The 53,475-nt window shown below is 49.2% G+C and carries 64 protein-coding genes, 1 tRNA gene and 1 pseudogene (2 of these 66 running past the window's edge); 41 read left to right on the top strand and 25 right to left on the bottom strand.

Annotated features, from left to right (window positions below; genetic code table 11):
- The 4 genes and pseudogenes from flaJ to ACZ5TN_RS05505 form a co-directional block, all read left to right on the top strand.
- Positions 1–466, top strand: the 3' end of a protein-coding gene (flaJ, locus tag ACZ5TN_RS05520; RefSeq protein WP_011249004.1) for an archaellar assembly protein FlaJ. The gene continues 1,274 nt to the left of window position 1, outside the view; 466 of the gene's 1,740 nt are visible here — the last part of the coding sequence; the start codon falls outside the window, past its left edge; the stop codon is at positions 464–466.
- The gene (locus tag ACZ5TN_RS05515) at positions 463–2,457 is read left to right on the top strand and encodes a COG1361 family protein (protein ID WP_011249005.1); all 1,995 of its coding nucleotides are present in this window, start codon (positions 463–465) and stop codon (positions 2,455–2,457) included. The genes flaJ and ACZ5TN_RS05515 overlap by 4 nt, the downstream gene beginning before the upstream one ends.
- A 43-nt stretch (positions 2,458–2,500) precedes the next feature.
- A pseudogene (locus tag ACZ5TN_RS05510) lies at positions 2,501–3,150 on the top strand (protein-L-isoaspartate(D-aspartate) O-methyltransferase).
- Between the two features lie 42 nt (positions 3,151–3,192).
- Positions 3,193–3,822: an HAD-IB family phosphatase gene (locus ACZ5TN_RS05505; protein WP_464917372.1), complete on the top strand. Its 630-nt coding sequence runs from the start codon at positions 3,193–3,195 to the stop codon at positions 3,820–3,822.
- Between the two features lie 137 nt (positions 3,823–3,959).
- Here the strand turns inward: ACZ5TN_RS05505 and ACZ5TN_RS05500 are convergent, their stop codons facing one another.
- Positions 3,960–5,162 (bottom strand): A24 family peptidase C-terminal domain-containing protein, encoded by a 1,203-nt coding sequence (locus tag ACZ5TN_RS05500; RefSeq protein ID WP_011249008.1) that lies wholly within the window; start codon positions 5,160–5,162, stop codon positions 3,960–3,962.
- Between the two features lie 13 nt (positions 5,163–5,175).
- Positions 5,176–5,343, bottom strand: a complete 168-nt coding sequence (locus ACZ5TN_RS05495; protein WP_011249009.1) for a class III signal peptide-containing protein — start codon at positions 5,341–5,343, stop codon at positions 5,176–5,178.
- A gap of 72 nt (positions 5,344–5,415) precedes the next feature.
- Between ACZ5TN_RS05495 and ACZ5TN_RS05490 the strand changes: the two genes are divergently transcribed.
- On the top strand, positions 5,416–5,754 hold the full coding sequence (locus tag ACZ5TN_RS05490) for an ASCH domain-containing protein (RefSeq protein ID WP_011249010.1): 339 nt from the start codon (positions 5,416–5,418) through the stop codon (positions 5,752–5,754).
- Positions 5,751–6,320 carry an ASCH domain-containing protein gene (locus ACZ5TN_RS05485; protein WP_011249011.1) on the top strand — a complete coding sequence of 190 codons (570 nt, stop codon included), beginning with the start codon at positions 5,751–5,753 and terminating at the stop codon, positions 6,318–6,320. Before ACZ5TN_RS05490 ends, ACZ5TN_RS05485 begins: the two co-directional genes overlap by 4 nt.
- Here ACZ5TN_RS05485 and ACZ5TN_RS05480 read toward each other — a convergent pair.
- Positions 6,301–6,579 carry a hypothetical protein gene (locus ACZ5TN_RS05480; RefSeq protein WP_011249012.1) on the bottom strand — a complete coding sequence of 93 codons (279 nt, stop codon included), beginning with the start codon at positions 6,577–6,579 and terminating at the stop codon, positions 6,301–6,303. The genes ACZ5TN_RS05485 and ACZ5TN_RS05480 overlap by 20 nt on opposite strands.
- A 151-nt stretch (positions 6,580–6,730) precedes the next feature.
- On the opposite strand from ACZ5TN_RS05480, the gene ACZ5TN_RS05475 reads away from it, so the two are divergent.
- The gene (locus tag ACZ5TN_RS05475) at positions 6,731–7,435 is read left to right on the top strand and encodes a TIGR02253 family HAD-type hydrolase (protein ID WP_464917526.1); all 705 of its coding nucleotides are present in this window, start codon (positions 6,731–6,733) and stop codon (positions 7,433–7,435) included.
- Between the two features lie 70 nt (positions 7,436–7,505).
- On the opposite strand, the gene pgsA is transcribed toward ACZ5TN_RS05475, so the two are convergent.
- From pgsA to ACZ5TN_RS05460, 3 genes are read right to left on the bottom strand one after another with little or no spacing between them, the layout of a single operon-like run.
- Complete coding sequence (gene pgsA / locus ACZ5TN_RS05470; protein ID WP_011249014.1) at positions 7,506–8,075, bottom strand: archaetidylinositol phosphate synthase; 570 nt, start codon at positions 8,073–8,075, stop codon at positions 7,506–7,508.
- Between the two features lie 10 nt (positions 8,076–8,085).
- Complete coding sequence (locus tag ACZ5TN_RS05465; protein WP_464917525.1) at positions 8,086–8,619, bottom strand: tRNA (cytidine(56)-2'-O)-methyltransferase; 534 nt, start codon at positions 8,617–8,619, stop codon at positions 8,086–8,088.
- 5 nt (positions 8,620–8,624) lie between these two features.
- Positions 8,625–10,223: a transglutaminase domain-containing protein gene (locus ACZ5TN_RS05460; protein WP_464917371.1), complete on the bottom strand. Its 1,599-nt coding sequence runs from the start codon at positions 10,221–10,223 to the stop codon at positions 8,625–8,627.
- Between the two features lie 48 nt (positions 10,224–10,271).
- Here ACZ5TN_RS05460 and ACZ5TN_RS05455 point away from each other — a divergent pair, with 48 nt between their 5' ends.
- From ACZ5TN_RS05455 to ACZ5TN_RS05430, 6 genes are read left to right on the top strand one after another with little or no spacing between them, the layout of a single operon-like run.
- Positions 10,272–11,042, top strand: coding sequence for an SAM hydrolase/SAM-dependent halogenase family protein (locus ACZ5TN_RS05455; RefSeq protein ID WP_464917524.1), 771 nt, complete (start codon positions 10,272–10,274; stop codon positions 11,040–11,042).
- A 46-nt stretch (positions 11,043–11,088) separates the two neighbouring features.
- Positions 11,089–11,628 carry a nucleotidyltransferase family protein gene (locus ACZ5TN_RS05450; protein WP_143598657.1) on the top strand — a complete coding sequence of 180 codons (540 nt, stop codon included), beginning with the start codon at positions 11,089–11,091 and terminating at the stop codon, positions 11,626–11,628.
- Positions 11,618–12,040 carry a HEPN domain-containing protein gene (locus ACZ5TN_RS05445; protein ID WP_464917370.1) on the top strand — a complete coding sequence of 141 codons (423 nt, stop codon included), beginning with the start codon at positions 11,618–11,620 and terminating at the stop codon, positions 12,038–12,040. The genes ACZ5TN_RS05450 and ACZ5TN_RS05445 overlap by 11 nt, the downstream gene beginning before the upstream one ends.
- Positions 12,041–12,084: 44 nt before the next feature.
- Positions 12,085–12,285, top strand: coding sequence for a hypothetical protein (locus ACZ5TN_RS05440; RefSeq protein WP_054840574.1), 201 nt, complete (start codon positions 12,085–12,087; stop codon positions 12,283–12,285).
- Entirely contained in the window at positions 12,266–12,730 is a 465-nt protein-coding gene (locus tag ACZ5TN_RS05435) for a type II toxin-antitoxin system VapC family toxin (RefSeq protein WP_054840573.1), read from the top strand. The genes ACZ5TN_RS05440 and ACZ5TN_RS05435 overlap by 20 nt, the downstream gene beginning before the upstream one ends.
- Positions 12,723–13,289, top strand: coding sequence for a nicotinamide-nucleotide adenylyltransferase (locus ACZ5TN_RS05430; protein WP_054840572.1), 567 nt, complete (start codon positions 12,723–12,725; stop codon positions 13,287–13,289). The genes ACZ5TN_RS05435 and ACZ5TN_RS05430 overlap by 8 nt, the downstream gene beginning before the upstream one ends.
- On the opposite strand, the gene ACZ5TN_RS05425 is transcribed toward ACZ5TN_RS05430, so the two are convergent.
- The 3 genes from ACZ5TN_RS05425 to ACZ5TN_RS05415 form a co-directional block, all read right to left on the bottom strand.
- Positions 13,286–13,624: a hypothetical protein gene (locus ACZ5TN_RS05425; RefSeq protein ID WP_011249023.1), complete on the bottom strand. Its 339-nt coding sequence runs from the start codon at positions 13,622–13,624 to the stop codon at positions 13,286–13,288. The two genes, ACZ5TN_RS05430 and ACZ5TN_RS05425, sit on opposite strands and share 4 nt — an antisense overlap.
- Complete coding sequence (gene cas4 / locus ACZ5TN_RS05420) at positions 13,621–14,268, bottom strand: CRISPR-associated protein Cas4 (RefSeq protein WP_011249024.1); 648 nt, start codon at positions 14,266–14,268, stop codon at positions 13,621–13,623. Before cas4 ends, ACZ5TN_RS05425 begins: the two co-directional genes overlap by 4 nt.
- Before the next feature lie 155 nt (positions 14,269–14,423).
- Positions 14,424–14,759, bottom strand: a complete 336-nt coding sequence (locus ACZ5TN_RS05415) for a hypothetical protein (RefSeq protein ID WP_011249025.1) — start codon at positions 14,757–14,759, stop codon at positions 14,424–14,426.
- Between the two features lie 129 nt (positions 14,760–14,888).
- On the opposite strand from ACZ5TN_RS05415, the gene taw2 reads away from it, so the two are divergent.
- Complete coding sequence (gene taw2, locus ACZ5TN_RS05410; RefSeq protein ID WP_011249026.1) at positions 14,889–15,725, top strand: tRNA(Phe) (4-demethylwyosine(37)-C(7)) aminocarboxypropyltransferase Taw2; 837 nt, start codon at positions 14,889–14,891, stop codon at positions 15,723–15,725.
- On the opposite strand, the gene ACZ5TN_RS05405 is transcribed toward taw2, so the two are convergent.
- The 4 genes from ACZ5TN_RS05405 to dph5 form a co-directional block, all read right to left on the bottom strand.
- On the bottom strand, positions 15,726–15,881 hold the full coding sequence (locus tag ACZ5TN_RS05405; protein WP_173254053.1) for a hypothetical protein: 156 nt from the start codon (positions 15,879–15,881) through the stop codon (positions 15,726–15,728).
- Positions 15,882–15,919: 38 nt separating this feature from the next.
- A complete protein-coding gene (locus ACZ5TN_RS05400; RefSeq protein ID WP_464917369.1) occupies positions 15,920–17,821 on the bottom strand; it encodes an aldehyde ferredoxin oxidoreductase family protein in 1,902 nt (633 codons plus the stop codon).
- 1,016 nt (positions 17,822–18,837) lie between these two features.
- Positions 18,838–18,915 (bottom strand) — tRNA-Val (locus ACZ5TN_RS05395).
- A 40-nt stretch (positions 18,916–18,955) separates the two neighbouring features.
- Positions 18,956–19,750 carry a diphthine synthase gene (gene dph5 / locus ACZ5TN_RS05390; protein ID WP_464917523.1) on the bottom strand — a complete coding sequence of 265 codons (795 nt, stop codon included), beginning with the start codon at positions 19,748–19,750 and terminating at the stop codon, positions 18,956–18,958.
- 92 nt (positions 19,751–19,842) lie between these two features.
- On the opposite strand from dph5, the gene ACZ5TN_RS05385 reads away from it, so the two are divergent.
- Both ACZ5TN_RS05385 and ACZ5TN_RS05380 read left to right on the top strand, forming a co-directional pair.
- Complete coding sequence (locus ACZ5TN_RS05385; RefSeq protein ID WP_011249062.1) at positions 19,843–20,286, top strand: metal-dependent transcriptional regulator; 444 nt, start codon at positions 19,843–19,845, stop codon at positions 20,284–20,286.
- A 319-nt stretch (positions 20,287–20,605) separates the two neighbouring features.
- On the top strand, positions 20,606–21,811 hold the full coding sequence (locus ACZ5TN_RS05380) for a hypothetical protein (protein WP_464917368.1): 1,206 nt from the start codon (positions 20,606–20,608) through the stop codon (positions 21,809–21,811).
- Here the strand turns inward: ACZ5TN_RS05380 and ACZ5TN_RS05375 are convergent.
- Positions 21,803–22,042: a hypothetical protein gene (locus ACZ5TN_RS05375; protein ID WP_054840569.1), complete on the bottom strand. Its 240-nt coding sequence runs from the start codon at positions 22,040–22,042 to the stop codon at positions 21,803–21,805. The genes ACZ5TN_RS05380 and ACZ5TN_RS05375 overlap by 9 nt on opposite strands.
- Before the next feature lie 428 nt (positions 22,043–22,470).
- Here ACZ5TN_RS05375 and ACZ5TN_RS05370 point away from each other — a divergent pair, with 428 nt between their 5' ends.
- A complete protein-coding gene (locus ACZ5TN_RS05370) occupies positions 22,471–24,858 on the top strand; it encodes an AAA family ATPase (protein WP_464917367.1) in 2,388 nt (795 codons plus the stop codon).
- A gap of 3 nt (positions 24,859–24,861) precedes the next feature.
- Here ACZ5TN_RS05370 and ACZ5TN_RS05365 read toward each other — a convergent pair whose 3' ends face one another.
- Together ACZ5TN_RS05365 and ACZ5TN_RS05360 are read right to left on the bottom strand one after the other, a co-directional pair.
- Entirely contained in the window at positions 24,862–25,446 is a 585-nt protein-coding gene (locus ACZ5TN_RS05365; RefSeq protein WP_367884948.1) for a tyrosine-type recombinase/integrase, read from the bottom strand.
- A 121-nt stretch (positions 25,447–25,567) separates the two neighbouring features.
- Positions 25,568–25,918: a hypothetical protein gene (locus ACZ5TN_RS05360; protein ID WP_054840564.1), complete on the bottom strand. Its 351-nt coding sequence runs from the start codon at positions 25,916–25,918 to the stop codon at positions 25,568–25,570.
- 153 nt (positions 25,919–26,071) lie between these two features.
- Here ACZ5TN_RS05360 and ACZ5TN_RS05355 point away from each other — a divergent pair, with 153 nt between their 5' ends.
- Genes ACZ5TN_RS05355 through ACZ5TN_RS05345 form a run of 3 tightly spaced genes read left to right on the top strand, consistent with a single transcriptional unit; the run spans position 26,072 to position 29,001 of the window.
- Positions 26,072–27,091: a hypothetical protein gene (locus ACZ5TN_RS05355; protein WP_464917366.1), complete on the top strand. Its 1,020-nt coding sequence runs from the start codon at positions 26,072–26,074 to the stop codon at positions 27,089–27,091.
- A 49-nt stretch (positions 27,092–27,140) separates the two neighbouring features.
- Positions 27,141–28,046 (top strand): hypothetical protein, encoded by a 906-nt coding sequence (locus tag ACZ5TN_RS05350; RefSeq protein WP_464917365.1) that lies wholly within the window; start codon positions 27,141–27,143, stop codon positions 28,044–28,046.
- A 34-nt stretch (positions 28,047–28,080) separates the two neighbouring features.
- On the top strand, positions 28,081–29,001 hold the full coding sequence (locus ACZ5TN_RS05345) for a hypothetical protein (protein WP_464917364.1): 921 nt from the start codon (positions 28,081–28,083) through the stop codon (positions 28,999–29,001).
- Positions 29,002–29,071: 70 nt separating this feature from the next.
- On the opposite strand, the gene ACZ5TN_RS05340 is transcribed toward ACZ5TN_RS05345, so the two are convergent.
- Positions 29,072–29,347, bottom strand: a complete 276-nt coding sequence (locus ACZ5TN_RS05340; protein ID WP_464917363.1) for a hypothetical protein — start codon at positions 29,345–29,347, stop codon at positions 29,072–29,074.
- 15 nt (positions 29,348–29,362) lie between these two features.
- The gene (locus ACZ5TN_RS05335) at positions 29,363–32,614 is read right to left on the bottom strand and encodes a hypothetical protein (RefSeq protein WP_464917362.1); all 3,252 of its coding nucleotides are present in this window, start codon (positions 32,612–32,614) and stop codon (positions 29,363–29,365) included.
- Between the two features lie 831 nt (positions 32,615–33,445).
- On the opposite strand from ACZ5TN_RS05335, the gene ACZ5TN_RS05330 reads away from it, so the two are divergent.
- Both ACZ5TN_RS05330 and ACZ5TN_RS05325 read left to right on the top strand, forming a co-directional pair.
- Entirely contained in the window at positions 33,446–34,303 is an 858-nt protein-coding gene (locus tag ACZ5TN_RS05330; protein WP_464917361.1) for a hypothetical protein, read from the top strand.
- Between the two features lie 121 nt (positions 34,304–34,424).
- The gene (locus tag ACZ5TN_RS05325; protein WP_464917360.1) at positions 34,425–35,426 is read left to right on the top strand and encodes a hypothetical protein; all 1,002 of its coding nucleotides are present in this window, start codon (positions 34,425–34,427) and stop codon (positions 35,424–35,426) included.
- Positions 35,427–35,474: 48 nt separating this feature from the next.
- On the opposite strand, the gene ACZ5TN_RS05320 is transcribed toward ACZ5TN_RS05325, so the two are convergent.
- The gene (locus tag ACZ5TN_RS05320) at positions 35,475–36,248 is read right to left on the bottom strand and encodes a hypothetical protein (RefSeq protein WP_464917359.1); all 774 of its coding nucleotides are present in this window, start codon (positions 36,246–36,248) and stop codon (positions 35,475–35,477) included.
- A 207-nt stretch (positions 36,249–36,455) separates the two neighbouring features.
- Between ACZ5TN_RS05320 and ACZ5TN_RS05315 the strand changes: the two genes are divergently transcribed.
- From ACZ5TN_RS05315 to ACZ5TN_RS05295, 5 genes are read left to right on the top strand one after another with little or no spacing between them, the layout of a single operon-like run.
- Positions 36,456–36,989, top strand: a complete 534-nt coding sequence (locus ACZ5TN_RS05315; protein ID WP_232500585.1) for a DUF2391 family protein — start codon at positions 36,456–36,458, stop codon at positions 36,987–36,989.
- The gene (locus ACZ5TN_RS05310) at positions 36,990–38,003 is read left to right on the top strand and encodes a DUF3226 domain-containing protein (protein WP_011249064.1); all 1,014 of its coding nucleotides are present in this window, start codon (positions 36,990–36,992) and stop codon (positions 38,001–38,003) included.
- Between the two features lie 39 nt (positions 38,004–38,042).
- Positions 38,043–38,783: an HAD family hydrolase gene (locus tag ACZ5TN_RS05305; RefSeq protein ID WP_011249065.1), complete on the top strand. Its 741-nt coding sequence runs from the start codon at positions 38,043–38,045 to the stop codon at positions 38,781–38,783.
- A gap of 34 nt (positions 38,784–38,817) precedes the next feature.
- A complete protein-coding gene (locus ACZ5TN_RS05300; RefSeq protein WP_173254068.1) occupies positions 38,818–38,991 on the top strand; it encodes a zinc finger domain-containing protein in 174 nt (57 codons plus the stop codon).
- A 17-nt stretch (positions 38,992–39,008) separates the two neighbouring features.
- The gene (locus tag ACZ5TN_RS05295; RefSeq protein ID WP_011249067.1) at positions 39,009–39,284 is read left to right on the top strand and encodes an elongation factor 1-beta; all 276 of its coding nucleotides are present in this window, start codon (positions 39,009–39,011) and stop codon (positions 39,282–39,284) included.
- Positions 39,285–39,306: 22 nt separating this feature from the next.
- Here ACZ5TN_RS05295 and ACZ5TN_RS05290 read toward each other — a convergent pair whose 3' ends face one another.
- Positions 39,307–39,780 (bottom strand): beta/alpha barrel domain-containing protein, encoded by a 474-nt coding sequence (locus tag ACZ5TN_RS05290; RefSeq protein WP_011249068.1) that lies wholly within the window; start codon positions 39,778–39,780, stop codon positions 39,307–39,309.
- Positions 39,781–39,910: 130 nt separating this feature from the next.
- Between ACZ5TN_RS05290 and ACZ5TN_RS05285 the strand changes: the two genes are divergently transcribed.
- The 4 genes from ACZ5TN_RS05285 (at position 39,911) to ACZ5TN_RS05270 (ending at position 44,438) form a co-directional block, all read left to right on the top strand.
- The gene (locus ACZ5TN_RS05285) at positions 39,911–40,090 is read left to right on the top strand and encodes a hypothetical protein (RefSeq protein ID WP_011249069.1); all 180 of its coding nucleotides are present in this window, start codon (positions 39,911–39,913) and stop codon (positions 40,088–40,090) included.
- The gene (locus ACZ5TN_RS05280) at positions 40,087–41,703 is read left to right on the top strand and encodes a sodium/proline symporter (RefSeq protein WP_464917358.1); all 1,617 of its coding nucleotides are present in this window, start codon (positions 40,087–40,089) and stop codon (positions 41,701–41,703) included. The genes ACZ5TN_RS05285 and ACZ5TN_RS05280 overlap by 4 nt, the downstream gene beginning before the upstream one ends.
- A gap of 94 nt (positions 41,704–41,797) precedes the next feature.
- Entirely contained in the window at positions 41,798–43,276 is a 1,479-nt protein-coding gene (locus tag ACZ5TN_RS05275) for an FAD-dependent oxidoreductase (RefSeq protein WP_464917357.1), read from the top strand.
- A 1-nt stretch (position 43,277) separates the two neighbouring features.
- The gene (locus ACZ5TN_RS05270; protein ID WP_464917356.1) at positions 43,278–44,438 is read left to right on the top strand and encodes an NAD(P)/FAD-dependent oxidoreductase; all 1,161 of its coding nucleotides are present in this window, start codon (positions 43,278–43,280) and stop codon (positions 44,436–44,438) included.
- Positions 44,439–44,497: 59 nt separating this feature from the next.
- Here the strand turns inward: ACZ5TN_RS05270 and ACZ5TN_RS05265 are convergent, their stop codons facing one another.
- The gene (locus ACZ5TN_RS05265) at positions 44,498–44,968 is read right to left on the bottom strand and encodes a PIN domain-containing protein (RefSeq protein WP_464917355.1); all 471 of its coding nucleotides are present in this window, start codon (positions 44,966–44,968) and stop codon (positions 44,498–44,500) included.
- A complete protein-coding gene (locus ACZ5TN_RS05260; RefSeq protein WP_011249073.1) occupies positions 44,928–45,122 on the bottom strand; it encodes a hypothetical protein in 195 nt (64 codons plus the stop codon). The genes ACZ5TN_RS05265 and ACZ5TN_RS05260 overlap by 41 nt, the downstream gene beginning before the upstream one ends.
- A 168-nt stretch (positions 45,123–45,290) precedes the next feature.
- On the opposite strand from ACZ5TN_RS05260, the gene ACZ5TN_RS05255 reads away from it, so the two are divergent.
- The 5 genes from ACZ5TN_RS05255 (at position 45,291) to ACZ5TN_RS05235 (ending at position 49,998) form a co-directional block, all read left to right on the top strand.
- A complete protein-coding gene (locus ACZ5TN_RS05255) occupies positions 45,291–46,742 on the top strand; it encodes an FAD-dependent oxidoreductase (protein WP_464917354.1) in 1,452 nt (483 codons plus the stop codon).
- Positions 46,735–47,253 carry a 4Fe-4S dicluster domain-containing protein gene (locus ACZ5TN_RS05250; protein ID WP_464917353.1) on the top strand — a complete coding sequence of 173 codons (519 nt, stop codon included), beginning with the start codon at positions 46,735–46,737 and terminating at the stop codon, positions 47,251–47,253. The genes ACZ5TN_RS05255 and ACZ5TN_RS05250 overlap by 8 nt, the downstream gene beginning before the upstream one ends.
- Positions 47,246–47,542: a (2Fe-2S)-binding protein gene (locus ACZ5TN_RS05245; RefSeq protein ID WP_054840414.1), complete on the top strand. Its 297-nt coding sequence runs from the start codon at positions 47,246–47,248 to the stop codon at positions 47,540–47,542. The genes ACZ5TN_RS05250 and ACZ5TN_RS05245 overlap by 8 nt, the downstream gene beginning before the upstream one ends.
- Entirely contained in the window at positions 47,532–48,689 is a 1,158-nt protein-coding gene (locus ACZ5TN_RS05240; protein WP_464917522.1) for an NAD(P)/FAD-dependent oxidoreductase, read from the top strand. Before ACZ5TN_RS05245 ends, ACZ5TN_RS05240 begins: the two co-directional genes overlap by 11 nt.
- 64 nt (positions 48,690–48,753) lie before the next feature.
- A complete protein-coding gene (locus ACZ5TN_RS05235) occupies positions 48,754–49,998 on the top strand; it encodes an MFS transporter (protein WP_464917352.1) in 1,245 nt (414 codons plus the stop codon).
- 22 nt (positions 49,999–50,020) lie between these two features.
- Here ACZ5TN_RS05235 and ACZ5TN_RS05230 read toward each other — a convergent pair whose 3' ends face one another.
- Together ACZ5TN_RS05230 and ACZ5TN_RS05225 are read right to left on the bottom strand one after the other, a co-directional pair.
- Positions 50,021–50,311, bottom strand: coding sequence for a hypothetical protein (locus tag ACZ5TN_RS05230; RefSeq protein ID WP_464917351.1), 291 nt, complete (start codon positions 50,309–50,311; stop codon positions 50,021–50,023).
- A gap of 18 nt (positions 50,312–50,329) precedes the next feature.
- Positions 50,330–50,839 carry a GNAT family N-acetyltransferase gene (locus ACZ5TN_RS05225; RefSeq protein ID WP_464917350.1) on the bottom strand — a complete coding sequence of 170 codons (510 nt, stop codon included), beginning with the start codon at positions 50,837–50,839 and terminating at the stop codon, positions 50,330–50,332.
- Between the two features lie 71 nt (positions 50,840–50,910).
- Here ACZ5TN_RS05225 and ACZ5TN_RS05220 point away from each other — a divergent pair, with 71 nt between their 5' ends.
- The 3 genes from ACZ5TN_RS05220 to ACZ5TN_RS05210 are packed head-to-tail and all read left to right on the top strand — an operon-like array spanning position 50,911 to position 52,097.
- A complete protein-coding gene (locus ACZ5TN_RS05220; RefSeq protein WP_464917349.1) occupies positions 50,911–51,453 on the top strand; it encodes a multiprotein bridging factor aMBF1 in 543 nt (180 codons plus the stop codon).
- Positions 51,454–51,498: 45 nt separating this feature from the next.
- Entirely contained in the window at positions 51,499–51,669 is a 171-nt protein-coding gene (locus ACZ5TN_RS05215; protein WP_011249082.1) for a hypothetical protein, read from the top strand.
- Positions 51,666–52,097 carry a type II toxin-antitoxin system VapC family toxin gene (locus ACZ5TN_RS05210; protein WP_011249083.1) on the top strand — a complete coding sequence of 144 codons (432 nt, stop codon included), beginning with the start codon at positions 51,666–51,668 and terminating at the stop codon, positions 52,095–52,097. The genes ACZ5TN_RS05215 and ACZ5TN_RS05210 overlap by 4 nt, the downstream gene beginning before the upstream one ends.
- On the opposite strand, the gene ACZ5TN_RS05205 is transcribed toward ACZ5TN_RS05210, so the two are convergent.
- Positions 52,092–52,508: a DUF356 domain-containing protein gene (locus tag ACZ5TN_RS05205; protein ID WP_464917521.1), complete on the bottom strand. Its 417-nt coding sequence runs from the start codon at positions 52,506–52,508 to the stop codon at positions 52,092–52,094. The genes ACZ5TN_RS05210 and ACZ5TN_RS05205 overlap by 6 nt on opposite strands.
- A gap of 71 nt (positions 52,509–52,579) precedes the next feature.
- Here ACZ5TN_RS05205 and ACZ5TN_RS05200 point away from each other — a divergent pair, with 71 nt between their 5' ends.
- Positions 52,580–53,422, top strand: coding sequence for an SDH family Clp fold serine proteinase (locus tag ACZ5TN_RS05200; protein ID WP_464917348.1), 843 nt, complete (start codon positions 52,580–52,582; stop codon positions 53,420–53,422).
- A 37-nt stretch (positions 53,423–53,459) separates the two neighbouring features.
- Positions 53,460–53,475 carry the 5' end (the start) of a DUF505 domain-containing protein gene (locus tag ACZ5TN_RS05195; RefSeq protein ID WP_464917347.1) on the top strand. 1,730 nt of this gene lie beyond the right edge of the window, so only the first 16 of its 1,746 coding nucleotides appear in the window; its start codon is at positions 53,460–53,462; the stop codon falls past the right edge of the window.

The raw sequence follows: 53,475 nt of genomic DNA, 5'->3' as shown, positions 1-53,475 counted from the left end.
AAGCAGGAACTTCGAGAGGATCGTTAGGCTCAGGAGGAAGAGGCAGCAGAGCATAGCGAGCTTTATAGGTATAATCTACGGTCTTACTGGAGCGTTTGCTTTTGCTCTCGCGGCGTCCTTTCAGGTGGCTGTTTCAATAAACGATCTGTTCTCGAAGATGGATCTCGGAGCTGCCGCGAACTACATTGGCGACATAATACACGTGATACCTCCGACTGGTATGACTTTTCTGATGTACATAATGCTGACGATGATGGTTCTCCACTCATTGCTCTCGGCCCTGGTTATCAAGCTGGCCGATGGGGGGCACATACTAGGCTCCGCCAAATACTTCGTCATTCTGGCTTGGATATTCGCCGTCGGGATGTATCTCGGCCAGACCTTGATGGCGAGGATGATGGGCACGAGTAGCGGAGGTACAGAAGTTGCCCAACTTGTGGGGTATCTGCTGGGGGTGATGCCATGAAGAAGGTTCTTCTGTTTTTAACCCTCTTTTTCTTGGTTTCTACGAGCGTTCCAGTGAGTTCGCTGTCTGCCGAAGCCATGGTAAAGCTCCCCGGGTCTGTTACTGTTGATGGTATCAACTTGAGGTTTGGGGACCTCTCCATTGATGGCAAACTGATGGTTGATGTCTACGTGGACGGCTCTCACTACAGATCACTGACTCTTTCGCCAGGTGAAAACGTATCCATAAATGACCTTAAATTTAAGTACGAGGGTGCGTACATTGGCTCTGAGTCTTTTGCGGTAATTAGCTTGCAGTACTCTTATTTGCTCGCTGGTGATAAGTTGGTTATCGGCGACTACCGCTTTAGGGTTTTGAGCGTCGATCAGAAGGGTTTTAAGATTAACGCGACTTATAAAGGGGAAAGCAAAATATTCACACAATCGAGTTTCAAGATAGGCCATCTCCAAGTAAAGGTCAATTCTACCCCGAATGTGTTTGACGGCATTCTAAATCCCGGCGAGAACGTTACGGTTGGGGATCATTACGTTAAGCTCGTTAAAATATGGGCATCAAAGTCCGGCGAGAAAGTAGTCTCGGGTGCGGTGTTTGAAATTGATGGAAACTCTTACACCCTTGAATCTGGAAAGTCCCAGACTGTAGGATCGTTTGTGGTGGATCTGAAGAGTGCCACCATAGTTGGAGAGCTGGGTGAGGAAGACTGCGACAACTGTAAGGGATACGCGGAGGTTTCCATTAATCTCCTGGCAGTTTCTATAGATGCTGAGACTGTCCCGGATGCTCAGATAAAGCTCAGCCCCGGACAAACGGCTTCGGTTGGGCCTTACATTCTGAGATATGATTATCCACTGGGGGACGCTGTCAAGGCGTCGCTCCTCAATAACTGTGGCCAGAAGTTGGCGGAGGGCCGCCTTAGATTGGGTGAGATATCCTATGTTCTGGCATATCCCGGTGCGATAATAGGATTGGAGAGCATCTCTGACGAAAGTGCCGAATTCATTGTGTTCTTGGATCCAAGCGAGTTTCCAGATGTTACCAAGACTGCAAATCTCTTGATGTCTCTTGAAGTTAAGGATACGAAAATTAAGCAGTACGTTCCATTTGACGTGGTGCTTAGGGTGAAAAACACGGGCAGTGTCGCTCTTAAGAATGCTCTCATAACTTTCGAGCCCTCAAAGGGCCTGAAGCTCGTTTCGGATAACACTGTTTCCATTGACTCGATCGCCCCGGGTAAAGAGGCAGCTTTTACGTTCAAAGTAGTTCCAATTCAAAATGGGACGGTTGAGCTCGGGAAGGCCTATGCAACAGTGCTGGCGCCCTTTGAGCTGGCTTGTGGTCAGTGTACTATCTTAACTTTCACGTCCAATACTGCAAACGTCACCGTTGAGCCTTCCACCATTAAGTACAATGTCTCTCCAACGGGCCCCGAAAGCGTTCCAGTGGGGACTCCTTTCAACCTCTCCATTACCGTGGAGAACAAAGGTGACGTCAGCATCCCAGCGAATCTAAGCATAAGAATACCTCCTGGGGTTGGTGTTGAACTCTCCAAGGATATGGCACTGAAGGATGGTGCAGTTGTCGTTCCCCTGAGCCTCGGTCCTGGAGACAAAGAGACTCTTGTATTAGAATTGGTTCCATCATCTCCGGGTAACTACTCCATCACGGCGCTTGTTGAGACTCCCTACGGTGAATACTCACCAGTTAAGTTTTTCTTCACGGTTATCTCGTCAAAAACGACCGTGATAACAAAAACTGAACATGTCACTGAGACTGTCTCCCCTGTTGAAACTTCTCAGGGCAATAAGACTACTGTAACTGCAACCATAACCAACGTAACCACAACTACTGAATACAAAACAGAAACGACAACGTCCACGGTGGAAGTGCCTTACACGCCCCTTACCACAAAGCTCCTCTGGTTTGGGGTTGGTGTTGCCATCGGTGTTGGGGTGATCATAGGAATTGCCTGGTACATGAGCAGGTCGTCATGAGGATTTTTATTTTTCTCTCTTTCACTTCTTATCGGTGATAATCGTGGACTTGGATGCCCTCTGGAAACGAACTGTTGAGAACTTGGTCAGGGAAGGGATAATAAAGAGTGAGGCCGTTAGGAGAGCATTTCTCAAATATCCCCGGTATCTCTTCGTTGAGGACCGCTACAAGAAATACGCTCACGTTGATGAGCCGCTTCCCATCCCCTCAGGTCAGACTATATCCGCTCCGCATATGGTTGCCATTATGCTGGAGCTTGCCGACTTGAAGCCCGGCATGAACGTCCTTGAGATTGGTACTGGGAGTGGATGGAATGCGGCGCTTATCTCGGAGCTCGTGAAGACCGATGTTTACACAATCGAGAGAATTCCAGAACTCGTTGAATTCGCGAGGAGGAATCTCGAGAGAGCAGGGGTTAAGAACGTCCATGTAATTCTCGGCGATGGCACCAAAGGCTTTCCGCCGAAGGCTCCTTACGACAGGATTATAGTGACGGCCGGCGCTCCGGATATTCCAAGGCCCCTCGTTGAACAGCTGAAACAGGGGGGAAGCTGATAATCCCCGTTGGAAGCTACCACCTCTGGCAGGACTTGCTTGAGGTAGTTAAGAAGCCCGATGGCTCAATTAAGGTCTGGAACCACGGCGGAGTTGCGTTTGTCCCCCTCATCGGGGAGTATGGGTGGAGGGAGTAGCCTTTTAAGTAGACTACTTCCTCCATTTATTCAGGTGGTAAAATGGTCAGGCTCATAGCTTTTGACCTTGAGGGCACGCTTGTTAGGTCAGTTTCGGGATGGGTCGAACTCCATAAGAGGTTTGGGACTTGGGAGAAGGGAAAGGAGTACGCGGAGGCCTTTTTCAAGGGCGAGATAGACTACGCCACGTGGGCGAGACTGGATGCTTCCCTCTGGAAAGGGCATACCAAAGACGAGATACTGGAGTGGGTCAGCTCCGTTGAGTACATGGAGGGTGCGAAGGAGTTAATCGAGCTCCTCAAGGAAAACGGCTTTAAAATAGCCATCTTGAGCAGCGGACTTATGTGCCTCGCTAAGAGGGTCGGCGAAGAACTTGGTGTTGACTACGTTTACGCTAACGAGCTGATTTTCGACGATGAAGGGAGGATAACCGGCGAAGTTAACCCGGTTGTTGATTTCCAGGGAAAAGGCGCTATACTTCGCAGGCTCAAGGAGGAGCTGAAGCCGGAGCTGACCGTGGCCGTTGGCGACGGCTACAACGACATCAGCATGTTCATGGAGGCCGATGTGGCAATAGCCATAAACCCCCATGAAGGCGTTGAGGGCGACCACAACGTCGAGAGCCTCTACGAGGTCAGGGAGATAATCGAAGAGCTGATACGGGGTCAGTGAAGGGCGTGCTCATCACAGTCAGCAAAGCAAAAGCTCTTCATCCCCCGGTGTAGGCCTGGCAGGAAGCCCCGGTTCACGTTTCCCCGGGGAGGGCGGGACGCCAGGCCCAGAGACTTTTGGTTTCAATCTTTAAAACTTTAAAGGCCCATCATTTTAAGCTCCAGCCACCAGAAGATGTCCCCCCAGAAGTAGCTTATCAGGAAGCCGAGGAATATGGCAGGTGCAAAGGGCATCGCCTTCTTTCTCAGGAACCTGTTTTCCAGCTTCCCCTCTTCAACGAGCTTCTTCAGCTCTTCGATCTGCTCCTTGGTGAGGCCCTCGGCGGTTGGTGAGGCTACCACTCTTCCCACTTTTGGCCTAATCTCGGAGAAGTCCCATGTCGAGAGTGCTCTCTTGAACCTCTCAATGGTCCCTTCTCTCTCGCGCTTTACCTCGCCGTTGAGCTCGTGAATGGTCTCACCAAGGATATCCCATTCGTGGAGCTCCTCAACTGGGACTTCTTCCACGAGGACTTTTCCCCGGAGTATTTTTGCCGTCGAGAGAAGAACCTTCACGGCGTAAATAGTTGCAAGCACCTTTAGCAGGGCGAAGAGGGTCGTATCTGGCTGGAGGTACGTCAGGTAGAGAACGCCCGCAATTCCGAGGATGTCCCCCACTGTGCGGTATCTGAGGAATATCGGAAACGCAAGGATGGTCACGAGAAGTCCGAGCAGGGGTCTGTTGAGGTTCAGCAGGGCAGTAACTGCTATCCCGAACATTATCCACAGCGTTGCTTCAATTGTTGTCCTAATGCCTTCAGTGAAAACTCTTTTGATATCTTCTGTTTCCTTCCGCACCACCAGTACTCCAAGCGCGTAGGCTATTATAAACGGAAAGACCGCAAGGATGCTGTTGAACAGTATTGCGACTGGATAAAACGGGTATCCATCGCCGTACGGTGGCACAATCTTGGCGGTCGGGGGGGCCAGGGGGAGAAGCGCGGAGAACGCGGCTAGTATTACTACATCACCGCTGGCCCAGGCGCCGATGTAATACAGGAAAAGGCCGAGTCCAAAGCCCACAAAAAGCCCAATGAGTCCGGAGAGCGCCAGGAGAACGTCCCCGCTTTTGAGTCCGAGGTATAGGTAGTAAAGAATTCCGATCTCGGCGGAGGGTATGATTATCCTTTCAATCCATCTGGGAAGTCCAACGTCCTCTTCCTCCTCTTCCCATCCGAGCAGTTTTCCAATGAGCTGAAGTGTTGGGAACGCGTGGACATCGAAGACAAAGCCCGTTTTTATGTCCGTATATGACGTTAAAATACCAGTTAGGAGGCCCATCAGAAGAGGTATCAGCTCCATTCTATCACCGCCATCACAGGTCTTCTAGGATTTTTTTCCTAATCTCCTTTGTATAGTTTGTAACCGACTTGTTCAGCTCGTTTGTCGAGTTCGTCGCCACTCTAATGGCTATCGCTACGAGAACGAGAACCGCCGCAAGCATGAACAGGTACTCCAGTGCCCCCTGTGCCCTGCGCCTCATTTTTTGCACCTTATATTTTTTAGACTCCAAACCTTTAAAAGTTTCTATTTGAGCTTATCTCGGTAGGGAAAAATGAAGGTCTACAGGCTCTTTGTCAAGGACGAGTATCTAAATTTCATCCGTTCGGGTGAGAAGAGGATTGAGGTTAGGGTTGCATACCCCCAGTTCAGGAACATTAGGCCGGGGGACAAGATAATATTCAACGACTCCATCCCGGCCGTCGTAACGGAAGTGAAGAAGTACGAGACATTCAGACAGGTTCTCAGGGAAGAACCAATAAAGAAAATCTTTCCAGATGAGCCGAGTTTCGAACGGGCTGTGAAGAGGTTTCACAACCTCTACCCCAAATGGAAGGAGAACCGCTACGGTGTGATTGCTATCAAATTCAAGCTCCTCGGTGAGGGGAGATGAGGCACCTCGAATTCGACGGGAGGTATGCGGAGGACATACTGAGGGGGAAAAAGCGGGCGACTGTTAGACTTGGCAGGAAGCCAAACCTCAAGGAGGGCGACACAGTGCTCATCCACGCTGGTGGCTATGCCCTTGGGAAGGCAGTCATAGAGAGAGTTGAGAGCAAGACCGTCGGTGAGCTTACGGACGAAGACGCCTTTCTGGACGGTTTCTCCAGCAGGGAAGAGCTGATAAGGGCGCTCAAGGAGCACTATAAGTACGTAAACGATAATTCCCCTGCTCATGTTATTGTCTTTCGGCTCATTGAGAAGTTTGATAGGCCCGTTATGAGCTCTGACTACGCCTACGAGGGCAACCTGCCGGTTGAAATCGCGGAAAAGGCCCTTAAATATCTCGATCTCCCAGAGGAGGACAGAAAACTGATAGAGCTGTTCCTCAGAACGGGAAGCCTGAGAAAGGCCGCCTATAGGCTCGGCGGATTGAACAAAAGGTACCTGATAAGGGAGGCCCTGAGGAGGGCCTATGAAGAGCTGAAAAAGAAGGGTATCATGGGGCCGAAACTTTAACGCTCTCCAGGATCGTTATCTTCTCCTCTCCGTTTACATCAGTTTTACTCGCCGAGAGCTTTACTGGCATGAGCTTGAACGTGTTGCCGTTTATGATCTTTCTAAGGAGCCTCTCAAAGTCCTCCATCTCGGAGTCGCTGGAGAAGTCCACCCTTGCTATGAAGTCGTACTCTCCGTAGAGCCACTGCCCCTCGACGGGAAGTTCCCTCAGGATTTCGTCCCTCACGCCCCATACGAGCAGTATCGCCTCGATATCCATCACCTCTGGTTTGTGCTCAACTGGGAGTTATATCTTTTTCCAAAGATTTTCTGAATTTGTGCCCAGTTGTCCAACTATTTTCGGTCTATTGTTGTCATAATGTCAGAAAGCTCTTTTAAGATATGGAGAATAAGGAGTGCTGGTGATACTAATGAAAGCTGTCTTCTTTGACTTCGTTGGCACGCTCATAACGAAGGCTGGCGAAAACGTGACTCACCTGAACATAGTCAGGGAAGTACTGAAAAAAGCTGGCCGGGGCGACCTGGACGCTGAAGAAGTTTGGAGGGCCTACGAGGAAGAGAGCTCCGCGCTCTTCTCAGAACTCGCGGGTAAGGAAGCAGTGAAAATAAGGGATGTGGACACTGAGGCCATGAGGAGGGTCGCTGAGAGATACGGCTTTACAGTGCCCAAGGACTTCTGGGAGATAAGCATAAGGATGCACGAAAAATACGGCCAACTCTTTCCGGATGCAGTGGATACAATAAAAGCCCTCAAGGGTATGGGCCTTCATGTAGGTATAATCACCGACTCTGACAACGATTACATCACTGCCCACTTGAAGGCCCTCGGAATATACGACCTCTTCGACAGCATAACAACGAGTGAAGAAGCTGGCTTTTTCAAGCCCCATCCGAGGCCGTTTCAGCTCGCGCTGGAGAAGGCCGGTGTCAGGCCAGAGGAAGCCCTTTACGTCGGGGACAACCCGAAAAAGGACTGTGTAGGGGCAAAAAACGTTGGAATGACCAGTGTGCTCCTCGATCCAAATGGGGAAAAGAGGGAGCTGTGGGAAAACTGCGACTTCATTGTCTCAAGACTTTCAGAGGTCGTGGAGATAGTTAAGGGTCTAAAGGGTTAGGGGGTCAGCAACGGCAGGGCTCTTCATCGTTTGCCTCGTTTAGCGAAATTATCATCATTCCCCTCTTCTTTCACTCCTTGAGCCTCTGATAGGCCGCCCACATTCTCTGGAAGACCGTTATCCACGCGAGCACGCCGACGATGTAAACACCCCACTTCACGTACTCTGCCCCAGCGAGGGAGAACGCCATCAGGATCAATAACCTCTCAGCCCTCTCGGCTATTCCAACTGCGAGCGTTCCTGAGCCTGCAAGCTCTGCCCTACAGCGCTCGTAGCTGACGAGGTATGCACCCATAAAGGTCAGGAAAGTCAAGCGCCAGTCCGCGAGGTTGCCGAGGGCTATTCCAAAGAGGACTGCACCATCGCTTATCCTGTCAAAGGTAGAATCCAAGAACGCTCCAAAGCGGCTCGTTTTTCCAGTCATTCTTGCCAGCGTTCCGTCGAGGGCATCTATGGCAGAGCCTATGAGGAGGATCACTGCGGCGAGCCTTGGGCGCTGGAGGTAGAAGAGATACGCTCCAAGCAGGCTTATCAGGAGGCCTATGAACGTTATCGTGTTCGGTGTGACACCGGCTTTTGCTAGAGGTTTTACGATGGCCTCAAGGTAACCTTTGACGTTCTCCCTGTACCTGTTGAGCATCTCTGCCACCTCATTCGAGCTGAAGGACCTTCTTACCTCGCTCCTGGGGGACTATCTTGAGCTTCGCATTATGGAATTCCTTCCTAAGGCCGGCACCGTCGAGCAACCTGTCTAGAAAGACAGCCAGAGCTGCAACCTCGCTGTGGGGCTGGTTGCCGACGGCCACGTTGTAGTCCGCCATCTCATAGACCTCTCTCGGCACCTTTTCTGCACCGACGACGATAAGGAGGTCTTTTCCAGATTTCAGCTCATCCTTTATGCGGGGAATTGCGTCATCAATGTGTATTCCGTACATAGTGAGGTGAACTATGATTCCCCTATCTTTCCACTCCTTCAGGATTTTCTTCCAGCTGGGGTTGAATTCAATTTCAAAAGGACCGCCCCAGCGGTTCACAACGTCTTCCACGCTCTCTTTGACATGCTCGTCCTCTTCTGCGGCTATTATTATTTTATCGGCTCCAAAGGCCCTTGCCGTCAGTGCTACGTGTGTCGTTATCCTCTTGTCCCTCTCAGGCCGGTGTCCAAGTCTGAGGACTGCGATCATCTTCCTCACCCTCTTAGTATCTCCCAGTAAGCACTAAAGTCATCCTTCCATGGTACGTCCCAGTAGAATTCATAAAGTGCTTTTATCGTTTTCTGAATGGTGTCAACGTCCTTCGTACTCAGCACTATGTTGAGTTCATCGTTGGGGGCTGAAGCGAAGAGGAAGAGTGCATAAAGACGTTCTTCTTCACTCAGGCCTGCGAGCACCATATCAAGTTTGGAAACCAGCTGCGGGTGAAGCCTTTTCCTTATGATGCCGTAGATACGGGAATCAAGGTTTACCGTGAAGTCCGCAGTAACGTCTTCGTGTTCGTGGAGGTATGCGTCCTCCGGCATCTGAGCTACTATTCTATAGTTTTCCTGTGAGATCGTCTGGTATATCCTTGGGAAATATGGGCTTGCTATGTACTCGTCCAGAGTTCCGATGAAACTGTGTTTTACATCAACTATGTACCAGCCGTCTGCAGTGTAAAATTCTGTTATGGGTCTTAAGGTACAGTCGTCTCCATCAAACAGTGACACGACTCGCGCGGGAATGTTTAGGGACCTGAGAAATGCCGTGAGGAGTATTTGCTCTTCTGTCGGGCTTATGGCTTCTTTTCTAAAGATTTTGTCGGGATCAAGGGTAGTTGTGTTTTCTGAGAGGGGGTATAAGGCATTTATCCATTGGTATAGCTTCAGTGCTGCCTCGTATTCGGAGCTTGCATTTTCAACTATGGCCGTTGCAATGGGTTTAAAGAACGAAGCCTCAAAAGCCGATGTTGAGTTGAACTTGTCTTCCCAGTACCCGTCGACTATTCTGTTCTCCCGAAGGATGTTGTAGTATTCGCCATATGCTCTGAGAAGGTCTTCTCTACTTGCCTCCCAGGGTTTCCAAATGACTTTCAGAGGAAAACTTGTTATTGAAGTCCCTCTTGATGTTCCCAAAGTATAATGGACAATTACTGACACAAAGCCCTCCCTGTATGCGTAGGGGGTGGATATATTGTACTTAAGAATGGCTTGATCGTGGGGATCAATTGTAATGGGCAGTTGCGATACTGGGCGAATCTCCATTCCAGGGAGCGGAGAGATTTTAACGTCAAATATCTTTATCGGAGATTCGTATTCGTTTCTGACTTTAAGCACAACCTGAACGACCTCCCCACCCCTGACTTCTTTGCTTGCATTGACTTCCAAACCTATTTTAGCTGGCACTAGGTTTTGCTTTGTGACTGTTATCCTGAAATTCCCGTAAAACCCCGTCCACGTTCTTTTCAGCTCGTCCTTAATCTCGAGGGATACCTGGAGAGAGTATATCCCAGGTTTTTCGGGGGCTTGTACAACCCATATTAGCTGGGTAGCCTCTCCGACTTTCAGAACTTTGGGGAACTCAGGTTCTTGAAGAATTCTGAAGTCATCTCTTGAGAGCACTAAAGTGACACCGGTTATTCCAACTTTTCCGGTGTTGTTTATCGTGACTATAATATGAAAAATTCCGCCGGGATAAACCGAGGTTTTGTCCACAGAAAATGTCACCTGAGCGGGAGGCTTGAATAGGCATCCCGACGCTACCACAAGTAGGACAACTGCCATGGGGAGGACAGCACGTTTTCTCCATCTCATATCAAACCCTTTAAATTCTTGAAAGTTAATAAGCTTTGGGTGATGGCAGTGATAACCCTGACGACGGACTTTGGACTGAGGGGGCCCTACGTTGGCGAGATGAAAGTTGCGATGCTCAGAGTGAACCCGGAAGTAATCATAGTGGATGTGACTCACGGAATAACGCGCCATTCCATTATCGAAGGGTCGTTTGTCATGGAGCAGGTAGTAAAATATTCCCCTAAAGGAACGGTCCATGTGGGGGTGATAGACCCTGGAGTTGGGACTTCGAGGCGGGCTGTAATAATCCAAGGCGAGCAGTGGCTCGTCGTTCCTGACAACGGTCTAGCCACGCTTCCTCTCAAGCACATCAGACCGAGGAAGGCGTGGGCGATCGAGGTTGAGGAACTCAGGCGCTTCACAGGTTGGGAGGTTAGCTCGACCTTCCACGGCAGGGACGTCTTCGGACCGGCGGGAGCGCTCATCGATAAGGGAGTATCGCCAGAAGAGTTCGCCGTTGAGGTTCCGCTGGAGGATCTAGTCAAACTCGACGTCAAGCCAAAGAATGCGGGAAATGAATGGTTGCTCAAAGTTATCTACGTTGACGACTTCGGCAACGTCATACTGAACCTTGAGGACTACAGAAGGCCGAGGGAAGTTGAACTCCCCGACTTTGGCCTGAGAATCCCGTACCTCGACACCTACGGTCAGGTCAACCCCGGGGAACTCCTCGCCCTGCCCGGAAGCCACGGCTACCTTGAGATAGCCGTGAACCAGGGCTCCGCTGCCGAGAGGCTCGGACTTAAGGTTGGTGACGAAGTGAAGGTGAGGCTCGTTTAAAAATATTGAACGAAAGGTTCAAAAATCTTGAACGGGAGTGTTCACCATGATCCACAGGATCGCATCAACGGAAAAGAGGGAAAGGATTCTTGAATACATACTGGAGAAAGAGGAGTTTGGGGTTGAGGAGGTAAGTGGTGCACTGGGAATCAGCAAGGGGCTGGTTTCGCTTTACCTCAAAGAACTCCTTGGGCTTGGGCTGCTGGAGAAAAAGGGGAGGAAGTTCTTCTTAAAGTCTGGGGCAGAGCTCAGGGAAACGAAGAGGTTCCTCAACTTCTGGATGCTTAGGGATAAAATTCTTCCACTAAGAGAAGAGTGGATGCTCGCCCTCGGTGTTTACGGTAGCTTCGCTCGCGGTGAAAACGGGCCCGAGAGTGACCTCGACATATGGGTTTTAGTCGAAAAAAACGACCCGCTCAGGATTATGGAATTCAAAGAGGAGCTTGAAACTGTTACTGAGAGGGAAATCGATCTTCTCGTGCTTACGAGGGAAAAACTGGCCCGTTTGAAGGAAGAAAACCCGTACCTATATTGGGGTATCAAACTTTCCTCCCTTGTCCTGTGGGGTGAACTCGGTGAGGTTTGAGGAGTGCGTAGAGAAGGGCTATCTGAGGCGAATGGAGCCCCAGCGAGAACTAGCTCGCCTTAGCATTCGCAAGGCACGTTCCTTCTTGGAGTCATCCCGAAAGAACCTTGAGATGGGGATATACGACGGTGCACTCGTAATGGCTTACCTTGCAATGTTTCATGCTGCGAGGGCTTTGCTTTTCAAAGATGGATGGCGGGAGAAGAGTCACGCTTGCATTTCAGCTTATCTCAGGGAATTCTACGTAAAACCTGGCCTTCTCGACGTTAAGTGGGCGAGGTATCTGGACTACGTCAGAAACCTGAGACATCAAACCCAGTACGACGTGGGTTTCTCTCCAGACCCTGAGGAAATCACGGACATCCTTCCGAAGATTGAGGAGTTTATAGGAATTGTTGAAAAGCTGGTATGAGAAAACGTTATCAGTCCTGAGGGAGACATGGGAGTGGTGGGAAAATGGGTGAGGTGAACGTTAGGGTAGTAGTCCCTGATGGGATGGAAGAAATTTTCAAAAAGGAACTTTCGGTGCTCCTGGAGGCCCTTTGGAAGGCCAAGAAAAAGCCGAGAGTGAAAGTTAATGACATATTTGGAATGATGCCCTCAGAGAAATCGGCAAAAGAGCTGAGGATGGAGTTCTATGAAGAGGTATTTGGTTGATTCTTCGGTCATTCTGGAGGCCCTCAGAGGAAATCCCCAGGCGAAGGAACTGCTTGAGTCCTTAGAAGATAATCCAAAGTTCATAAATCCCATAATCTTCAGCGAGGTTCTCTTTGTGTTCATTAAACAGGTAACCGGGAAGAATTACTTGACACTCAGAAACAGCGTTAGGGAAATAAATGCATACGGAGATAAAATCGAAAAGCTCTACCTCTTCTTAAGGGACAACTTTGTAGAACTGCCGATTACCGAAGAAATCAGCGATATGGCCTTTGGTTTTCTAAAGAAATACGGCCTCCTGCCGAACGATGCAATTATCCTTGCCACAGCCAAGTTTTATGAGCTTTCACTAGTCACTATGGACTCGGATTTTAAGAAAGCATCAACTGAGGAGGGAGTTGAGTGCGTTTGTGGTTTGGGTAATGGAGGTGATTCAAATGGTTAAGCGAGGCCTCTTCGTCGGCCGCTTCCAGCCCGTTCACAACGGCCACATAAAGGCTCTTGAATTCGTTTTTTCGCAGGTCGATGAGGTAATCATTGGCATCGGTAGCGCTCAGGCCAGCCATACCTTAAAGAACCCGTTCACAACGAGCGAGAGAATGGAGATGCTGATAAGGGCGCTTGAGGAGGCGGAGCTAACTGAAAAGAGATACTACCTAATCCCGCTCCCTGACATAAACTTCAACGCCATATGGGCGACCTACGTGGTGAGCATGGTTCCGCGCTTTGACGTGGTCTTCACCGGGAACTCCCTCGTTGCCCAGCTATTCAGAGAGAAGGGCTACGAGGTCATCGTCCAGCCGATGTTCAGGAAGGACATTCTCTCTGCTACTGAGATAAGGAGGCGGATGATTGAAGGAGAGCCCTGGGAAGAGCTCGTTCCCAGGAGCGTTGCAGAGTTCATTAGGGAGATCAAGGGCGTTGAGAGGATAAAGATGCTTGCAACGAACCTGGAAAGCTCGGAGAAGGAGCTTCAGGCGCCGATAAGGATTCCAGAATTTTAAAGTTGCTCGGGCGTCTCTTCTTTTTCTTCCTGATAAACCTTCCCGATGTAGCCCATTACGTCGTGAATTATGAAAAAGCTCATGGCGGCGTCCACCGCGTACAACAGCGCTCCTGATATCAGGTAGAAAAGCGCCATCAGGAACTCAAGGCCAGCAAAGACGAGTGCAATTTTAACAGCGGTTCTGTTTCCTTTACCTGTCCCGTATGCCAGGGCCAGCGCAAACAGTGAGAACGCCAGATAAACCTCGGAGCCCGTTCGATAGTAATACGCCATAAACATTAGCCCGTAGATGGTCAGGAGGAGCGTTGAGATCATAAGGGGTTTAAGCCTCATTCCGAGTCCTCCCAGTCCCTATCCGGATAGCAGATGTGCCTGTAGGGGCAGAACCTGCAGGCATAGCTCTTCCAGCCCTCGGGAAGACGGTCGTTTTCGTAGGCTTTCTTAACCTTGTAGAAGTGGCGAAGTGTTTCCTTGAACAGGGATTTGTCGTAGGGCACCTCAAAAACCCTGAAGTTGGGGCCTTTTATCACGGGGAAAGACGAGATGTCCAGCTTGTTGATGATTTTCATCGGTTCTTCGTGTAGCTTTATGTAATAGAGGTAACCGTATTCAGCCTCCGCCCATCGAAGATAGACGTTGAGCTGGGCAAGGTGGTAGTCGTAGGGCACCTTTGGCAGGCTGGTCTTTCCCTTAATCTCGATTGGAAAGTCTTTAAATGCATCTATCCGCCCGTGTATCTCGAATCCGAGCTTGCTGGAGCGCAGGACAAGGTGCTTTTCGAGTTCAACGCCAAAGCGCTCCTGAAGTATCTGTCCGAGTATCTGGTGGGTGTTGATGCCCTGGTTGAGCCTGACCCTCACGAACTCCGGCCACTTTTGAGGATATCCCTTGAGCCTGAAGTAAATCCTCCTCGGGCAGGTTAGGGCCTCGCTGGCGTAGAACTCGATGAGGCCGTCGCCCTCTTCGTTGCCGTTCATCGCTTCACCTCCATAAGCGGGGCGGATCATCGGCCCGCAAACCTCCCCGCCCCTGCGTCAGCTAATACCGACGTCATCACAGTTCAGACTGGGCAAGGGTCGTCATCCGCGAAGAAAAGTTGAGGGAGGGAAGAATTTAAAGGTTCTGGTTTGAATCAGAGGACAACTCGTCTTTTCCGCTTTATCGAATAGCTCAGCCCGTAGGCCGGCCAGAGGCTCGGGGGGCTTTCATAGTGGTGCAAATTCCTTAAAACCTTCTCGGCGTTCTTCTTATTTCTGGCCTTGACCCTCAGTCTGCCCTCGTCAAGCTCAATATCCGCGTCGGGAAGGTGTACCACGAGCTTCGAGCCCATAACTTCGGGTCTGGCCCTCATCAAAAGCCGGCGGTAGTTTTCGTAGGCCTCCCTGCTGAGGGTCTGCTCCAAAACAGCCTCTTCTTTCTTCTTACCCAAAAGGCCGAAAAACCGACTATTCGGGGGTTCGTCCTCCATACCCTTCATCGACCTCCGGTTCAAACGTTGTCTATTTTTATCTCTCGCCGTTTCATCTTTTAAGCCTTTCTCATCGTTTTTTGACGAAACGACGGAACCCTTTTAAAGCTCATCCCCGTGTTTACTCCGATGCGGACGCAGGTAATCAAGCCTCGAATACGGGAAATACTCTCAAAGGAGCTTCCTCCTGAGCTTGTATCTCTCCTCCCCAAGCACTGGGTTCAGATAGGGGACGTTTTAATTCTCCCGCTAAGACCCGAGCTTGAGCCTTACAAAAGGAGGATAGCCGAAGTTTATGCTCAAGTTATCGGCGCAAAGGCAGTATTGAGAAAAGGCCACATCCACGGCGAAACAAGGAAGCCCGACTACGAGCTCTTGTATGGGAACGACACTATTACGGTTCACGTTGAAAACGGCGTTAAGTACAAGCTGGACGTTGCTAGGATAATGTTTTCACCCGCCAACGTAAAGGAGCGCGTTAGGATGGCAGAGGTAGCCAAGCCTGGCGAGCTTGTAGTTGATATGTTCGCCGGAATCGGTCATCTCAGTCTTCCGATGACCGTCCACAAGGGTGCTAGGGTCATTGCAATCGAAAAAGACCCCTACACCTTCCGCTTTTTGGTTGAGAACATCTGGCTCAACGGCGTTCAGGATTTGATGACGCCGTACAACATGGACAACCGCGACTTTCCCGCAGAAAACATCGCCGACAGGATTCTCATGGGGTATGTTGTCACTACCCATGAGTTCATCCCAAAAGCCCTGAGCATAGCGAAAGATGAGGCAATAATCCACTATCACAACACCGTTCCAGAGAGGCTAAGGCCTGAGGAACCCTTCGCAACCTTCAAGAGAATCGCAAGGGAGCACGGCTACGAGGCTGAGAAGCTGAAGGAGCTGGTGATAAAGCGCTACGCCCCAGGAGTCTGGCACGTTGTTGTCGATATCGGGGTTTACAAGAGGTAGCTACTCCCTTTCTCCCCAGAGAGGCTCCCAGTCGTCGCAGACGAAGTTCATGTGAACGGTTTTCATGTGCTTCCTGCATATCCCGTGGTTCGGCAGGCAGGAATCTATCGGGCCGAACCAGCGGCAGTTCTTGCAGGCTTTTAGGTTCTGATTCATTGGGATCACTGGGGAAGAAGGGGAAATAAAAAGAGGGCTCAAATTCCAGCCCCGATGTCCTCCGCGATGTCCGGGAGGTCGATGGCGATGAGCTTGGCCTTGGTCGGGATTCCGTCCCTGCTCCAGCCACGGGCCTGGTAGTACTCGTCGAGCATCCTGTCGAGCTCCCACGGCGGGACGTGCAGGCCCTTGCTGACTCCCTCCGGGATCGGCTCCCACATGATCCTGTACGGGAGCGTGTCGTCCTTCCTGCTGAAGCCTTCCCTGACGTTGAAGGCCCTGGCTATGTTCATTATCCTCTCGCCGATGACCATCAGCTCTGCCTCGCCGATGTTCATGCCGGTAACGGCCTCGATGAGCTCAGGGAAGCCCTCGAGGAAGTACATGTGCCTTGAGAACTTGCACGTTCCGGTGGCGTCGTAGATCGCCATGAGGTTCTCGTGGAAGGCTATCTCGAATCCCTTGTTCTCGCCCTTCGTCCTGTCAACGCCGTCGAACTTCCACCACCTGCCGACGAGCTCGGTTCCGTAGGCTCCGGCTGTGAGGTGGTCGGCACCGCGGACGCTGACCGCAAAGGCAAGCGCCATTCCCTTTATGCCGCGGACATCGTAAGCTGGCGGCTCCATGCCCTTGACGTGCATGGCGAACTTCCAGCTCTCCTTTCCAAGCCTCTCGCTGGCCCTCTTGACACCGTCAGCAAGGAGCTTTCCGAGGTTGCCCTCGCGGTAGGCCATCTTTCTGAGGGCCTCAACTGCCGCCTCGCCGTTGCCAAAGGTGAGCTCTATGCCATCGGTGTCCTCTTTGGTGAGGAGACCGCGCTCGTAGGCTTCCATGGCCCATGCGATTGTGACACCCGCGGAGATTGTATCGAGACCGTACTGGTCGGCGAGGTAGTTGAGATAAGCTACTGTCTCAAAGTCGTCTATTTCCAGCACACCGCCAAAGGAGTAGAGGGTCTCGTACTCTGGGCCGTCGACCATGAAGGTGCCCCACTTCTTGCTCTCGACCTTCACGTACTGGCTGCACGGCTTGTTACAGAGCGGGCACGGCCTCCTTCCAGCGCGGTACTTCGGCGCCCAGAAGTAGGGGTCTATGCCGATGTGCTCCCTTCCCTCCTCCTTGGCTTTCTCGTAGGCCTTCTTGAAGAAGCCCATCTGCCAGTTCCTGACCGGGAAGGTTCCCCTCTCGCGGTTCATCCAGTCGAGGAACTCGCCGCTTCCATACTCCATGTCGGCCTTTGTAGCAGGGTGGTCCTTGAAGATGAGCGCCCACTTCTTTATCAGCTCGCGGAGCTTCTCTGGGTCGGCTATCGGGACCTTTTTGCTGCCCTTGACGAGGATTCCCTTGAGCTTCTTGCTTCCAAGGACCGCACCGGGGCCACCCCTGGCCGCCTGCCTCTCGTCGGTCTCGATGATCGAGATGAGGCTGAGCCTCTCACCGGCAGGACCGATGAAAGCGGTTGCGTAGCCTGGGTACTCCTCCTTGGCCTTGCTCCTTGCCTCGCCGGTGGTAAGGCCCCAGTAACCATCAGCTGGGACTATCTTTACCTCGTCATCGTTTATAACGAGGAGAACGGGCTCTTCGCTCTGACCTTCGATTATGAGCATGTCGTAGCCAGCCCTCTTGAGCTGGACGCCGAGTTCGGCACCGGCCATTGCCCTACCGTAGCCGCCTGTGAGTGGACTCTTGAAGTTAAAAGCGGTCTTTGAGCCGGTTCCTATACCTGTGTCAACGAAGAGACCGGGGGTTATTATCATCTTGTTCTCCGGCCCGAGCGGGTCGGCTCCTTTTGGAACCTCGTCGTAGAGAACCCTCGTTCCAAAACCGACGCCGCCGAGGTACTTCCTCGGGAACTCCTCGGGAAGGGGCTCGACTTTGACTTCCTTGGTGGTTAGGTTAACTCTCAGAATCTTTCCCCAGTATCCGCCCTTGGCTTCCATACCAGAATCACCTCGAAGGATTTTCGAATCAAAGATTATAAGCTCATCGAAAGAAGTTCTGTTTTATAAAAACCGAAACATTAAGCTGTTGTGTTATCCTCCAGTGTATCTCGTACTCTCTACGGGGCTCAATATTGGATATCGAGGAGAAACAACATACTTCATGGAAATATCAGCGACTAGGGTTCCGCGAATCTAACACTTTAAAGGAAGACCTCTCTAGATTAGGCTCTTTCACTAAGTTTTTCCAAAAGCTTGACTAAAAGTGTGCCATTCTCCTCGAGCTCGCCTGTTAGGGAGTGTATGCTCTCTTAGAAGGCAAGTTCACGCGGGTTTAACCTCAAAGTTCCCTGTCGATTGTGATTTTAACTTCGTTTTTAGTGCCCCTTGGGCACTATACGGTGAGAAAATCCTTTTGAATCAGCCAATTGAAAGTAAAACCCCTCAAAAGTTAGCTCGTTAGAAACGCATACTCCTCTTCCGCCATCCGTTAAGGACGCTTGAACGACAGTGAAAGCGGCGCTGAAACTTTGCAAGCAAAGTTTCATCAAAGTTCGTGGTTCTTGTTTAATGGGTCGTTTTGGGCGGATTTTCCCCTTGAATGCTGTTATGGACTGTGAATTCCATTTTTGTTCGCTCGCTCTTTGTGAGTTTTCTTTTTAATCGACGCCCCAAGGGCGTCAAAGTGAGAGAAACTCTTTTTTAGTAGGCCGAATTTTGGAATTCGTGACTTTTTAGCCTGCGTATCACAAAATCATTGTAGACTTCGCGAGGAAGCTTTTGAGAAAAGCTTCACCAAAAGCTCGAATGTCTTCTTGAAGTTGGCTTGATGTGGTTAGATTCTCTGTGATAGATGAGTAGGGAAGTGCGGGTTTTCTTCTTTTTTAACGCCCTTCGGGCGTTATATTGTGAGTAAACCCTTGAGGATTGCCCAATTTATGGTGAGAATCACTGAAACCCAGCAGTTCAAAAAGGACATTCACTCTTTGATGAAACTTTGCTCTGCAAAGTTTCTATGGTGGGCCCGCGGGGATTCGAACCCCGGACCTCCGCCGTGTGAGGGCGGCGTCATAACCAGTCTAGACCACGGGCCCGCCCGAGGTAGTGAAAGGGTGAGAAAATATAAAGCTTTCGCTAAACTTCTCCGAGTATCTTCTCGGGTGCTCCAGCGAACTCCACCAGGTATTCTGCCTCAACTATGTGGAGCCTACCTGGGACGATAAGGACGTGGGGCTGTCTTCCGAAGTCCTCGTTTATGAGCTCCCTGACGTAGCCGGCCCTCAGAGTCGGCTCAAGCGAACCAGCCCTCGCTAAGACGACAACGAGGGTGTCGGGAGTGAACACTCCTTCACCTTTCATCTCCTCAACCTGGAGGAGGATCTCCATCGCTTCATTGGCCGTCATGTAGCGGTTCTGATCCGCTTTTATGTCGAGGAACAGGAGTGTGTGGAGGCCCCTCTCTTTGTTCTCCCTTATCACGTCGTAGTGGCTCGTCGGGAACCAGTTCTTCTCGGGATAGGCAACGGTAGCGCTCTTCCCGAACTTGTATATCTGAAGACCGGTGATTGCCACCGCGGAGTAGATGCTTGGAGCGTGGATAACGTAGCTCTTAACTCCAGCTTTCTTTGCCCTTATCCTGAGGTCTGAGTGAGTAGTTGCCACCATCGGGTCTCCGGCGGTTAAAAACGCAACGTCTTTGTCCTTAGCCTCGGGAAGAACTATTCTCTCGAAGTTCAGCTCAACATCCTCCCTGCTGAGTCGAACTATCGGCTTGCCGATGAGCTCCTCAATTTTCTCAAGGGTGGTACCCGCTAAAAGGGAAGTGTAGAACTCAGCGAAGACTTTATCACACCTTCTCGCCGTTTCCAGTCCCTTGAGTGTGATGTCCTTTTCATCGTAAAGCCCAAGCCCAATGAAGTACAGCACCATTTCTATCACCACATCAAAGGTGTTCCTAAAACTTTTAAGTTTTGGGAAAACTACTTAAAGGTTTTTGGTGAACCTAAAACCAGGTGGTTGACGTGGAAGTAACGAAGAGGGAGGAAGAGTACCTTGAAACTATGTATATTCTCCACAAGAACAAAGGAGTCATCCGCGTCAAGGACATAGCGAAGGCCCTGAACGTCAGGCCCCCGAGCGTTGTTGATGCCCTTAAAAAACTCGCTGAAAAGGGTCTCATTGAATACGAAAAGTACGACAGAATACTCCTGACCGAAAAGGGAAGGGAAATTGCCGAAAACACGTATTCCAAGCACGTATTCCTTACGAAGTTCTTCACGGACATACTCGGCATACCACCGGAGATCGCAGAGCAGGACGCGTGCCAGTTCGAGCACTACGTAAGCGAAATAACCGTTAAACGGATGAGGGAATTTGCCGAATTCATCCAAGAGCAGTGTCCCTACGTCCTGAAGCAGTTCCTGAAGGAGAAACTCGAAGAAGCCGAGCCTGAAGAAGGGGCTTAGTGGTTCAACTGATTTTGGTTTTCTCATCCACTATTCTTTTAACCCCTTTATTCCAATCCCGATACGCGATGATGAGTGCGTCAAACATTTCTCAACAAAACACGCTTTGTTTTGTGTAAAATGAACGCTGATATACACTGTTTAACAGTTTTGAACGTGGAATATAATATTTCATAATGCGTAATAGTTGTAAAGAAGCTAAATCGTGCTTAGTATATACTAATGCATATACAAATATGCCACTCTTTTGTAAGAAGGCGAAAGATATATAAACATCATCTCTACAATAGTTTTAATGAAAACAATGTGTGTTTGGTGATTGAAGATGAGGGTTGTTCAGATACAAAGATACACACAAACTACACAGAACACAAACACGAATGCGAACAGCGTTATACTATCGCTAAAAGACGTTGAAGAAGCGATATTCATACACCGCTTCAACAAGGAGATGAGAAAAGGAACTCGGAGGAACAGAATAGCCTCATTAAACGCTTTTATGAAATATATTGCAACAAAATCAATAAACGAGAATAGAGACCCATACCGCTTCGTTTTCAGTGAAATTGATGCATACGAGTTCATACAACACCTCATTGTCAATAGACAATGCAAAATACACACGATTAGAACGTATATTTCGAATATTTACAGAGGACTAAAGACGTTCTACATATTCAGACACGACCTAGACGGTATAGAAAAAGCAGAAAAGCTAAGAAGAATGTTCGAGACGGCTCTAAACGATGTGACAGTCAATCTAAACAACAGAATCACGGAAATCCAGCGTGCACGCAACATTCTCGACATAACGCTTGACAAACTAAGAAAGGATTTGAACAAAACACTCGATTTCTTAATCAATGAACGTGCTGAGCGTGGAAAAACATTAGCAACCGCTATAATCCTACAATTCTGCACAGCTTCACGTGCAACAGAGATTAACAACATTCGGTATTTCTACAAAGAAAGAATTCTCGAACTCGAAATACACAAAACAAGAGAAGACGGACACGTTCGGTGGAAATACGTGCCTCTCAATGACGAATTACACATTCTACTGATGAATTATATCGGAAAACAAACGAACTGGCATCTCAAGAGTGAAATCAACGACTATACAGTGTTCAAGGACAGAATGAAGAACACGAACGAGAGGATTACGGTGATTGACACAGAAAACAAATCAGTTGAGACGATAACATATCTCTTTTACAAAGACATCAACCGTGAATTCAACACCGAAAAACTACGCTATGGTAGTTCACTCAAGAACGGAACGTTCATAACACCAAGATACGTCAGGAGAGTTAGTAGGGGTGTTCTTTTCTCACCACTCATCTCGGAGAACAAAGCAGAGTTGTTCCTCTATTTGGTGGGACAAACGACGAGAGAACTCGAAATCAACAAAACATACCAGAACCCCCTCGATTTCATCAATGATTTCAGGGACGATATACTCGACGTTCAGAACAAACTCTGTAACGTGATAAATCTGAAACAAAGATTAAAAGAGCTAATCTGACTCCTTTTTCTTTTTGTGGCTCTCTATTCTCTTTCTATACATTGAAAAGACGAGGCCTCTGAACATATGAGACTCAACAAGACGCTCTTCAAACGCATAATAAATCAGTGCCGATAGAACGTCGCTCTCCTTGATTTTTTCACCCAGCTCCTTCCTCAGCTTTTGAGTCATTTGTCTTAGTTGCTCATCCTGTTCTTTCAAAAGCGTGAAATTTCTACGTTTTGTGGCCATTTTTAACCACCATTTTCTTGTTTATACAATGCTATAATCAGCATAATTGTTTATAATTTTATTCGTTCTACTGTTCGTTTGAGAATAAAAAGATGAGATGCTATCACCATCAAATAGGACAAGTCTCCTGAAAAGGAAAGAGGATAGGCAATAAAGCAATTCCCCCTTCGAGTTTAGGACAATTAAAGCTTGGGGATTTTCCCCAACGCTTGTGGGGAGAACCTAATGACTTCTTTCTTCTTCTAAAGCCATTGGGGAACTGGGGAAGACCTTCCTAATTTACCGTTGCGGTCTCTCCCCTAAGTTGCAAGTTGAGTTAAACTAACACGCTTATCATTTTGAAAATTCAAAAGCTAATTTGTTAAAATTTGGTTAAGTGATTTTTCTTTTTTAAATACTACGGTGGAACAATGAAACGGTCGATGCCTATGGCGGATGTAATCAGACCCAACCAAGCTGGTGTTAGTGCTGGAATAAGATACGACAAAGAGCTGCTGGTTGAGGCCATCAAGAGATACCTCCGCAGAGAGGGCTTTACCGAGAAAGAACTCCGACTATACACGATTCTCCCAGTAGCGGTGTTCTTCCATATACATCCAGAAGAAACGCCGACGTTTGACGAGATAATGATAAAGATATACGAAATCTTCGGAGAGAAATACGGAGAAAAAACCAGGAAGAACATCGAGTCTTTTCTCAAAAAACTTAACTCTCGAGACATAATCGAGATAATACACGACGTCGTCCCCAAGTATTCCTTACTATTTGAACCTCGTATGAAGATTCTGGAAATCTACTTAGAACTCGAAGAGACCAAGAAAAGCTTTGGAAATGTAGAAGACATCACAGTGATTGTTCAAGACAACAATGCATACACAGTGGAGAAGAAAAGTGGCAAGTATAATGTTAAGATTGACCTGGCACATCTAAAGAAAATATACCCCAAGCTCTACGAGCAGTTAACGAGAAACTTCGAAGAATCAAGAGAAGCCCTCATCTCTGCATTCTCAAAAAAGTTTGAAGGAAGCGATGTTGTCGTTTACTTCATAAACTCGCCCCTTCAGAAAAGGCTCCACGACATTGACTCAAGTGACTTTGGCAAGTTCGTTACAGTGAGGGGCGTTATCTCTGCACTGTCCGAAAAGAAAGGCTTTCTCCGTAAGAGTGCTTACGTGTGCAAGGACTGCGGTCAACTGCATACCCTAATGCAATTCCCATATATGAAGCAAGTCCGTCCAAACAGATGCTCAGCGTGCGGAAGCAAGAATTTGATTCTTAGCCAAGAGGACTCCCTATTCGTTGATTATCGCAGGATGACTGTCGAGGACAGCTTTGAAGAGCTGAAAAACAAGGAATCTAAAGAGACCTTCAATGCCTATATGCTCTATCCTCCCAGTAATATCGACGAATTTATTGGACACACTGTCGAGTTGACGGTAATTGTTCGCAACACTTCGCTGCTAAAGGAGTCAGTGGATTCCACTTCAGATATTATACTTGAAATCGTCGGAATAAACGAAGCTAACAGTAAACTTCCAATATCAGAGCAACACGTTAAGGAACTCCTGAACTTGAAGAAGAGCCTTAGTGATGAAGAATTTCTTTACAGAATGATTACAATGATTGACCCTTACTCTCTATACTCTACGAAGGAGAATGACTCCTACCTGTATCAGAGTTACTTGGTCGCAAAGAGCATCCTGCTTAGCTATGTTAGTGACAAAGGTCGCCTGCCAAACAAAACAATCTCCTCCGTCAACGTTCTGATTGTAGGAGACAAGGGAACTAACAAGACGACCTTTTCAAGGAGGCTTGCCGAGCTTACGGATGCAGTTTACGTGTCAGCGACGAATATGACAAGGGGTGGATTAGTTGGTATCGTAGAGCAGAAGGAAAACTGGGGCTGGGTATACCGGCCCGGTGCACTGCTAAGTGCAAAAGACACACTACTAATCATTGACGAGTTCGATAAGATAGACGATGACGACGCTTTTTCAAGCCTACTGAACGTGATGAGCATTGGTCGCTTTGACTATCACAAGGCCTCAATCAACATAGATATGGAGCTGTTTACAAGCATTGTGGCCCTAATGAACCCGACCAATGGAGTATTGTCGGATTTCGTGGATGTCTTCAAGCAGATAAAAGTTAAACGCCAAGAAGTTCTCGACCGCTTTGCCCTCATCTGGTTCGTTAGGAGTGCCACAAAAAGGGAACTTGAAAGAATTACAGACAAGCTGGTTGACGTGATTACACTCGGTCAAAATACTGTCTATACTGACGAGGAACTCGTGCGTGCATACTTATTCACCGCACGCTCAATAAGGCCACGCTGGACTAAAGAGGCTAATGAAGAACTAAAGAAGAGCAGTAGCGAGGTGATAGAACTCCTATCTAATGCATCAGAGTCAGTAAGCTTTTCGTATGGCACCAGGGTCATTACACACCTTCGCAACATTGCAACAGCTTATGCTAAACTGCTTTTAGACGACCAAGTTAAGGCAAAACACGTAAAATATGCTCTTAACATTTTCCTCGATGCCGTTAAGAGCTGGGGTGTTGACTTACCAGAATTTGGCAGGGAAATTGTATTAGATATGGATAAAGAGAGCAGAGACGCTCTGGTTTATGCAAAGAACATCGTGAAGACCCTTCTCGAAAAGAACATTGATGTTATACCAAAGGAAAAATTCAAGGAGTTGGCGAGAAAGTATGCAAAAACAGAGGAAGATATAAAAAGGATAGTGGCAGTGGCGAAGAAGTTTAAACTCGTCGAAGAGCTTAACGACGGTAGTTTGCTTATCAAAGGCTCCTAATCTCTAAATTTTTCGAGACAGGACAAACTCTTCTAACAATTCTTCAGCTTGCACTTTTTGAGTGTAATAAAGAACATAATCGAGTTTTGAGTGCATCGTTATTTTCGCTATTAACTGGGCTGACACACCCCTTCTCGCCAGTTCTGAGATGAACGCATAGCGGAGGGAGTGCGTGTTTATTCCATAGCGTTTCTTCGTCCAGCTTTTCAACCTGTTCTTGATAGTTTCGGTGTCATTCTGAAAGACCCAAGCAACTCTTCGAATGTCCTCTTTTCTAATTGTTTTGGGTATGACAATGAGCCTCTCAGCTCCATCTTTTCTCTTTTCCACTTTCACTCTAACTCGCCTATCATCAGGAAACTCACTAACAAGCTTCTTAACAGCCTCAACTGCCTCACCAATTCTACAACCATTCGTTAGCTGAAGGTAGAGAACTATCGTATAAGCTAAACGTTTGTCCGCATTAGCACCCGTTTGGTTTCTCAACTCTTTGATGTCCCGTTCAAATTTCTTGACCCATTCCTTATATCTCAGGTTCTTATCCCACCCGAAGAGTCTTGCTTTAGCATCCCCCAATCTCCTCACCATTAGAGATATTCGGTTTAATCATTATAAAGTTTATCTTTCAGGAATTATTTGTCTATAAGATTAACAAAAATGGTGGAGAAGGTTAACCTTTCGGTCGAAAGGTAAAACAAGACATCCCCCACTATCTTTGTCGGTTCTTGGAATCACTGCTACGAAGATAAAATCCAAGAGCCAATTCAACCAGTGCACTTTTTGTTAAAGACAACTCCTCGGAGAGTTCACTAAGAACTCTCAAGGTTTCAAGAGAGAGCGTAAAACTTCTGTTAACTGCGTCTTCATCTAATTCAGCCCGTTTGATAAAACGCTTGAACTTCTCAGGGTTCTCACTTGCAAATCTAAGGGCCTCTTCAACCAGTGCACTCTTTGTCGTCTTCTTCGCATTAGCAACGTTGCCTAACGCATCGTCAATCTCACGGGATAGCAAAAAGGATGCAATCTTATACTCTCCTTTTCGAAGCTTTGCTCTTCTCATCGTTCCACCAAATAAAATAAAAACAAAATAATACTTAAATAATCAAAAATAAAGTTCATTAACAATTCTTTACAAACTCTTATCAGATATTACACCGTAAGATTTTCTAAAAATTTATAAATCTTTGAGGAATACGAAGGAAGGTGATGCGTAATGAAGGCTCTGAGAATAGTTGGTGTAATACTCATAGTGCTCGGTCTCATAACCGCCGGCTACGGTTTCAGCTACAAGGCTCAGGCTGCCCAGAAAGAGAAAGTCTGGGAGGATTTCGTCTCAGGAGAGAACTACAACCTCAAGCCACTCGTTCTAAACGTGAGTGAGGACAAGACGGTCGCTGGCTTCTTTGTCTTCTACAAGGTCTCCCCAGCTTACTGGTATTACAACGGAAGTCTCAGCATTGACTTTGGTGAAGTGCTCAACAGACTGCCACCAACAAGAGCGAAACCGCTCAACAACCCAGAAGAGCTCGTCAGGAAGACTCACATCTACGACCTCATAGACAACCCAGAGAATAGGGACATTTTCATCAGCTACCACATAACGAGGATTCCAGACTTAGTGGAGATATACTACAACGATAACAACTTTATTGATGACTACGGCTACTGCAACGGTATGAACAAGGACGCCTACATCGTTGCGACCATACACGGGCACACCTACTTCCTCTTCCCAGAGGACAAGATTGGCTATGCTGATGTGATAGGAGACGCAAAGGAGACTGACAGGGAGTATGAGAACAAGCCGTTCATAGTGTTTTACGACGGCGGTCTGGTCGCTGGCTACCTCAAAGACCCGAGGAACTATGACCTCTACATACAGTTCGGTGTTCCAATAATAGTTGCCGATGGCTTTGAGCTCCCGAAGGGGCTATACTTTAGGCACTGGGCTGACGACAGGGACGTGGTAACTTTCATAAAGACGAGACTTCCGAGAGAGGTCTGGAACGACATCGACGAGATTGTCTACGACTACCTCTGCGACCCCTCACTGGCCAACTTGTATGAGAGAGACCCGAGCGTCGTTCTAAGGAGAGCGATGTTCTTCTATGTGGAGAAGCCGAACACGAAGCCACTCAGGGATAAGGCCAAGACCCTCTGGGGTGTTGGAGGGATACTGGTCGTCATCGGTGCAGTCCTTCTCGTTGTCGGCGGAAGGAAGGAGAATGGGTAATTTCGAGGGGATGTAATAAAGGAGTGAAAACTGAAAAAGGTGCTTGAAAATGAGAAAAATTAGTCTATTTTTTGTTCTATTTATACTCATTGGTGGAGTTATCGCAAGCGGTTGCCTTGGCGGTGGAAACCACGCCGACAGGGGCACGCAGACACAGGATAAGAACACTTCCGCTGGTGGAAGCGTTGAGAAGAACACAACGAGCACGGCTACAAATACGGCGACGAACACTCTCAGCGAGGAGGAGATTGAGAAGAAGGTCGACGAGTGGATGAAGTATAATTATATGCTCATTAAGGTCAAAGATGCTTGGGGCGGAGATTATTATATTATCCCAGTCCAGACTTCTCATAAACTTGCGTTCACATATGAATACAACATTACAACGGCAGATGGAGTTGTTGGAAATGTAAACGTGGCCGTAAAATACTACAAATATGGCTACTTGATAAGGTATAACGTTACAATACACAACATTTCAAGGTTCATAAAGGATAATGTGGACATAAGCGAACTTAAACCGGGTGTGTCTTTCCGTCTTGGCTTCCTCCTCAAGGAAAATGGCCAGCTCTCAGAGGACTATCGCCCTTCACCATTATACTTCTCACCTGCGAGTCCAGAGAACATAACATACGACAACAAGACAGATACATATAAGTTCGTTGCGACTTTACTATTCCAGAGGACAACTCAGGAGTTTAACAGGGGAGCGTGGGTCGGATTCACGATACTCTACAACGTTTCAAACTTCGGAATGCCCGTCTATGACAATGTATATGCAATTGATACAGAAAACGAAAGTATAAAGAGTGTTGAACTTCCATATTCAGAGTATCATCTCGTTATTCCACAGGACAATTTCTACAACGATGAATTCAAAGAACTCTTCAGAAAGATACTACTCCACGAAGCCTATAAACAGGGAACGGAGTATGATTACGAAGTATTCAAATGATGATAGCTTAAAATATAAATGGAGGGGATGGAAAATGAGAAAGATGTATGCCATACTCGTCCTGTTCATACTCGTTGCTGGGGTAGTTGCCTCAGGTTGCCTCGGCGGTGAGAAGGGCACGGATAAGGCGACTGGCACGCAGACGCAGACCACAAACGCTGGCGGAAGCGTTGAGAAGAACGGCACGAGCACGGCGACAAATACGGCGACGAACACACTGAGCGAGGAGGAGATTGAGAAGAAAGTAGAAGAGTGGATGAAGTATAATTACCTCGTGATTACGGAACATATGGCAAGCGACTATGACATCATAGAGGGTTACTATATTGTGCCAATACAGACTTCGGGACACAAAATTAACTTCACGATAGACTACAATGTCACTGGTGCTCACGATATTCTTCTTGAAAAGGTTAAGCTCCACGTTGAAACGTGGAAGCAGGGATACGTGGTAACTTACAATGTTACAATATTCAACTTTACCTCCTACGTTAGGTGCAAGGACGTAGACATTCAGAAAAACGTGACTCCCGTAATACTTCTCAGATTTGACAGGGTTATAAAAGAGAATGGGAAAATAGACTATGGAGATTACTTCTCGCCAACATACGTTGTTCCAGCCGAGAATGTGAGCTACGATGCTGAAACCGACACATATACTTTTGTTGCGACAGTAAAAATTGACCGTTGGATTGATGAGTTCCAGAAAGGAATAAGAGTTTGGTATAACGTGCTCTACAACCCAGCACTAAAACAGAGTGGCTATTACAGGATATATATCTTGGACGAAGGAAAAACCGATACAAACTGCATTCGTGTTCCAAGGGATGAGTATACACTCATTATCCCGCAGGATGCATTCTACGACCAGTCATTTAGAACGCTTTTCGAAAAGATAGCGACTGGGCAAGCATATAAACAAGGAACGCAGTATGATTACGCTGTCTACAAGTGAAGATAAAGCATCCTTTTCTCTATTTTTTTCGTGATTTTGAAAAGACCCATTTGGGTATAAAGACAAAAAACTACATCACGATGACTTCATCAAGACGGTTGAGCTCCGTTAGGAACACAGTTCTCCCCTCAACCCAGTAGCTTGTTTTTAAAACGAGACCGCTCCGCAAGATTAACACAATCTTTCCATCTGAGGAAAAGAAGAAAGAGATAATGTAATCAGCGTATAGGTTCTTTGCAGTTAGGATGTAGAGCGTCCTGCTTCCGATTTTGAAGAAGACTGATTGCACGTCCTCTCGCTTCATTATTTTTGCGAAGTGTAATGGACTTTCTATCAGCGTAATCATCGCTCTACACCACCCTTAAGTCTTTTTAAAGACTTGTGAAATCTTTATGAATTCAACGTAGCCCTGAAGGTCGTATGGGAAGTAGTTACCACCGTCTCTCGTTGGATTAACAAGGATGTATAGTTTCGCCTTACCTCCCTGTGAGAACTGGTCGTCAAAGTGCTTTACAAAGTTCCAGATTATTTTCTTTGCTTCTTTATCAGGGTCGTCGGCGTTCATTATTTGCTTATGCTCGTCCAGAGTAATCAACGAGGTTACGTCGAACCAATTATACTCCTTACCCCTTTCTCTCTCATAGGGCGGAATTCCGTCCTTTACACGACCCGGGTAACCAGCGTCGAACTCGTAAACAATCGTCACGTGAATGTTCTTTATCGTTAGGTTGAACGGTATATACTGGTATAATTTCGGAATGAAGACGAGCGAGGGCGGGACGATGAAGGTGTAATCATAGTAATGGTCTTTATAGACGTCAGCAGTCGTGTCGTCAGTGAAGAACAGCCCAACAGTGTCGTTCTGGTAAGTGATTAGCCCAAAGTCCTGCCAGCTACCACCCCTCTCGTATCTCAGCTTTATTGACTGCTCAAGTGCCTTCTTTATGTCTGGAGAGTCAGGGTTGAGCGTGTCCAACTTAAGTGCCTTTATGATGATGTCCTTGATGAGGTTGTCGTCTATTGCATAGAGGTTTCCGTAAACGCTCAAGTTCATATCGAACTCCATCACAGCTTTTACGTGGTAGATTTGCGGGACGCCGACATAATACTTGACCAGCTCGGCAGTCCACCTGTATGCACCTACGGTGTCATTACAGCCGACATCATCCAAGAGACCGCTTGAATATCTTGCAAAAACGTAGCTTCCCAAGTTGCCGTTCGTTACTCCCAAGTCATACTTGCCCCAACTTGTGTTGAGCTGTATCCAGCTACCGCCGTCAGCCCTAATCTCCATACTGTCGTCGTTGTTGTCGAAGTTGTGATAACCAATTGCGTAAATTTTCTTATAGCGGTGGAACTCAGTCCCGCCGTTGCTTTTGGCGACTCTTATCTTGAACGAGTTATCATTCTCACCGCTCCCATCTACGCTTGACGGTCTCTTGAAGTTCGGGCACGTGACGGTTTCTGTTGTCCAGTTTGTCCCGTTCCAGACTTTGTGTGTGCAAGTGCAATCTCCGTCTCTTATTCCGTCAAATTGTCCATCGGCAGTGACAATAACTCTGTCAATTACGACTTGGTAGTCATCGGGTATGTAGGAGTAGTAATACACTTTGGGTTCACTCAACTGGAAGTAAATCTCCTTTATTTCTGGTTCTGGACTTGTGAAGTTTCCTAAGTCATTTAGCGTGAAGTATTTGTCTCTATCGGGAACTCCGAGTATGGAAGTGAGTGGGAGTTTGTTCACTTCTGTGATGCTCAGTGTGTATTCGTTGAAGTATAACCCGTTAAGGGGTTCTCTTTCCAGTGTTCTCTTGGGGAGTGTTTCTTTGGTGTTTACAAGCTTTCCGTAGGCACTGTCAGGGTCGTTATACGGTATAAATAGTGGCATTAGGTAGGTGTCCACTATGAGGTCGCTTCCGTGAAAGTCTGACGGGCTTATTGAGATTGCCTCTCCTCTAAGCTCTTCACTGTAATCTTTCGATATACCAGCGCCGTAGAAGGGTATCGATTTAGTCAACAGGTGGTAGTCGTCGAACCTTTTCGTGTAGTTGTATAGGAAGTTGAGGTCTTCGGGTCTTCCTAATCCTGCGAAGCGAGAGAGAGATTTTAGTCTCAAGCTGAATGGGTTGCTCAAACTGTATATGTTTGTCGCTATCCCGATTTCGAGCAACTGTATGTAGTTGACTCCGAAGGGAAGCGTCTGTGTTAGATATTCATCCTTAGAAACGTAGTCGTCTCTAAACATTGCGTAGAGAGAAGTGAAGTATGCGTTGTCTCTCAAACTCGTGTCCCTGCTGAAGTCGTAGCTTGAAACTGCCAGAAGGTCGGCGAGCATATTATCGTAATCGTCTGGTGTGTAAGCCGATGCTTGAGCGTATAAAGAGTTCTTGTTGATGTAGAGTATGTTGTTCGGGTAGATGAACGGACTTACGTCGAGGTAGTTTCTCTTGTTGAAATCCATTATGTTAGCTCCGTAGAAGAAGAGTGGGCGGTAGTAGGAGTCGTGTGCACTCTTCGTGAACGGGAACGCTGGGTAAAATGTTATGAGGTTAAGCAGGTCTCTCATACCGTTGTGAAAGATTCCTCTGTTTTCGAGCGTGTATATGTCTGTGTTGATGTTGCCGAACTCTGAAGTGTCGCTTGTCTGTCCGCCGAGAATCTCATACTTGCCTGTTATTTCATCTGTCAGGTTTAGTTTGTGCCATTTTCCATCGAAGAGGGTCTTGGGAATTACTGTTGCTATCGGGTCTGTGTGGAAGATGTAGTAATTCGTGTAGTTTATTGGGATTACAAGGGCTTTCTGCTCAAACGTTCTGTTTACTGCCCATCTCCAAGCAACATACTTGAGTAACAACCAGTTGTAACCGAGTATCGGTCTTAGCGTCGTGTTGACTATTAGCTGGTGGTTGTTCCTCATTCTAAGGTAGGGTGCTATCACTGTTCCGTCTTCACTCATACATTCGTCAAAGGTCATTACGTCGGGTCTCTTGTCAGCGTAACATACAACGTAGTCTGGGTTGTATTGGACGCTGATGTTCGGGAAGAGCATTATGAAGTTCGTGTGGTTTGTAAGGAAGAGTGCGTTGATTGTCTCCTTGTCTTCCGTATAGTAGTATTCATACGGGGTCTTGAAGAGCGGTAACAGTTCCTCGTTTATTAGTCTGTATGGGACGCCCGATATAAAAACTGTTGCAAGTCCGTTGTTGTAGAAGACGCTTGAGGAGATGTTCTCATACAGCTTCCTGAGATACATAGCTCTCACGTCGGCGTTGTCAAAGACATCTTCGTTCTGGAGGCTATAATAACCATTTTTCACGTCCAGCTCGCAGTAGACGAATGGCACTTCGAAAGTCGTGTAAACGTCATACTTCTGGTTTAGACTCACGTTGAGTTTTGCTGGTAACTGTAAGGCTATTATAGGTGCATTAGCCTTTATGTATGCATCGGTTTTTGAAGAAAGCTGGTTAGTAATCGCTATCGCCGTCTCGACCTTTGCTATGTCGTCGTTGTTCGTTACAACGAGCTCGGTGAGGTAGTATGTTATCAGGACGAGCAGAATCACTACTATTCCAGCTCCAACAACTATAAGTGCTGATTGACCACGCCTTCTCACACCACAACCCGATAATGTGTGTGGCTTTGTCCTTTCTATCGTGAAAGCTCCGTCCCTTAAGGGTAGAAAAGAGGCCAGTAGTAATAAGCAATAACAATCAAATGCACAGAGGGAAAAGCTCAACGGGCAACCACTCGAACATTTGTAGAATATTGCCATTTCGCCATCGAGTTTTGTATGTTACAAAACGAAATCCCTTCACGTTTATTAATAAATTTATATAGTTTATTGTAATATTGTAACAAATCAAAAAATTTTTTGGTATTTTCATTGGAGACACATTTTAGTAGATGGCTAATGGCATACACTATCGTTCAGCACACGCATCATCGCTAAACCAGCGAAGACCTTCTTTAAGCATCATACTGATAACATATATATGGTGTTCACAGTGAAGAAAAAGAAAGTAACGTTTACGCTCCCTCTACGTTTTGTAAATCGTCTTGACATATTTCGCCTTAACAAACTAATTCACAGGTCAATTAAGTATTTCAAAAAATTCGAAGAGCGAGATTTCGAATACATTAATGAGCTCGCTGATGATATAGTGGAAGAGCGGGAACATACGATTCTTATTAGCGTCAACACGACCCTACAGCAGGAGGATATAGATTATCTTCGTTTTATTGCAAAGAAATACACGCTAACTTTCAGTGAAGCAGTAGAATTAGTGTTAAAGTTCTCCACAAAGCCTCTCCTCTACAACATTTACGAGCGGTTATAATCTCCTATACTTTTTACGCCATTAAAAAGTATTAATAATCATACCTACAATCTTTATAAAGTTGAAAGCCCAACCGATTTCTGGTAGCTCTTATCAGGTGATATAGAATGTCTTTAGCGGATTTGAATCTCAATAGGGAAACTATTAGAAAAATTGAACTGTATTCGCAGTTCACAAAGAAATTCTATGCTGTTCTTAAGAATGAAGAAGAGAGCGAAAAACTTGCAAAGTTCGTTGCGTTTTCAGATAGCCTTCCAAGGAAGTTCAAAATAATTCTGGACAATAATTGTGTTACTGTTGATATCAGCAGAATATCGGTTAGTGATTGTGTAGCTAATGAAAATTCATCAGTTACATACAAAGTAGATGGTTGCACAGTGGGGAAGATTAACAAAAAGGGACATATAGAGGACATTGACATTATTCCCGACGAGTTTGTTGTTCGGGATTTCAGCATTTATTTTGGAGATGTTGAAATATTTGATGCAAAATTGCGTTTCAGAGGCCTTTTCAAAGCTAATACTCCAATATTTGAATTTCTGACTCCAAATGCATTTTCCATCATCAATCAAGTTGTCTTTTATGCTGATAGAAACAACAAATTCAGCATCGGCATCGTGGAGGACATAACTGAAATTGAAACAAAAGCAGGCGGGATAAAGATTTTCATTACCGGGGTTCCGGTTATTAATAATGCTCCTGTATTAAGCTCCATCCTTCCAGCGAGACTCTTGGGACTACCCAGTGGAGACGTTGAAACTACCCTTTTAGTGCTTAAATTAGAAGCGAAAAGAATAGAAGGCAATTACATTTCGATAGAATACTTAGAGGATGTGATAAAGGGCAATATAGAAAATGCGGGGATTTCTAACGATTTGGACATTATAGTGAGGAGAAGTGCGTTAAATGAGGCTTTAGTAGACAGATTACTGTGGAAAATTGCCTCTGATGTTCTTGGAATATAATATTTCAAAAGCCCTAATAATGCCTTGGGAATATTATATTTCAAAAAGTTATAAGTTATTTAATAAGAGAAATAGTAAAGTTTATAAAGTAAAAAACATATGTAGTATTGGTGATGCCCAAATGACGGAGTTCCTCCACATCTGGAACCTATACGAGGTTGTAGCCAGCCACCTCGAAGGCGGAAGAAGAACGGTAGAGACGAAGAACGGAGTGACCATCGAGACAGTAGAGACGAACGCATATACCCACGAAGGAGAAGCCTACCCAATGGTTTCGACAGAGAGGTATGAGCACGTTCTCAGAGGAGGAATGACTGATGTGAGCGGAAGGGACTATGCATCGGTGTTCAAGACCCTGAAAGACTACCGGCTCAAGGAGGGAGTCCACTTCAAGGATGGCGTTCTAACGAGGAAGTTCTTCGAGGATTACCCAGGCAACCTTGTCTTCGGTTATGCAATAGGTGGAGAAAACGAAATGAACGGTGCAATCAGTAGAGAGTCCCCAGTTAGGAATTTTGGACTTCTGGGTCTCTTCCAAAAGAAAGGCAACACTGTGTTCGATGAGATTCGTCCAGAATGGGACGATAAACGGATGGTAAGGAAAGAACTCGTCTCGACAGTTCTTAGTGGAAGTATACTCATTGACGTTCAGAGGCTCTCACGGGTTGAGGGTTACGAGAGGGCCTTCAAATCCGATGAGGGCATTGAACCTCTTGACTTCAGCAATGAAGTCAAGGAACACGTTGCCAACCTGATTAGGGGAATGTTTGACACCCGTCACTTCGCCGATTCAGAAGATGGAGTCCTTCCAAGTGTAGGGTTAGCCCTGACGCTTATAGTAGTGACAGACGAGCCTTCCCACCCATTTGCAACGCCACATAACTTAGTTAAGTATGTAACAAAAGATGGAAAGAGGACGCTCTCGCTCAATGTTGAAGCAATTAACAACCACGTGGTCAAGCGTTATGGAAGAGAAAATGTCATAGTTGCAGGGGAGTTTGACCACAATGACCCGCTCATAGACCTCAGAGGAGCGAAGGACATCGGAGCAGTCCTCCTCGACCGCTGGGACTACCCGAGAATTGAGGACAAGCTCGCCGAGGAAGTCCTTAAGAGGCTTTGATTTTGCTTTTTTATTTTTGCAGAAAAGGCATAGTAAAAAGAGGCTCTTTCATTCGTCCTTTCCCAACGACAAGTATTTGTCCATCATTTCGTCGATGAGTCCTCCCTCCTCCAAGGTGCCCTTCTTGGCTTTATCCAACAATTGAGACACTTCCTCAAACAAGTCTTTTTCTGGCACTTTCCTATCTGAATTAAGGACATCGAGATATTCGAGGAACATCAGTAGAACCTTTGCCATAAACAGGCAGTATCCCTTTTTCATTTTATAGTGCTCTTCACTCTCACCCTCGAATCTTGATAGGCCGTCCTGCAGTATTGATGATGCCGCTCGAATTAGCATAGCCCTCGTAGGGTTGCCAAAACAGTGTGGAATGTCAACGCAACTCACCCATATTTCCCCATTGCCCCATCCCAAGATGCTAAGCCCAAAACGACCACCAACGATGTCCACACTTTGCCAAAAAGCGACCCCAGAATCGGAGTCTCCAATAACGTATACTCTAACACCGTCGTAGGCTGTTTCGTCTCTACACTTTATTCGCTTGGGCATTACGACTATGGTCGCTCTCCCAGTTTTGAACGTGGGGTATCCAAGCTTCTTGAAGACTAAGTAGATAACATCGTCTGCACCTACGAAGACTGTCCCCTCTTCGGGGTCTTTGAATTTTTCAAGAATTGGCTCCAGTTCTTTTTTCCTGATTCTCACGTTAATACCAGCCTCACGAAGCCTTTGGTTTAGTTCTCTGACCACCTTGTCTAAAGTATCGTTCTTTAGGGACTTGCTAACGGCTTCTATCACGCTCTCTATCACTTTGGTCACCATACTTTGTGAACTTTCGAAGGTGCTTAAATTGCTTTTTATGGTTTCTGGATAGTAATGTTGTTTTACATTTCTTAAACAAATATCTCTTTTGCTATTTCTTATATAACGTAGTATGCCAATCCATCATTGTTTCAGAGGATTGGAACAATCTCCTTGCTCCACGCTCCAAAAACATTATAAGGCCTTCTGAGAAGCTGTTTTTGAGCGATGATGAGTGAATCCAATGCTGATGAGATGATGAGCCCCAAACCTGAGCAAGAGGTGATCGAACTGGAGAAGCTGTCCCAAAAGATAGACGGCATCAGTAGGCAACTTCAGGCCATTAAAGAGGCCGAGGAAAAGAAAAACGAACCGGACACCCTCGGGTGGGACGACATCACTCAGGAAATCATCGGGGCTGTGACCTTTGCACTCCCATTCCTTTTCACAGGCGAGCTCTGGGACGTTGCCAAGGCGATTTCCCTTGAAAGAGCCGTTGTGATATTTCTGCTCACCCTGGGCATCGCGTACCTGTTCCTCGTGAAGTCCCGGCTCGGGAATATGAAGAGGGAGGAGCTGTTCCACCTGCCAAAGAGGCTCATAAGCGTGTCCGTTATCTCGTACACTATTTCGGCGCTTCTCATCTACCTTTACGACATAAACGGTGTCGCTCACTTCACACCCGTCCAGTACCTGAACGCGACGGTCATAGTGAGCGCGTTCGCGGTTATCGGTGCAATAGCTGTTGACATGGTGAAGTGAATGAGGGTTGTTACTGGAAACAAATGGGAGCAGTTTGGAGATGCGGTTCTATTTCCCGAGTATGGAAAGAACAGGGAAGACCTCTTGAAGTTCGTTGATTCCCTTTCGGGCGAAGAGACGCTGGTAACATCGAGCCTTGAGGTTATCGACCTTCTCGCTGAACGCTTCAGGAAAAGCGAGGAGAACATCCTCGTTTACTCGGACACTATGAAAAGCCTGACTCTCAAGGAGGTCTATGAACTCAGGAAGTACCTTGACTTTGATGTCCGCGGTGGTTTTTCTGGAGAAGATGCTCCGGTCTCGGTTCTCTTTGTTGAAGGGAAGACGGACTCCAAGTTCTTCAAGGCAGTCATGAAGAAGCTCTTCGACTTCAGAGAATCCAGAACCGCGCCAAGGAACCTGAAGTTCATTGAGAAGGTCTTTGAGCGCGACAACTTTGACCTCCTCCATAAGGACGGAAAGTACGTTGCCGTAATCCCGAGCGAGGGAAACTCCGGTGTCATAAGGAACCTGGGCAACTTCCTCAAAGCCATGGACGTCTTTGGCTTCGGCGTTGAGAGAATAGGGGTTGCCATTGACGTCGATGAGGACAGGGAAGCGGCCATGGCGTCAATAACTGGCAAACTGGCATCCTTTAGTCCAAGGAAAGCCGGGGATTTTTACTTGGTCTGGAACACGTTCATCGTGCCGCTCATTATAGGTCTCCCCTTTGAGGACGAGCTTATTGACTGGAAGAAGCCGACGGTTGAGGATTTGATGCTCCACCTCATAAGCGCGGAGGGCCTTCTTGAGAAGCTCCGGCCTGCCCTTGGGGCTTTCGAGGAGAGCCTTGGGAGGAAACTCAAGCCAAAGGAGGTCATGTATCTGGCTCTCTCCGCCTACGGGCACTGGGGCAACCTCGAGGGGTTCTACGAGCTCTTCGTGATGCGCTCCCGCCACAGGCACATCAAGGACGTGCTCAGGAAGGCAGGTCTCATGGAGGGCCTGCGCTTCCTCGCCTTTGCCGAGCGCTGAGTTTTTAACTCCCTTTCCCATCTCCAGGTGGTGATGTCCATGAAGCTGGTCTCATTTGACGTCTGGAACACACTTCTCGATATGAACGGGATGCTCGACGCTTTCTCAGCAGAGCTCTCAAACATCATGGGCACCTGCATCGTCGACGTTGTGGAGGCCATAATGCTGACGAGGGCGAGGATAAAGGGAATGAGGGCCAGGGGCGAAGGCGATCCGAAAAGGGCGCTTGAGGAGAGCCAGGAAATGCTCGCGGAAATCCTTGGCGTGGACATCGAGGTTATAAGGAGGGCCGCGGCGAGGGCCACCCTAAATGTCGGTGACCTCGTCCTACCCGGGGCGGAGGATGCCCTCAAGGACGCCAAGAGGCGCGGTCTGAAGGTTACTGTAACTGGCAACGTCATGTTCTGGCCGGGTTCCTATACGAGACTGCTCCTCGAGAGGGTTGGCCTTATGAGGTACATAGACCGGACGTTCTTCGCGGATGAGGTTGGGGCCTTCAAGCCGCTTCCGGAGATGTTTAGAAAGCCTCTGGAGGTCTTCGGTGTTGAGCCGGAGGAGGCCCTTCACGTCGGCGACACCTATGCGGAGGACTTTGAAGGAGCCCTGAGGGTTGGCATGTGGGGGGCGTGGATAAACCCCGAGGCTGAAGGCGTCAGGAGAATCTCCGAGAGGGGCTTTGAGATACCCTCAATCGGTGAGCTGCCCGAAGTCCTTGATATGCTAACTGGGGATATGGGAAAAGCTTATAAATCGACTGGGCAACGCTCACCAGAGGTTTAAAAACCCACCTTTCTTGGAGGTGTTCGCAGTGGAGATGAAGTTCGAGGTACCCGTATGCACCTCATGCGGAAAGGAGATAACCCCAAGGGAGCACGCCACTCACTTCGTTTGCCCGAACTGCGGTGAGGCGATCATATGGCGCTGCGAAAGCTGCAGGGTGCTCAGCGTGCCCTACAAGTGCCCCAAGTGCGGATGGGAGGGGCCGTGAGTTAGGAGGTGAATGATATGAGCGACTACAACCTTGTTGGCGTTATAAAGGTCATGCCGACCGACCCGGATGTCAACCTCGACGAGCTCGAGGAGAAGCTTAAGGCAGTCATCCCCGAGAAGTACGGCCTTGCAAAGGTCGAGAGGGAGCCGATAGCCTTCGGTCTCGTTGCTCTCAAGTTCTACGTCCTCGGAAGGGACGAGGAAGGCTACTCCTTCGACGAAGTTGCAGATATCTTCAGACAGGTCGAGAACGTCGAGAGCGCTGAGGTCGAGACCGTTTCGAGGATCTGAGGGCTCCGCCCTCTTTTACTGATTATCTGCACGGAAAGCCCCTGCACTTTCTCTCGCCAGTTAATTCGTAGCTCTTCCCGTCGAGGCTGTCCATTATCAGCTTTTTTCCGTCTTCCTCGTACACCCAGAAGACCTTGTAGGCGAGCTCTTCCCTTATTACCTCAATCCTTGGCAGCCACCACGAGACCACCCTTGAGTTTCCCCAAGTTATTGCGCTCTCGAAGGCCTTCATCCTCGCTTCTTCTTCCGTAACGAGGGGCTCCATAACGTTTTTCTCGTCAACTTCCCATTCCTCGAGGTCTATAAAGTCGTCTCCCCTCTCCGCACCGAGGCGGTAGAGGTCTATGTAAGCATAGTAGTCAAAGACCCTGTCCTTCATGCCCAGCCTCTTGTAGAAGAGCCTGAGGTGGTATATCCTGTAGGGATATAGAACAAAGCTTTCAGCGACCTCTGGTTTAAAGATCGGCCTCATGACCTTAACCTTGATCCCGCCCATATTCTAACACCTTTCTGCAATTCTTGATATTCTCTTACACCAAACGTTTCAAACGATAGGTTTATAATTTTTTAGCCATATATGTACAATGCTGGCTTCCAACCAGCATATACATTCAGGGGTGATAAATATGGGACTTGGCGCCGAAGGCTGGGCATTGCTTCTGGTTCCAACGATTTTGGGTTTTTTGGTAATGGTTCTGTACGGCTACTGGGACAAGATAACGGGGAAGGAGTACTACGTAGATGCCGACATCCTAGCCTACGACGAGGATCTCATTGAAGAGCTAAAGAAGGAGGGTAAGGCATGAACGCGGGTGTGCTCTTTGGATTTCTGATATACCTTGCCCTCCTAGCTTACATAGGCTGGTGGGCCAACAGGTACACCAAGACCGAAGACCAGTACTTCGTCGGCGGCAGGAAGGTTCACGTTTTAGCAGCTACACTCTCGGATAAGGCCAGTGACTTCTCCGGCTGGTTGATGCTAGGTTATCCTGGAAGCGCATTCAAGGCTGGCCTTGGAGCATTCTGGGCTGGGATAGGCTGTCTCTTCGGTACTCTCGCCGACTACCTTCTCATCGGTCCGAGGCTAAGGATTTACGCCGGCAAGTTCAGGGCAATAACCGTCCCGGACTATCTGGAGGCCAGGCTCAAGGACGACACCAAGCTCATCAGGATCCTCAGCGCTTTGATCATTATCATCTTCATGACCGCCTACGTAGCTGCGCAGTTCGCGGCCGGCGGAAAGACCTTTGCGGAGGGCTTTGACGTAAGCGTGAACACTGGAATCATAATAACCGTTATCATCCTGACTGCATACGTTATCACAGGTGGCTTCTTTGCCGTGGTATGGACTGACGTTGTCCAGGCCCTCTTCATGCTGCTGACCCTCGTTATCGTCCCCTTCCTAGCCCTGGCCAAGATAGGAGGCCTCGACAAGGCGACGGAGATAATAGCCTCCGCAGACCCCAACAAGCTCCACCCCTTCGGCGGCGCAACCGGCTGGGCGGCAATAATCTTTGCCATAGGCTACGCCTCCTGGATAGTCGGCTACCTCGGCCAGCCTCACATAGTCACCCGCTACATGAGCGTTGAGGACCCGAGAAAGCTCAGGAGGCCGGGTATCTTCATCAGCGGCATCTGGACTACAATAGTCCTCTGGGGAGCGTTCTTCGCGGGATTCCTCGGCTTCGCCCTCTACCAGGCGGGCATGCTTAACGTCAGCGATCCCGAGCGTGTAGTTCCCGCCATGGCAGTTGAGCTTATGCCGAGCTGGATAGCTGGCTTCGTCATAGCGGGCATAATTTCCGCCGTTATGAGCACCGCCGACTCACAGCTTCTCGTCGCTTCCTCGGCAATAGCGAGGGACTTCTACCACAAGGTTCTCGGCAAGGAACTCGGCAAGAAGCAGATGGTCAACATCTCCAGGGTTGTAGTTGCCGTCGTTGCACTGGTCGGCCTCTGGTTCGCTATTACAGGACCAAAGGTTATCTACCAGATGGTTGCAACGGCATGGGGCGGCCTTGCCGTCGGCTTTGGCCCGATACTCACACTGAGCCTCTGGTGGAAGCGCGTCACCAAGGAGGGCGGAATCGTTGGAATGGCCTACGGTCTGGTCAGCGAGGTCATATTCGAGGCCAAGATATACGGCTGGGCCTTCAACCCTGACGCTCCTGGCTTCTTTGGCACTCTAGGAAGCTGGTTCAACGGCGTTCCAGTGTTCTTCATCAACTTCTTCATAACGCTGTTCGTTATCATAATCGTCAGCCTCCTCACAAAGCCGCCAGAAGACATCGTTAAGCTTCACGAAGAGCTCTTCAGGAAAGTTCCCGTTGAGACTGGGAAGAAGACAGTTATGGAAACAAGGGCCAAGAGCCAGGTAGAGAACGTCGCCGACTTCCTGATTGAGAAAGGCCTTGCATGACCTCCCTTCTCTTTTTAACCTTTGGTTTAGAACCTTAGGGTTTATAAGCATCGGTGTTCATCTTTATTCGCATGTACAGAAGCGGGGTGGAAGTATGAGACCGCTTGACCTAACAGAGAAAGACCCTTCTAAGAAGATCACGATCTACCTCGACGGGGAGCCCTACGAGGCCTACGAGGGCGAAAAGTTCCCGGTGGCGATGTTAGCGAACGGCGTTTACTGGCTCACGACGAGCAACGAGGGGAGACATCGCGGAGCCTTCACCTTTGGTCCGCTCCCGGTTACAGTGAACGGGATCAAGAACATCAACGGGAGAAAGCTCAAGCTCAAGAACGGCATGAAGATTGAGAGGCAGAGATACGATGAGTTCCAGGAGCAGGTTGAGATAGACGAAGGGAAGCCCGTTCTCCGCTACGTTGTGGACGTCGCGGTCATCGGAGCTGGTCCTGCAGGCCTCGGTGTCGTGGAGGAAATCGGCGGAAAGCTTACCGTTGCCCTCATCGAGGAGAAGGGCTGGCTCGGCGGAGATATGTGGCTCAAGGGCGTTGAGCAGGAGGGCTTTGGAAATCCGAGGGAAGCGATAGAAAGGCTCACCAACTTCCCGGAGAACGTCAGGGTCTTCCTCAAGACGGCCGCGCTCGGTGTCTATGACAAGGGAGAGTACTTCCTCGTTCCAGCCGTTAGAAACGACCAGCTCATAGAGTTCATGGCGAAGAAAGTGGTTTTAGCTACTGGGGCTGTTGATAATATAATGCTCTTCGAGAACAACGACTGGCCCGGCGTCTTCAGGAGGGCCGATGCACTTGAAGTCATGAACGTCTGGGGCGTCGCTCCCGGAAGGAAGGTCGCCGTCACAGGGGCATTCCCGGAGGAGATTACCGCCGAATTAGAGCGCTGGGGCATTGAATACATAATTGTCCCGAACGTCAAGCGCGTTGAGGGTGAGGACAGAATAGAGCGCGTCATAGACGAGAACGGCAACGTCTATGAAGTTGATGCGCTGATAATGGCCGATGGGAGGATTCCAGACATTAACCCGATAACCCAGGCGGGAGGAAAGCTCCGCTTCAAGCGCGGCTACTACATGCCGGTTTTGGACGACGAGCACAGGATAAGGGACGGAATCTATGTCGCGGGAAGCGCGGTCAGCATAAAGCCGCACTACGCGAACTACCTCGAAGGAAAGCTCGTTGGGGCGTATATCCTGAGGGAGTTCGGCTACGAGAGCGAGCCGTGCATCTACGAGGAGAGGCTTAAGGAGTACGAGCCTGTGGCAAGGCCGGTTCCGAAGCTCCCGCTGGATAACTTCAACGGCGAGGACGTCCAGATATGCGGCTGTGGCGTCACACTGAAGAAGGTGGACGACGTCGTCAGGAGCGGCATAACAGACCTGCAGATCATCAAGAGGCTCACCCACCTGGCCATGGGCTTCTGCCAGGGCAGGTTCTGCCTCTTCAACGGCGCCCTTCTCGTCTCCCAGCGGAGCGGAATGGGCATGGACAGGCTTGACATACCCGTTGCGAGGCCGCCCATAAAGAACGTCAAAATGAAGGTCGTCGCGGGGAGGGATTGAAATGCCGACGAGGGAGCTTCCCGAAAAGAGTGAGATAACGATAATCGGCGGTGGAATCGTTGGGGTTACCATCGCCCACGAGCTTGCCAAGAGGGGCGAGGAAGTCACTGTCATAGAGAAGCGCTTCATAGGTTCAGGCTCTACATTCCGCTGTGGGACGGGAATAAGGCAGCAGTTCAACGACGAAGCGAACGTCCAGGTCATGAAGCGCTCCGTCGAGCTCTGGAAGAAGTACAGCGAGGAGTACGGCTTCCCGTTCCAGCAGACTGGCTACCTCTTCCTGCTCTACGATGATGAAGAAGTCGAGACCTTCAAGAGGAACATAGCGATACAGAACAAATTCGGCGTCCCGACGAGGCTCATAACACCCGAAGAGGCCAAGGAGATAGTCCCCCTCCTCGACATAAGCGAGGTCGTTGCCGCTTCCTGGAACCCCACCGACGGAAAGGCCAGCCCGTTCCACTCAACTGCAAAGTTCGCCCTCCACGCTGAAGAGTTCGGCGCGAAGCTCGTCGAGTACACCGAGGTCAAGGACTTCATAATCGAGAACGGCGAGATCAAGGGACTGAAGACCAGCAGGGGCACGATAAAGACCGGAATAGTCGTCAACGCCACCAACGCCTGGGCCAAGCTCATCAACGCGATGGCAGGTATAAGGACGAAGATACCGATAGAGCCCTACAAGCACCAGGCTGTCATAACCCAGCCTATAAGGAAGGGCTCCGTTAAGCCGATGGTCATCTCGTTCAGGTACGGCCACGCTTACCTCACCCAGACCAGCCACGGCGGAATAATAGGTGGCGTCGGCTACGAGGAAGGCCCGACCTACGACCTCAACCCGACCTACGAGTTCCTCCGCGAGGTGAGCTACTACTTCACCAAGATAATCCCGGCCCTGAGGGAGCTCCTCATTCTGAGGACGTGGGCGGGTTACTACGCCAAGACACCCGACAGCAACCCTGCGATAGGGAAGATCGAGGAGCTGAGCGACTACTACATAGCTGCGGGCTTCAGCGGGCACGGCTTCATGATGGCTCCTGCTGTGGCGGAGATGGTGGCAGACCTCATCACGAAGGGCAAGACCGACCTGCCCGCCTGGTGGTACGACCCGTACCGCTTCGAGAGGGGAGAGCTTAGGGGTAAGGCCCTGCAGATGGGGTGAAGTTTTATTTTCTCTCTTCTTCACCCTTGAAGAATGTACACGAACGCTGAAGCTTCTTTTTATTCTTCTTTGAGGACTTCGATGAAGGGTATTCCTTCAAAGTCCCTGTCGGGGGTTGCTATTTTCTTGACCCCTGTGACAATCATGGCACCCACTATTTTTGCATCGTGCATCAAAAGGCCATACTTCTCAGCTATGCTTAAAGTCAGAAAAATGTCGGGGTCTTCAACGATCTCAATCCCGTGTCTACCTATGAACGAGAGCACCATCTCGGACGATTCCCTTAGGAGACTTCTTCCCTCTTCAGTTTTCAGAAATTTTCTCAGTTCGTGGATGCTCTTGATTCCGCGCGAAGAGGCTTTCTTCCTGAGCGTGACATAAACACACTCATCGACGACAGTTTCAGAAACCAGCGGATCGTCAGCCATGGAAAGTATTTTTCTTGCCCTCTCTGTCAGCTCAGTCTCAAAGAGCAGGTTGAGCAGGACGCTACTGTCCAGAAAAGTCCCTGTACTCCTGTAGATACTCACGAAGCTCCCCCCATGATGCCCTCTCAGGTCTCACCTTCCCCTTGCTGGAAGCGAGCATCCTTAAGGCCTGAGCGCGTGCAAATATCTCGGCCATTTCTCCAACGAGCTTTTCGTCAATCCCCTCGGGAACCCTCACCCTCAAAGTCACGTCCATCCACATCCCCACAAGACGTTGAACGTTGGGTTTGATAACGTTTTCGTCATATTCATAGCCAAGTAAAGAGAATCTGGCGCCCTTTTCCTTTCTCAACCAAAGGTGGAAAACCTTTTTATGAAAAAATCCTCATAAAGGGCTTTTCTTAACCCACATTGGTGAAAGTTCATGCGCATCACTGAACATCCTGTTCTGCGGTTTGAGCGAGGCAGAAAGGTCACCATCTACTTTGAAGGCCGGCCGATAGAGGCCTACGAGGGAGAGACTATTGCAATGGCACTCCACGCCGCTGGAATTAGAGTCCTCAGCCACAGCGGTGAGAAACACAGACCGAGGGGCCTCTTCTGTGCCATAGGCAAGTGCTCTTCCTGCCTCGTTAAGGTAAACGGCATCCCGAACGTCCGCTCGTGCATAACCCTCGTCGAGGACGGCATGAGGATTGAGATGCAGAAAGGAAAAGAGATGCTCCCAAGGACTGCGAAGCCGCCGGAATGGAAGGATGCAACCAGATACGAGGCGGACGTCGTTGTCATCGGCGGCGGTCCCGCCGGCCTGATGGCGGCGATACACGCGGCTGACGCCGGCGCGAGTGTCATCCTCATTGACGAACAGCCAAAGCTGGGCGGCCAGCTCGTCAAGCAGACCCACAAGTTCTTCGGGAAGAGGGAGCAGTTCGCAGGAGTAAGGGGAGTGGAGATAGCCAAGATTCTCACTGAGGAAGTGAGAAAGAGGGAGAAAATACGGGTCTTCACGGAGACCTCTGCCGTTGGAATCTTCCAGGATGGCGACGAGAAGCTCGTGATCGGCGTCAGGGAGAACCGCGAGCTCGTGGAGTTTTCGGGAAAGACCCTCGTCGTCGCGACCGGCGCGATGGAGAAGATGATTCCCTTCGAGAACAACGATCTGCCAGGAATCTACGGAGCTGGAGCAATCCAGACCCTCATGAACACCTACGGAGTGAAGCCCGGCGACAGAGTCCTCATCGTCGGAGCTGGCAACGTGGGGCTGATTTTGGCATACCAGCTCATCCAGGCAGGCGTTGAGGTGAAGGCGATAGTCGAGGCCATGCCCAAGGTCGGAGGCTACTTCGTCCACGCTGCCAAGGTGAGGAGGCTCGGCGTTCCAATTCTCACGAGGCACACGATCCTAAGGGCAGAAGGTACGGACAGGGTCGAGAGGGCGGTAGTTGCTCAGCTTGACGAGAACTGGAGGCCAATACCCGGAACGGAGAAGGTCTTCGAGGTGGACACGATAGCACTCGCCGTAGGATTGAGGCCGAGCATAGAGCTCCTCCACCAGGCGGGGTGCCAGATAAAGTTCGTCCGAGAGCTGGGAGGCCACGTAGCTGTGAGGGACGAGAGAATGGAGACCACCGTCCAGGGAATCTTCGTCGCTGGCGATTCTGCTGGAATAGAGGAGGCAACTACGGCGATGCTCGAAGGGAAGATAGCAGGAATTGCCGCGGCGCTCAAGGCTGGAGTCGCTTCTCCAGAGTGGCTGGGGGAGATAGAGAAGGCCCAGCGCGACCTCGAGGAGTTCCGTTCAGGCCCCTTCGGAAAGCACATCGTTGAGGGGATAAAGAAGGCTCTTCTGCCCGCTGGGGGTGGTTCCAATGTCTGAGATCCCAGAATACCTGAAGAAGGGCTACATAACGCCCGAAGAGCTCTTCAAGATAATCCCAAAGCCGAGCGAGGAGAGGCTTAGGGCGAGGCCTGTTGCCGTTCCCGAGTGCCCGCAGGAGATACCATGCGCCCCGTGCAGGGAGGTCTGCCCTACTGGAGCGATAAGCATGCCGACGCCGAACGACCTTCCAATCGTTGACTACGAGAAGTGCGTCGGCTGCTCCCTCTGCGTCCAGATATGCCCCGGTTTGGCGTTTTTCATGGTCCAGTACGTTGGGGACAAAGCGAGGATAACGATGCCCTACGAGCTTCTTCCGGTTCCAGAGCGCGGCGATGAGGTGGTTCTCCTCAACCGCGTTGGAGAACCCGTTGGAAAGGGGAAGGTCACGCTCGTAATACCGCGCGAGAAGAGCGTGGGGGACACAGCCGTAGTCACGGTGGAGGTTCCAATTGAGCTCGCCTGGGAAGTGAGGGCCCTTCGCGTGCCGGGAGGGGATTATGATGAGTGAGGACCCAAGGGAGAAGATAATCATCTGCCGCTGCAACGACGTCACGCTCAAGGAGATTGAAGACCTCCTAGATCAGGGGATAACCGACATAGAGGAAATCAAGAGGCTCCTGAGGATAGGCATGGGGCCATGCCAGGGAAGGACTTGCCTTCCGCTCGTGATGGGAATTCTCGCGAGGAAGACCGGAAAGAAACAGGAGGGTATTCCACTTCCCGCAACGCGCGTTCCCGTTAGGCCGGTGATGATGGGAGTTTTAGCGGGCGAGATGGGTGATGACGATGAAGAGTGAGGCAAAGACGATCATCATCGGCGGCGGCATAATAGGTCTCAGCATAGCCTACAACCTCGCCAAGCTCGGCGAGAGCGACATCGTGGTTCTCGAAAAAGGCTACCTCGGAAACGGCTCGACATTCCGCTGTGGAACCGGAATAAGGCAGCAGTTCGGCGATGAAGCAAACATTAGGATGATGAAGCGCTCCGTCGAGTTGTGGAAAGGGCTGAAAGAGGAGCTTGGATACGACGTCGAGTTTACCCAGAGCGGCTACCTCTTCCTGATCTACAGCGAAGAGGAGCTTGAGGCCTTTAAGAACAACGTCCGGCTCCAGAACCGCTTTGGAGTTCCTTCGAGGATAATAACACCCGAGGAGGCTAAGGAAATAGTTCCACCCCTTAACACTGACGGGGTTATAGCGGCCGCGTGGAACCACACGGACGGAAAGGCGAACCCGTTTAAGGCGGTATTTGCCTATGCAAACGCGGCCAAGAGGCTGGGCGTTGAGATATACGAGTACACCGAGGCGAAGGACATCAAGGTCGAAGACGGGAAGATAAAGGCCGTCGTGACCAACAGGGGAGAGATAAGGACGGGCAGGGTTATCAACGCGGCCAACGCCTGGGCGCCGCTCATAAACAAAATGGCAGGAGTGCCGATAAAAATCCCAATAGAACCATATAAGCACCAGAGCGTGAAGACTGAACCCATAAAGCCCGGCCAGATAGAGCCGATGGTCATCTCCTTCAAGCACGGGGGAGTTTACATGACGCAGGAGGCCAACCAGGGCGGCGTCATAGGCGGCTACGGCCTCAAGTACGGGCCGACTTACGACATAACACCGACCTATGACTTCCTTCGTGGAGTCAGCTACCGCTTCGCCCAGATAGTTCCAGCGCTCAAGTACGTGAACGTCATAAGGGTGTGGGGTGGCTTTTATGCAGAAACCCCCGACCACAACGCGGCCATAGGGAGGATAAACGAGATAGACGAGTTCTACATCGCGGCAGGTTTCAGCGGGCACGGCTTCATGCTTGCCCCGGTTGTTGGAGAGGCACTGGCCGAGCTCATCGTGGACGGGAAGACCGACAAGCCGCTAGACTTCTACGACTCCTACCGCTTCGAGAGGGGTGAACTGAGGGGTCAGGCACTTCAGATGGGATGATTTCAATTCTTTTCTTAACATTTCGACGGAAATTTTTATAAATCCTCTCAGCGTAGCCCGAGACATGCCTTTAAGGAAGAGAGAGCGAGTGATAACGCAGGGGAAGCGCGAGAGAACCCTCAAGCTCAAAAAGCTCAGGGTTAAGCGGAGGAACATCGTTATCCTAGCCGTCTCCATGTTCATTGCCAACGTGGCCTTCGGAATGGCCTTCCCGTATCTGAGCGTCTACATGCAGTACCTAGGTGCGACGATGTTCATGGTCGGCCTTCTGAGCGTGGCCTTCAATCTAACCTCTACCGTCTTTCAGTATCCCTTCGGCTGGCTCTCCGACGCCACCAGGAACAGAAAGGGCTTCATCGCGTTCGGTGCTGCTTCCATTGGACTGTTTTATATGATAATGGCATTTGCAACATCTCCTGTCCATGTCCTCCTGCTCCGGACGTTTCAGGGGGCGTTCGGCTCGGCCATGACTCCGGCCCATTCTGCCCTCATCTCTGAGCTTTCAACGAGGGCTGGATCAATCTTCGGCCTGTTCAACTCCATAGAGAACGCCGGCTACATGGTGGGCAACTTCATAGGCTCCGCAGTGGTTGAATACTTCGGCATAAAGGTTCTCTTCATCATCGCTGGCTTTCTCCTCTTCCTTTCGGCCGGGATAGTTCTCCTCATCAGGGAGAGGCCCGCTGGAAGGAGGAGCCTCGTTGGCATGATTCTTGTGCAGGAGGGCAGGGAAAGCTGGAGGGCAACTGTAAAAAGCTCGGCCTTCAAGAAGCTCATGAGAGGCCACCTTGGGCTGTTCTACTTTACAGTCTTCCTAGTGATGGTCGCCAGCGGACAGTTCTACAGTGTCTCCTCGGTCTACTTCAAGGAGGCCTTCGGAGAGTGGAGTGTTGGCGTTCTTTTTGGAATAGAGAGTCTCGCTGCTGCCTTGACCGGATACTTCCTCGGCAGGCTGATAGACAGGTACGGGGCGAAGAGGTTCTACCTCGTATCAATTGCCGGCTACGCTATGGCATTCGTCCTCTACGCAGTTGTTAGAAACGTTTGGCTGGCCTTCGGTGTGGCGTTCCTCTCGGGAATCAAGTGGATACTGACGATAAACTCGACTTCAACATACGTGGCAAAGAAGGTCAGTGTTTCGGAGAGGGCGCAGGGCATGGCTCTCCTAAACGGGATGATGAGCCTCGGATGGGTGGTTGGACCGCTTATAGGCGGCTACCTCTCGGAGATAAGCTTCCAGCTCAACTTCTTCAGCACGGTGGTACCTCTCTCAATAGCGTTTGTCCTGGCCCTAAGGCTCCCAGAATGAGGGTTGGGCTAAAAAGAAAACGTCAGGCCCTCTCTATTTTCATCCTCTCCCCGCTCTCAAACTCAAGCTCGAGCTTTCCTTTCTGCATCCTCACCTTGACGCCGTCAACGACGGTATCTATCTTTCCGTCTTTGGCCTCGACGCCGAGCATTTCTGCTACCTCTTCCACGCTCTTGAGCGAGCCGCTCATGGTTGTCTCAAGGGTCTCCTCACCCTCGATGGTCACCTTAAGCTTCCCCTTTCCTTCACGGATAAAACTCTCTTCCTTCATGTCTTTCACCTTCTCTGGAGTTGGGGGATGTATGCACGGCATAAACCACCACCAATAAAACTACTTCTCTTCCCGCTTTATCTCCTTTTTGGTGTCCTTCACCATTCGAACCCATATCCCGTGCTGGCCGACTTTTTTGAAGCCGTACTTCTCGTAGAATTTCATCGCTCCATAGTTCTTCTCTCCGACCCATAGCTCTATCCTGCCCGTATCCTTCAGGTATTCGAGGCACTTATCCATCAGCTTGTGGCCGATGCCGTGGCCCTGATAGGCTTTATCAACCGCGAACTCGTGGATTGCTCCAACCGTCTTTCCCTCGTACTTGCTGTACCAGTCCTTGTCGCAGACTATGAAGCCGACTATCTTATCCCCAATCTTGGCGACGAAAAAGCCGTCCTTGGCCTTGCCCCAGCACCAGCGGAGGTAGCGCTTCGCGTAGCTCTCCCCCTCGCCACCGTACTCCCTCATGCCCTCGTAGGCGCTCATGTATATCTCAATGAGCCTCTCAAGAGTTTCCTGGTCGAGCTTCTGAAGTTTCTCTATTTTCACTTCTTCGTTCTCCTCCGTCATCGGAGTTGATTAAATCGTCGGGTTTAAAAAGCCTGTCCAGTACTCTCTATGTCAGGGAGAAGGTGGTTGAGATGGGAAAGGCCAAGCCGAAGTACTGTGAAATATGCGGCGCCCCCATCAGGGGACCGGGCCACAGGATAAGGATAGAGGGAGCAGAGGTTCTTGTCTGCGATAAGTGCTACGAAAAGTACGGCGGTAAGAAGCCGGGAACCTTCAGTATAATGCCCACCGGAAGGCAGCCGAGGAGGACTGCAAGACCGGCATCCCGTCCAAAACCCCAGCCGAGACCATACCAGCCGAAGCCGCTCGTTACTGAGGAGATCGTCGAGGACTTTGCGGAGAGGGTTTACAGGGCAATCCAGCGCTCGGGCAAGAGCTACGAGGAGCTTTCACACGAGATCGGGCTTTCCGTGAACGACCTCAGAGCAATAGCACACGGCTACCGCGAGCCTACGATAAAAGAAGCGAGAAAGCTTGAGAGGTACTTCAAGATAAAGCTCATCGAAAGTGCAGGTGAAGAGCTTATTGAGGAGAAAAAGACAATTCCAAGGGACTACGAACCAACGCTCGGCGACATAGCCAACATAAGGATCAAGAAGAGGAAGAAGAAGTGAAAGTTTAAATTTTTCTTCTTCAAAAAACTTTATTGGTGAGGGGCAATGGGTGAGATAGTCATTGTGGTTCCGAAGGGTCTTGAGAAGATCATCCAGAGAAAAATATCCCTACTGTTGAGGAAGGAAGAGAAAAAGGGCCTAAAAAAAGACATCCTTAAAAAGTATCTCGGCAAGTTCTCTGGTTCGATAAACGAGGAGGAGTGGTACTTTCAATGATCGAAGTCTTCATTGATTCCTCCGTTCTTATTGAAGGACTAAAAGGGAATCCAGAGGCTGTCAAGATTCTGAATTACCTCGCTGATGGTGGTGCAGTTGCAATAATAAATGACATAGTGGTAAGCGAGTTTCTGTTTCATTACATCCGTCTGAAATCTGGAGTATCACCGCTTACAGTCAAAAGCTCTGGAAAGATATCAGAGTTTATAAAGGAGGATGAACCGCTCGACTTCATAACTCAGTTTCATATTCTCCCAACGGATGAAGAAACTTTACTTCAGGCCTACAATTTCATGAGGAGGTACAATCTGCTTCCAAATGACGCTATAATCTTGGCGGCGTGCAAAGTTAACAACATTGAGCGGCTCGCTACTTTGGACGGAGATTTAATAAAAGTGGCTAGGGAAGAGGGGTTAGAACTCCTATAAGTCCAAATCTTCATATTCCCGCTTTTTCCTCTTCCTCTCGATCTCCTCGGCCTTCGTTCTCTTCGGGGGGTGGAAGCCCCTGAGCTTTTCGAAAGTTCCCCAGAGCCTCATGAGCTCCGTCCATGCCTCGCTGTCGGGAGGGACTACGAGGACGTGTGCTGGGGGATGAATGTCCATCAGCCTGCCTATAGCTTTCCTCGGAGGAAGGTCTATCTGGGCAACTACGTGGGCTTTAAACTTCCTCCTCGGCTTCTCGCCGCTAACCTTCTCAAAGACCCACTCTGAGAGGGCCGGCGGTATTATCCTGGGATCCCCCCTAATTTTCATCCCGCCGTAGCGGACGAGGTCTGCCAAGGCTACGCTCGCCTTCTGGAAGCTGTCGGCCCTCACGAGCACTATCGTGTTTCTCATGTTCTCACCGGCGTAAGTTGCTGGCACATCTTTATAAAGGATTGGGGTGAAAATAACTGGAGGTGAATACTGTGGACCCGTTAAGTGGATTTTTGGGGTCTCTGCTCTGGTGGTTGTTCTTCCTCTACCTGCTGATGTGGCCCCAGCTCCAGTTCAGGGCGCTCCAGGCGGCCAGAGCGAGGCTCATGGCCCAGCTCGCTAGGAAGAGGAACTCCACGGTAATAGCAATGATACACAGGCAGGAGAGCATAGGTCTCTTTGGGATACCTGTTTACAGGTTCATCAGCATAGAGGACAGCGAGGAAATCCTAAGGGCTATAAGAGCCGCGCCAAAGGACAAGCCGATAGACCTCATAATACACACCCCTGGGGGTCTTGTCCTCGCGGCAACCCAGATAGCGAGGGCACTCAAAGAGCACCCGGCTGAGACGCGCGTCATAGTCCCACACTACGCCATGAGCGGCGGCACACTCATAGCACTCGCTGCCGACAAGATAATCATGGATCCAAACGCAGTCCTCGGCCCAGTTGACCCGCAGCTTGGTCAGTACCCCGCCCCAAGCATACTGAGAGCAGTTGAGAAGAAGGGGGCAGAAAAGGTTGACGACCAGACGCTTATCTTAGCCGACGTTGCCGAGAAGGCCATAAAGCAGGTTCAGGACTTCGTGTTTAACCTCCTTAAGGACAAGTACGGCGAGGAAAAGGCCAGGGAGCTGGCCCAGATACTCACGGAGGGCAGGTGGACGCATGACTACCCGATAACCGTTGACCACGCCAGGGAGCTTGGCCTCAATGTCGAGACCGACGTTCCCGAGGAAGTCTACGCCCTCATGGAGCTCTACAAACAGCCTGTCAAGCAGAGGGGAACCGTCGAGTTCATGCCCTACCCCGTGAAGCAGGAGAGCAAGAAGTGACCTTTCATTTTTTCTTACCAAAACTTTTAAAAACTTATTGTTAATAAAGGCGT

This window comes from Thermococcus sp. JCM 11816 (assembly GCF_055396515.1).
This window is presented reverse-complemented; position numbering and strand designations above follow the sequence as displayed.

Bases quoted from the DNA above. Each gene is read 5' to 3' on its own strand.
- ACZ5TN_RS05515 (WP_011249005.1), top strand. From the start codon at position 463: ATGAAGAAGGTTCTTCTGTTTTTAACCCTCTTTTTCTTGGTTTCTACG.
- ACZ5TN_RS05505 (WP_464917372.1), top strand. From the start codon at position 3,193: ATGGTCAGGCTCATAGCTTTTGACCTTGAGGGCACGCTTGTTAGGTCA.
- ACZ5TN_RS05500 (WP_011249008.1), bottom strand. From the start codon at position 5,162: ATGGAGCTGATACCTCTTCTGATGGGCCTCCTAACTGGTATTTTAACG.
- ACZ5TN_RS05495 (WP_011249009.1), bottom strand. From the start codon at position 5,343: ATGAGGCGCAGGGCACAGGGGGCACTGGAGTACCTGTTCATGCTTGCG.
- ACZ5TN_RS05490 (WP_011249010.1), top strand. From the start codon at position 5,416: ATGAAGGTCTACAGGCTCTTTGTCAAGGACGAGTATCTAAATTTCATC.
- ACZ5TN_RS05485 (WP_011249011.1), top strand. From the start codon at position 5,751: ATGAGGCACCTCGAATTCGACGGGAGGTATGCGGAGGACATACTGAGG.
- ACZ5TN_RS05480 (WP_011249012.1), bottom strand. From the start codon at position 6,579: ATGGATATCGAGGCGATACTGCTCGTATGGGGCGTGAGGGACGAAATC.
- ACZ5TN_RS05475 (WP_464917526.1), top strand. From the start codon at position 6,731: ATGAAAGCTGTCTTCTTTGACTTCGTTGGCACGCTCATAACGAAGGCT.
- pgsA (WP_011249014.1), bottom strand. From the start codon at position 8,075: ATGCTCAACAGGTACAGGGAGAACGTCAAAGGTTACCTTGAGGCCATC.
- ACZ5TN_RS05465 (WP_464917525.1), bottom strand. From the start codon at position 8,619: ATGATCGCAGTCCTCAGACTTGGACACCGGCCTGAGAGGGACAAGAGG.
- ACZ5TN_RS05460 (WP_464917371.1), bottom strand. From the start codon at position 10,223: ATGAGATGGAGAAAACGTGCTGTCCTCCCCATGGCAGTTGTCCTACTT.
- ACZ5TN_RS05450 (WP_143598657.1), top strand. From the start codon at position 11,089: ATGATCCACAGGATCGCATCAACGGAAAAGAGGGAAAGGATTCTTGAA.
- ACZ5TN_RS05440 (WP_054840574.1), top strand. From the start codon at position 12,085: ATGGGTGAGGTGAACGTTAGGGTAGTAGTCCCTGATGGGATGGAAGAA.
- ACZ5TN_RS05435 (WP_054840573.1), top strand. From the start codon at position 12,266: ATGAAGAGGTATTTGGTTGATTCTTCGGTCATTCTGGAGGCCCTCAGA.
- ACZ5TN_RS05430 (WP_054840572.1), top strand. From the start codon at position 12,723: ATGGTTAAGCGAGGCCTCTTCGTCGGCCGCTTCCAGCCCGTTCACAAC.
- ACZ5TN_RS05425 (WP_011249023.1), bottom strand. From the start codon at position 13,624: ATGAGGCTTAAACCCCTTATGATCTCAACGCTCCTCCTGACCATCTAC.
- cas4 (WP_011249024.1), bottom strand. From the start codon at position 14,268: ATGAACGGCAACGAAGAGGGCGACGGCCTCATCGAGTTCTACGCCAGC.
- ACZ5TN_RS05415 (WP_011249025.1), bottom strand. From the start codon at position 14,759: ATGGAGGACGAACCCCCGAATAGTCGGTTTTTCGGCCTTTTGGGTAAG.
- taw2 (WP_011249026.1), top strand. From the start codon at position 14,889: ATGCGGACGCAGGTAATCAAGCCTCGAATACGGGAAATACTCTCAAAG.
- ACZ5TN_RS05405 (WP_173254053.1), bottom strand. From the start codon at position 15,881: ATGAATCAGAACCTAAAAGCCTGCAAGAACTGCCGCTGGTTCGGCCCG.
- ACZ5TN_RS05400 (WP_464917369.1), bottom strand. From the start codon at position 17,821: ATGGAAGCCAAGGGCGGATACTGGGGAAAGATTCTGAGAGTTAACCTA.
- dph5 (WP_464917523.1), bottom strand. From the start codon at position 19,750: ATGGTGCTGTACTTCATTGGGCTTGGGCTTTACGATGAAAAGGACATC.
- ACZ5TN_RS05375 (WP_054840569.1), bottom strand. From the start codon at position 22,042: ATGGCCACAAAACGTAGAAATTTCACGCTTTTGAAAGAACAGGATGAG.
- ACZ5TN_RS05370 (WP_464917367.1), top strand. From the start codon at position 22,471: ATGGCGGATGTAATCAGACCCAACCAAGCTGGTGTTAGTGCTGGAATA.
- ACZ5TN_RS05365 (WP_367884948.1), bottom strand. From the start codon at position 25,446: ATGGTGAGGAGATTGGGGGATGCTAAAGCAAGACTCTTCGGGTGGGAT.
- ACZ5TN_RS05360 (WP_054840564.1), bottom strand. From the start codon at position 25,918: ATGAGAAGAGCAAAGCTTCGAAAAGGAGAGTATAAGATTGCATCCTTT.
- ACZ5TN_RS05355 (WP_464917366.1), top strand. From the start codon at position 26,072: ATGAAGGCTCTGAGAATAGTTGGTGTAATACTCATAGTGCTCGGTCTC.
- ACZ5TN_RS05350 (WP_464917365.1), top strand. From the start codon at position 27,141: ATGAGAAAAATTAGTCTATTTTTTGTTCTATTTATACTCATTGGTGGA.
- ACZ5TN_RS05345 (WP_464917364.1), top strand. From the start codon at position 28,081: ATGAGAAAGATGTATGCCATACTCGTCCTGTTCATACTCGTTGCTGGG.
- ACZ5TN_RS05340 (WP_464917363.1), bottom strand. From the start codon at position 29,347: ATGATTACGCTGATAGAAAGTCCATTACACTTCGCAAAAATAATGAAG.
- ACZ5TN_RS05330 (WP_464917361.1), top strand. From the start codon at position 33,446: ATGTCTTTAGCGGATTTGAATCTCAATAGGGAAACTATTAGAAAAATT.
- ACZ5TN_RS05325 (WP_464917360.1), top strand. From the start codon at position 34,425: ATGACGGAGTTCCTCCACATCTGGAACCTATACGAGGTTGTAGCCAGC.
- ACZ5TN_RS05320 (WP_464917359.1), bottom strand. From the start codon at position 36,248: ATGGTGACCAAAGTGATAGAGAGCGTGATAGAAGCCGTTAGCAAGTCC.
- ACZ5TN_RS05315 (WP_232500585.1), top strand. From the start codon at position 36,456: ATGATGAGTGAATCCAATGCTGATGAGATGATGAGCCCCAAACCTGAG.
- ACZ5TN_RS05310 (WP_011249064.1), top strand. From the start codon at position 36,990: ATGAGGGTTGTTACTGGAAACAAATGGGAGCAGTTTGGAGATGCGGTT.
- ACZ5TN_RS05305 (WP_011249065.1), top strand. From the start codon at position 38,043: ATGAAGCTGGTCTCATTTGACGTCTGGAACACACTTCTCGATATGAAC.
- ACZ5TN_RS05300 (WP_173254068.1), top strand. From the start codon at position 38,818: ATGAAGTTCGAGGTACCCGTATGCACCTCATGCGGAAAGGAGATAACC.
- ACZ5TN_RS05295 (WP_011249067.1), top strand. From the start codon at position 39,009: ATGAGCGACTACAACCTTGTTGGCGTTATAAAGGTCATGCCGACCGAC.
- ACZ5TN_RS05290 (WP_011249068.1), bottom strand. From the start codon at position 39,780: ATGGGCGGGATCAAGGTTAAGGTCATGAGGCCGATCTTTAAACCAGAG.
- ACZ5TN_RS05285 (WP_011249069.1), top strand. From the start codon at position 39,911: ATGGGACTTGGCGCCGAAGGCTGGGCATTGCTTCTGGTTCCAACGATT.
- ACZ5TN_RS05280 (WP_464917358.1), top strand. From the start codon at position 40,087: ATGAACGCGGGTGTGCTCTTTGGATTTCTGATATACCTTGCCCTCCTA.
- ACZ5TN_RS05275 (WP_464917357.1), top strand. From the start codon at position 41,798: ATGAGACCGCTTGACCTAACAGAGAAAGACCCTTCTAAGAAGATCACG.
- ACZ5TN_RS05270 (WP_464917356.1), top strand. From the start codon at position 43,278: ATGCCGACGAGGGAGCTTCCCGAAAAGAGTGAGATAACGATAATCGGC.
- ACZ5TN_RS05260 (WP_011249073.1), bottom strand. From the start codon at position 45,122: ATGGACGTGACTTTGAGGGTGAGGGTTCCCGAGGGGATTGACGAAAAG.
- ACZ5TN_RS05255 (WP_464917354.1), top strand. From the start codon at position 45,291: ATGCGCATCACTGAACATCCTGTTCTGCGGTTTGAGCGAGGCAGAAAG.
- ACZ5TN_RS05250 (WP_464917353.1), top strand. From the start codon at position 46,735: ATGTCTGAGATCCCAGAATACCTGAAGAAGGGCTACATAACGCCCGAA.
- ACZ5TN_RS05245 (WP_054840414.1), top strand. From the start codon at position 47,246: ATGAGTGAGGACCCAAGGGAGAAGATAATCATCTGCCGCTGCAACGAC.
- ACZ5TN_RS05240 (WP_464917522.1), top strand. From the start codon at position 47,532: ATGAAGAGTGAGGCAAAGACGATCATCATCGGCGGCGGCATAATAGGT.
- ACZ5TN_RS05235 (WP_464917352.1), top strand. From the start codon at position 48,754: ATGCCTTTAAGGAAGAGAGAGCGAGTGATAACGCAGGGGAAGCGCGAG.
- ACZ5TN_RS05230 (WP_464917351.1), bottom strand. From the start codon at position 50,311: ATGCCGTGCATACATCCCCCAACTCCAGAGAAGGTGAAAGACATGAAG.
- ACZ5TN_RS05225 (WP_464917350.1), bottom strand. From the start codon at position 50,839: ATGACGGAGGAGAACGAAGAAGTGAAAATAGAGAAACTTCAGAAGCTC.
- ACZ5TN_RS05220 (WP_464917349.1), top strand. From the start codon at position 50,911: ATGGGAAAGGCCAAGCCGAAGTACTGTGAAATATGCGGCGCCCCCATC.
- ACZ5TN_RS05215 (WP_011249082.1), top strand. From the start codon at position 51,499: ATGGGTGAGATAGTCATTGTGGTTCCGAAGGGTCTTGAGAAGATCATC.
- ACZ5TN_RS05210 (WP_011249083.1), top strand. From the start codon at position 51,666: ATGATCGAAGTCTTCATTGATTCCTCCGTTCTTATTGAAGGACTAAAA.
- ACZ5TN_RS05205 (WP_464917521.1), bottom strand. From the start codon at position 52,508: ATGAGAAACACGATAGTGCTCGTGAGGGCCGACAGCTTCCAGAAGGCG.